General features: G+C 36.9%; 49 protein-coding genes (1 of these 49 only partly in view). 24 read left to right on the top strand and 25 right to left on the bottom strand.

The features are described 5' to 3' along the window. Positions 1–712, top strand: the 3' portion of a protein-coding gene (locus ABVM49_RS08270) for an SDR family oxidoreductase (protein WP_405201466.1). It extends 725 nt beyond the left edge of the window; the window shows 712 of its 1,437 coding nt (coding positions 726–1,437); its start codon lies off the left edge, out of view; the stop codon is at positions 710–712. A gap of 252 nt (positions 713–964) precedes the next feature. On the opposite strand, the gene ABVM49_RS08265 is transcribed toward ABVM49_RS08270, so the two are convergent. The 5 genes from ABVM49_RS08265 to trkA form a co-directional block, all read right to left on the bottom strand. Then, positions 965–1,372: an Rrf2 family transcriptional regulator gene (locus tag ABVM49_RS08265; protein ID WP_021778366.1), complete on the bottom strand. Its 408-nt coding sequence runs from the start codon at positions 1,370–1,372 to the stop codon at positions 965–967. A 14-nt stretch (positions 1,373–1,386) separates the two neighbouring features. Continuing rightward, positions 1,387–2,328 (bottom strand): citrulline utilization hydrolase CtlX, encoded by a 942-nt coding sequence (gene ctlX, locus ABVM49_RS08260; RefSeq protein WP_405201465.1) that lies wholly within the window; start codon positions 2,326–2,328, stop codon positions 1,387–1,389. A 152-nt stretch (positions 2,329–2,480) separates the two neighbouring features. Further along, on the bottom strand, positions 2,481–3,455 hold the full coding sequence (locus ABVM49_RS08255) for a YpdA family putative bacillithiol disulfide reductase (protein ID WP_405201464.1): 975 nt from the start codon (positions 3,453–3,455) through the stop codon (positions 2,481–2,483). Further along, on the bottom strand, positions 3,455–4,951 hold the full coding sequence (locus tag ABVM49_RS08250; RefSeq protein ID WP_021778363.1) for a TrkH family potassium uptake protein: 1,497 nt from the start codon (positions 4,949–4,951) through the stop codon (positions 3,455–3,457). Before ABVM49_RS08250 ends, ABVM49_RS08255 begins: the two co-directional genes overlap by 1 nt. A 5-nt stretch (positions 4,952–4,956) precedes the next feature. Then, complete coding sequence (trkA, locus tag ABVM49_RS08245; RefSeq protein ID WP_298347818.1) at positions 4,957–6,306, bottom strand: Trk system potassium transporter TrkA; 1,350 nt, start codon at positions 6,304–6,306, stop codon at positions 4,957–4,959. 248 nt (positions 6,307–6,554) lie between these two features. Here trkA and ubiE point away from each other — a divergent pair, with 248 nt between their 5' ends. Continuing rightward, entirely contained in the window at positions 6,555–7,283 is a 729-nt protein-coding gene (ubiE, locus tag ABVM49_RS08240) for a bifunctional demethylmenaquinone methyltransferase/2-methoxy-6-polyprenyl-1,4-benzoquinol methylase UbiE (protein WP_380032968.1), read from the top strand. Between the two features lie 4 nt (positions 7,284–7,287). Beyond that, complete coding sequence (locus tag ABVM49_RS08235) at positions 7,288–7,992, top strand: porin family protein (RefSeq protein WP_035325290.1); 705 nt, start codon at positions 7,288–7,290, stop codon at positions 7,990–7,992. Between the two features lie 10 nt (positions 7,993–8,002). Here ABVM49_RS08235 and ABVM49_RS08230 read toward each other — a convergent pair whose 3' ends face one another. Further along, on the bottom strand, positions 8,003–8,743 hold the full coding sequence (locus tag ABVM49_RS08230; RefSeq protein WP_405203666.1) for an RNA methyltransferase: 741 nt from the start codon (positions 8,741–8,743) through the stop codon (positions 8,003–8,005). A gap of 77 nt (positions 8,744–8,820) precedes the next feature. Between ABVM49_RS08230 and ABVM49_RS08225 the strand changes: the two genes are divergently transcribed. The 4 genes from ABVM49_RS08225 (at position 8,821) to ABVM49_RS08210 (ending at position 14,076) form a co-directional block, all read left to right on the top strand. Continuing rightward, entirely contained in the window at positions 8,821–11,352 is a 2,532-nt protein-coding gene (locus ABVM49_RS08225) for a BamA/TamA family outer membrane protein (RefSeq protein WP_405201463.1), read from the top strand. Between the two features lie 179 nt (positions 11,353–11,531). Further along, entirely contained in the window at positions 11,532–12,599 is a 1,068-nt protein-coding gene (gene fbaA, locus ABVM49_RS08220; protein ID WP_021778358.1) for a class II fructose-bisphosphate aldolase, read from the top strand. Positions 12,600–12,783: 184 nt separating this feature from the next. After that, a complete protein-coding gene (accD, locus tag ABVM49_RS08215; RefSeq protein WP_035325293.1) occupies positions 12,784–13,641 on the top strand; it encodes an acetyl-CoA carboxylase, carboxyltransferase subunit beta in 858 nt (285 codons plus the stop codon). A 51-nt stretch (positions 13,642–13,692) separates the two neighbouring features. Continuing rightward, a complete protein-coding gene (locus ABVM49_RS08210; protein WP_405201462.1) occupies positions 13,693–14,076 on the top strand; it encodes a hypothetical protein in 384 nt (127 codons plus the stop codon). Between the two features lie 2 nt (positions 14,077–14,078). Here the strand turns inward: ABVM49_RS08210 and ABVM49_RS08205 are convergent, their stop codons facing one another. Beyond that, positions 14,079–15,056, bottom strand: a complete 978-nt coding sequence (locus tag ABVM49_RS08205) for a polyprenyl synthetase family protein (RefSeq protein ID WP_405201461.1) — start codon at positions 15,054–15,056, stop codon at positions 14,079–14,081. A 131-nt stretch (positions 15,057–15,187) separates the two neighbouring features. On the opposite strand from ABVM49_RS08205, the gene ABVM49_RS08200 reads away from it, so the two are divergent. Then, positions 15,188–16,039, top strand: coding sequence for a choice-of-anchor J domain-containing protein (locus tag ABVM49_RS08200; protein WP_405201460.1), 852 nt, complete (start codon positions 15,188–15,190; stop codon positions 16,037–16,039). Positions 16,040–16,085: 46 nt separating this feature from the next. Here ABVM49_RS08200 and rlmN read toward each other — a convergent pair whose 3' ends face one another. Continuing rightward, positions 16,086–17,126, bottom strand: a complete 1,041-nt coding sequence (gene rlmN, locus ABVM49_RS08195; RefSeq protein WP_298347811.1) for a 23S rRNA (adenine(2503)-C(2))-methyltransferase RlmN — start codon at positions 17,124–17,126, stop codon at positions 16,086–16,088. Positions 17,127–17,264: 138 nt separating this feature from the next. After that, positions 17,265–18,428, bottom strand: coding sequence for a pyridoxal-phosphate-dependent aminotransferase family protein (locus ABVM49_RS08190; RefSeq protein WP_405201459.1), 1,164 nt, complete (start codon positions 18,426–18,428; stop codon positions 17,265–17,267). A 56-nt stretch (positions 18,429–18,484) separates the two neighbouring features. Here ABVM49_RS08190 and ABVM49_RS08185 point away from each other — a divergent pair, with 56 nt between their 5' ends. Beyond that, positions 18,485–18,637, top strand: coding sequence for a hypothetical protein (locus ABVM49_RS08185; protein WP_405201458.1), 153 nt, complete (start codon positions 18,485–18,487; stop codon positions 18,635–18,637). Between the two features lie 55 nt (positions 18,638–18,692). On the opposite strand, the gene ABVM49_RS08180 is transcribed toward ABVM49_RS08185, so the two are convergent. Beyond that, complete coding sequence (locus tag ABVM49_RS08180) at positions 18,693–20,303, bottom strand: isocitrate lyase (protein ID WP_299149782.1); 1,611 nt, start codon at positions 20,301–20,303, stop codon at positions 18,693–18,695. A gap of 64 nt (positions 20,304–20,367) precedes the next feature. Next, on the bottom strand, positions 20,368–21,963 hold the full coding sequence (gene aceB, locus ABVM49_RS08175; RefSeq protein WP_405201457.1) for a malate synthase A: 1,596 nt from the start codon (positions 21,961–21,963) through the stop codon (positions 20,368–20,370). A gap of 125 nt (positions 21,964–22,088) precedes the next feature. Here aceB and ABVM49_RS08170 point away from each other — a divergent pair, with 125 nt between their 5' ends. Next, positions 22,089–23,561, top strand: a complete 1,473-nt coding sequence (locus ABVM49_RS08170; RefSeq protein WP_405201456.1) for a helix-turn-helix domain-containing protein — start codon at positions 22,089–22,091, stop codon at positions 23,559–23,561. Positions 23,562–23,758: 197 nt separating this feature from the next. On the opposite strand, the gene queA is transcribed toward ABVM49_RS08170, so the two are convergent. The 9 genes from queA to rsgA all read right to left on the bottom strand — a co-directional run bounded on the left by queA (position 23,759) and on the right by rsgA (position 35,855). Next, a complete protein-coding gene (gene queA / locus ABVM49_RS08165) occupies positions 23,759–24,808 on the bottom strand; it encodes a tRNA preQ1(34) S-adenosylmethionine ribosyltransferase-isomerase QueA (protein ID WP_405201455.1) in 1,050 nt (349 codons plus the stop codon). A 100-nt stretch (positions 24,809–24,908) separates the two neighbouring features. Continuing rightward, positions 24,909–26,162: a 3-phosphoshikimate 1-carboxyvinyltransferase gene (locus ABVM49_RS08160; RefSeq protein ID WP_405201454.1), complete on the bottom strand. Its 1,254-nt coding sequence runs from the start codon at positions 26,160–26,162 to the stop codon at positions 24,909–24,911. Between the two features lie 3 nt (positions 26,163–26,165). Then, complete coding sequence (locus ABVM49_RS08155) at positions 26,166–26,492, bottom strand: nucleotide pyrophosphohydrolase (protein WP_021778348.1); 327 nt, start codon at positions 26,490–26,492, stop codon at positions 26,166–26,168. A 3-nt stretch (positions 26,493–26,495) separates the two neighbouring features. Beyond that, the gene (locus tag ABVM49_RS08150; protein WP_405201453.1) at positions 26,496–28,379 is read right to left on the bottom strand and encodes a hypothetical protein; all 1,884 of its coding nucleotides are present in this window, start codon (positions 28,377–28,379) and stop codon (positions 26,496–26,498) included. A gap of 104 nt (positions 28,380–28,483) precedes the next feature. Further along, the gene (locus tag ABVM49_RS08145; protein ID WP_405201452.1) at positions 28,484–30,484 is read right to left on the bottom strand and encodes a DUF3857 domain-containing protein; all 2,001 of its coding nucleotides are present in this window, start codon (positions 30,482–30,484) and stop codon (positions 28,484–28,486) included. Between the two features lies 1 nt (position 30,485). Next, a complete protein-coding gene (locus ABVM49_RS08140; protein WP_405201451.1) occupies positions 30,486–32,492 on the bottom strand; it encodes a DUF3857 domain-containing protein in 2,007 nt (668 codons plus the stop codon). 5 nt (positions 32,493–32,497) lie between these two features. Continuing rightward, on the bottom strand, positions 32,498–34,393 hold the full coding sequence (locus ABVM49_RS08135; RefSeq protein ID WP_405201450.1) for a DUF3857 domain-containing protein: 1,896 nt from the start codon (positions 34,391–34,393) through the stop codon (positions 32,498–32,500). 56 nt (positions 34,394–34,449) lie between these two features. Continuing rightward, complete coding sequence (dtd, locus tag ABVM49_RS08130) at positions 34,450–34,902, bottom strand: D-aminoacyl-tRNA deacylase (protein ID WP_405201449.1); 453 nt, start codon at positions 34,900–34,902, stop codon at positions 34,450–34,452. Beyond that, positions 34,902–35,855, bottom strand: coding sequence for a ribosome small subunit-dependent GTPase A (gene rsgA, locus ABVM49_RS08125; RefSeq protein ID WP_405201448.1), 954 nt, complete (start codon positions 35,853–35,855; stop codon positions 34,902–34,904). The genes dtd and rsgA overlap by 1 nt, the downstream gene beginning before the upstream one ends. Positions 35,856–35,997: 142 nt before the next feature. Between rsgA and ABVM49_RS08120 the strand changes: the two genes are divergently transcribed. Further along, positions 35,998–36,651, top strand: coding sequence for a hypothetical protein (locus tag ABVM49_RS08120; RefSeq protein ID WP_405201447.1), 654 nt, complete (start codon positions 35,998–36,000; stop codon positions 36,649–36,651). A gap of 62 nt (positions 36,652–36,713) precedes the next feature. Here the strand turns inward: ABVM49_RS08120 and ABVM49_RS08115 are convergent, their stop codons facing one another. The 4 genes from ABVM49_RS08115 to ABVM49_RS08100 form a co-directional block, all read right to left on the bottom strand. Continuing rightward, positions 36,714–37,805, bottom strand: a complete 1,092-nt coding sequence (locus ABVM49_RS08115) for a bifunctional 3-deoxy-7-phosphoheptulonate synthase/chorismate mutase type II (RefSeq protein ID WP_038600953.1) — start codon at positions 37,803–37,805, stop codon at positions 36,714–36,716. A gap of 56 nt (positions 37,806–37,861) precedes the next feature. Further along, positions 37,862–38,713, bottom strand: a complete 852-nt coding sequence (locus tag ABVM49_RS08110; protein ID WP_299149798.1) for a prephenate dehydrogenase — start codon at positions 38,711–38,713, stop codon at positions 37,862–37,864. A gap of 74 nt (positions 38,714–38,787) precedes the next feature. Continuing rightward, positions 38,788–39,933 carry a pyridoxal phosphate-dependent aminotransferase gene (locus ABVM49_RS08105; RefSeq protein WP_405201446.1) on the bottom strand — a complete coding sequence of 382 codons (1,146 nt, stop codon included), beginning with the start codon at positions 39,931–39,933 and terminating at the stop codon, positions 38,788–38,790. Further along, a complete protein-coding gene (locus ABVM49_RS08100; protein WP_021778337.1) occupies positions 39,930–40,748 on the bottom strand; it encodes a prephenate dehydratase in 819 nt (272 codons plus the stop codon). Before ABVM49_RS08100 ends, ABVM49_RS08105 begins: the two co-directional genes overlap by 4 nt. A gap of 563 nt (positions 40,749–41,311) precedes the next feature. Between ABVM49_RS08100 and gldA the strand changes: the two genes are divergently transcribed. Next, positions 41,312–42,205, top strand: a complete 894-nt coding sequence (gene gldA, locus ABVM49_RS08095; RefSeq protein ID WP_405201445.1) for a gliding motility-associated ABC transporter ATP-binding subunit GldA — start codon at positions 41,312–41,314, stop codon at positions 42,203–42,205. 50 nt (positions 42,206–42,255) lie between these two features. On the opposite strand, the gene ABVM49_RS08090 is transcribed toward gldA, so the two are convergent. After that, entirely contained in the window at positions 42,256–43,086 is an 831-nt protein-coding gene (locus ABVM49_RS08090) for a hypothetical protein (RefSeq protein WP_405201444.1), read from the bottom strand. Positions 43,087–43,255: 169 nt separating this feature from the next. Between ABVM49_RS08090 and rpsO the strand changes: the two genes are divergently transcribed. The 12 genes from rpsO (at position 43,256) to ABVM49_RS08030 (ending at position 57,579) form a co-directional block, all read left to right on the top strand. Beyond that, positions 43,256–43,525, top strand: a complete 270-nt coding sequence (gene rpsO / locus ABVM49_RS08085) for a 30S ribosomal protein S15 (RefSeq protein WP_375253613.1) — start codon at positions 43,256–43,258, stop codon at positions 43,523–43,525. Positions 43,526–43,975: 450 nt separating this feature from the next. Next, positions 43,976–46,204 (top strand): polyribonucleotide nucleotidyltransferase, encoded by a 2,229-nt coding sequence (locus ABVM49_RS08080; RefSeq protein WP_405201443.1) that lies wholly within the window; start codon positions 43,976–43,978, stop codon positions 46,202–46,204. 389 nt (positions 46,205–46,593) lie between these two features. Next, positions 46,594–47,178 carry a hypothetical protein gene (locus ABVM49_RS08075; protein WP_405201442.1) on the top strand — a complete coding sequence of 195 codons (585 nt, stop codon included), beginning with the start codon at positions 46,594–46,596 and terminating at the stop codon, positions 47,176–47,178. A gap of 8 nt (positions 47,179–47,186) precedes the next feature. Then, positions 47,187–47,453, top strand: coding sequence for a hypothetical protein (locus ABVM49_RS08070; RefSeq protein WP_405201441.1), 267 nt, complete (start codon positions 47,187–47,189; stop codon positions 47,451–47,453). A 247-nt stretch (positions 47,454–47,700) separates the two neighbouring features. After that, positions 47,701–48,687: a hypothetical protein gene (locus ABVM49_RS08065; RefSeq protein WP_405201440.1), complete on the top strand. Its 987-nt coding sequence runs from the start codon at positions 47,701–47,703 to the stop codon at positions 48,685–48,687. A 221-nt stretch (positions 48,688–48,908) separates the two neighbouring features. Further along, positions 48,909–49,802: an HNH endonuclease gene (locus ABVM49_RS08060; protein WP_405201439.1), complete on the top strand. Its 894-nt coding sequence runs from the start codon at positions 48,909–48,911 to the stop codon at positions 49,800–49,802. A gap of 164 nt (positions 49,803–49,966) precedes the next feature. Then, positions 49,967–51,103 carry a hypothetical protein gene (locus tag ABVM49_RS08055; protein WP_405201438.1) on the top strand — a complete coding sequence of 379 codons (1,137 nt, stop codon included), beginning with the start codon at positions 49,967–49,969 and terminating at the stop codon, positions 51,101–51,103. An 8-nt stretch (positions 51,104–51,111) separates the two neighbouring features. Continuing rightward, entirely contained in the window at positions 51,112–51,732 is a 621-nt protein-coding gene (locus tag ABVM49_RS08050) for a hypothetical protein (protein WP_405201437.1), read from the top strand. A gap of 367 nt (positions 51,733–52,099) precedes the next feature. Further along, the gene (locus ABVM49_RS08045; RefSeq protein WP_405201436.1) at positions 52,100–53,248 is read left to right on the top strand and encodes a helix-turn-helix domain-containing protein; all 1,149 of its coding nucleotides are present in this window, start codon (positions 52,100–52,102) and stop codon (positions 53,246–53,248) included. 80 nt (positions 53,249–53,328) lie between these two features. After that, positions 53,329–54,465 carry a serine hydrolase domain-containing protein gene (locus ABVM49_RS08040; RefSeq protein WP_405201435.1) on the top strand — a complete coding sequence of 379 codons (1,137 nt, stop codon included), beginning with the start codon at positions 53,329–53,331 and terminating at the stop codon, positions 54,463–54,465. A gap of 113 nt (positions 54,466–54,578) precedes the next feature. Then, positions 54,579–55,979 carry an alpha/beta hydrolase gene (locus tag ABVM49_RS08035; protein WP_405201434.1) on the top strand — a complete coding sequence of 467 codons (1,401 nt, stop codon included), beginning with the start codon at positions 54,579–54,581 and terminating at the stop codon, positions 55,977–55,979. 79 nt (positions 55,980–56,058) lie between these two features. Further along, positions 56,059–57,579: a S41 family peptidase gene (locus tag ABVM49_RS08030; protein WP_405201433.1), complete on the top strand. Its 1,521-nt coding sequence runs from the start codon at positions 56,059–56,061 to the stop codon at positions 57,577–57,579. The last annotated feature ends 92 nt before the right edge of the window (positions 57,580–57,671 follow it).

Genomic DNA, 57,671 nt, shown 5'->3' with positions numbered 1-57,671 from the left:
CTCTTCATACTGGTTGTATTTTATCACCTCAACATCTTATAAACTGGCACTAAACCTTGTAGATAGTATGAAGGTAGAGGTGATCTCAAGTGACTCTAGATTGCAAGATTTACTAGGTATCACCCCTATAAGTTATGAAGATGCTATTGATTTGGCTTTCGCCAAAATTGAACAAAATCAGGTAGCGAGCTCTTGGAAAGATAGTCTTGTAAGTGGTCGTATTAAAGTAAATCTAGATGACTATATACAAGTACCTAGCTATGGATGCCTCAAAGACAAACAAACCATACATCTAAAAGACCGTAACCTAGCTCTAGAAAATATCTGGGCAATAGGTGGTGATAGAGGCTGGTATTATGGTGACTGGATGTGGAAGATAAGAGGGTATATAGACAAACTTGTAGGAGGCGTAGGCCTGCGCAGAGGAAGAACACATCCAGATAAGATTTTTACAGGTGATGTAATAGACTTCTGGCGTGTGTTACTAGCAAGTAAAGAAGAGCCTAGGTTATTACTATTTGCAGAGATGCGCGTACCCGGAGAAGCTTGGCTTGAGTTTACAATAGATGATAATGATGTACTGCACCAGACGGCAACCTTTAGGCCAAGAGGTATTTTTGGCAGACTATACTGGTATAGTATGCTACCCTTTCACTACTTTATTTTTGGTGAGATGATAAGAAATATTGCTACAAAGCGATTTGAGCAATAAAAAAAGGCGAACCAGAACGTGTATTATCTGAGAGATAAATTCGGTCGCTTTTTAAATCCTACTAAAAAAAATTACCCGTACTGTTTTACCAGTTAATTTTAAAAGTGAAAACTACAAACACTTATAAAATTGCTTCTCTCAATACATTATTCTAGAACGCCTATATGTGATAAATATAATGCGTTATTCTCTAATTTCCTACACTTTAGATACCGATTCGTGTGAATTTAATACACTTTTACACAAAATCGTTTAAATAAGATCTATAAGTGATTTATTTTCTAATACTTTTAATGTCTGGTCTCTTACTTCTATCATAAGTATATGAAGACTACACTCCTCTTCTTTGGGACAATCATCACAATGTTCATAAAAGTTAAGACTCACACAAGGCAATAACGCAATAGGTCCCTCTAGCGTGCGTATCACAGATGATATCTTTATATCTTCTGGGCTTTTAATAAGGTAGTATCCACCACCTTTGCCTTTTTTACTACCTAGGTAGCCCGCTTTACGCATAGAAAGTAAAATACTCTCCAGAAACTTTTTTGAGATATTTTCAGAATCTGCGATTTCTTGTATAAGCACTGTTGTATTCTCTGGCTTTTTTGCTAGAAAAGTGAGTGCCTTTAATCCGTATTTTGTTTTTCGCGAAAGCATAACACGAATATACTTTATTCTTCCTTAGGAAGAAACACCTCTGCCATCATACATCTTGCACTACCTCCTCCACAAGTTTCTATCGTACTTAAGTCGCTACTTAAAATCTCACAGTGTTTTTCTATCTTATTAACTTGATCCTTAGTGAGGCTCTGGTGTGCATCTGCACTCATCACTAGGTACTTCTTATCATCTGCTACCAGTACCTGTAACATATTACCTGCAAAGTGATGCATTTGCTCTTCTGTGATAGATATCACTTGCTTACCCGTTTCTTTTAAGTGTTTGAGCACATTTTTACGCTCCTTTTTATCATCTATAGTATCAAGACAGATCACACAAAACTCCTCTGCAAGACACATCATCACGTTAGTGTGATAAATAGGTAATCTCTTACCATCTACCGTTTGGTTTGCAGTAAACACGACTGGTGTGTACTCAAAATCTTCACAAAACTCTATAAACAAACTCTCGTCTGCTCTTGCAGATAAGGCGCAGTAAGCACGCTCGTTCTGGCGGTCCATAAGAATACTACCCGTACCTTCTAGAAAAACATCTTCATCTTCTGCCTCTGTGTAGTCTACAATATTGTTAATAATAAATCCTTCACTTTCTAGTCGTGTAAGCACTTCTTCCCTGCGCTCTCTTCTTCTATTTTCGGCAAACATAGGGTACAGGGCTACATTACCACTTTCGTGAAAAGATACCCAGTTATTTGGAAAGACAGAATCTGGAGTGTTCCCCTTAATATCATCATTTTCAACAATAACGTTTACACCCACGGCGCGCAGCTTTGCAACAAAGTCATCAAACTCTTGTTGTGCTTTTGTATTGATCTCATCATTTTTAAGACTTATATCTTCCTGAAAATAATTATTAACCGCAGTCTCCTCGTTCATTCTAAACTGAACAGGACGTATCATTAAAATTGTGTTTGTAATTTGTCGTGATGCCATAGCTTACCTCGTGTATGATATTTTTATAAGTAGTGGTGAATATAAAAACTATATCGATTGCGAATTTAGGCGAGAATTTGAGGAATACCTATCTCTTTTTGACTTTTTTATTACCAAAAAAATCGCTCTAAAAATGCCTGGATTTACGCGCTTTACAGCTTGGTTATAAGATCATCTATAATCATATCGCCGTGCTCACGTGTATTCTCTATAAAGAGTTTGCTTGTGCGCATCCCTGCAGCAATTACCCCAGCAACATATACACGCTCTAGTGGCGTTTCTAGCGTCTCTTGATTATGAATAGGTGTGCGTGTCTCGTCATCTGTAACAGGCAGGCCTAACTTTTCAAACAAGGTATAATCTGGCTTGTAGCCTATCATTGCCAGTACGAAGTCATTTTCTAAGACGACCTTCCCATCTGGAGTATTTAAAACTACGGTAGACGGTGTTATTTCTTTTACTGTGGTATTAAAGTAAGCCTTTATGGAGCCTTCTTTTATTCGGTTTTCAATATTAGGCTTGATCCAGTATTTGGTTTTTTCATACAGGCCTTCCCCACGTATTGCCATTGTTACCTCTGCATTTTTGTAGTAGGTTTCTAGCGCAACATCACAGGCAGAGTTTGCAGCTCCCACCACAAGTATTTTTTGATCTACATACGGGTGCGGACTGTCATAAAAGTGTTTTACCTTAGGTAGGTCTTCTCCTGGTACGCCTAGTGTGCGAGCGACATCATAAAAACCGGTGGATACTATAACCGCTTTCGCGAAAGCGCTACCCTTATCTGTCTCAATCTCATATCCATCATCTTTAGGCGTCATTTTCTGTACCTGAGTATAGAGTTTTAATCTTAGTTTCCAGGTGTCTTGCACTCTTCTATAATACTCAAGCGCCTCCTTACGAGTAGGCTTATCTGTATGTGATACAAAAGGAACGCGACCTATTTCTAGCAGCTTTGAGGTACTAAAAAAAGTCATATTTTCTGGATACCTGTAGATGGTATTTACGAGCACTCCCTTTTCTACAATAAGGTAATTAAGTCCTTTTTTATGAGCTGCAATACCGCAGGCAAGACCTATAGGTCCTGCGCCTATTATTATGAGATCGTATGGTGATTGTGCAAACATTATCTATTTCTCCAGAAAAATGGGGTTAATAAAATGAGTACGGTAAACAGCTCTAGACGCCCTATGAGCATTAAGAATGCCATCCACCATTTTGCTCCTATAGGTAACCACCCATAACTATCTACAGGACTTAACCCTCCAAAGGCTGGACCTACGTTACCTAGTGCAGATGCAGATCCTCCCAGGGCTGTTCTAAAATCAAGTCCCATCGAGGCAAGTACACTTGCGCCTATAATCCAAGAGAGCATATATAATATAAAGAATGCAAGGATGTTAAATATAATAGAGCGATCTACAGATTTTGAATTGTAGCGCACAGGTAGTATTGCGTTAGGGTGCAGTGTTCTTTTAAACTCAACTATAGCATTACGTATGGTAAGCAGGTGGCGCACAACTTTAATACCTCCCGATGTTGACCCTGCAGATCCTCCTAAGAACATAAGTCCAAAGAAAATAACGGTAAGAAAAGGTGTCCACATTGTGTAGTCTGCCGTGACAAATCCTGTGGTTGTGATAACTGCTAGTACTTGAAACAACCCGTGACGAAAAGCAGCTTCTGCCTTACCCCACACCATAGGGTGCTCTATTGTAGACAGACTAAGGTCTGCATTAAAGTACATTACTAATGACACTAAAATCCCAAAGCCAAAGACAAAAGCCATATAAAGCCTAAACTCCTCATCTTTTAAAATCTTCTGGATTTTACCCTTAAATGCAAAATAGCTTAATACAAAGTTTGTACCCGCTAGAAGCATAAAGAACGTTATGATGTACTGTATAACTGGCTTATCATTCCAGTAAGCTACACTTGCATTTTTTGTAGAAAATCCTCCAGTTGAGAGTGTACTCAATGCGTGGTTTACCGCATCAAAAAATGACATACCAGCCAGCTTAAGCAAGATGGTTTCAATCACTGTAAAGCTTACGTAAATTAACCATAGACGTTTTGCCGTATCAGTAATTCTAGGGTGTAACTTATCTGCACTAGGTCCTGGAGCTTCTGCCGCAAAGAGCTGCATCCCTCCTATACCTAGCAATGGCAGTATAGCAATAGCAAGTACAATGATACCCATACCCCCTATCCAGTGTGTGGTAGAGCGCCAGAAGAGAATACTCTTAGGCAACGCTTCTATATCTGTAAGTATGGTGGCTCCTGTTGTGGTATACCCACTTATAGTCTCAAAAAAGGCATTTGCCACGCCTGGTATAGCTCCCGTAAAAAGGTAAGGCAACATACCACTAAGTGACATAAATAGCCACCCAAAGGTCACAATAATATACCCTTCTCGTTTTTTTACAATTTTCTCGTGCCCACGTGTCATAAACATAAGCAACGTACCGGCAAATGCAGTAAGCAGTGCCGCTGCCGAGACTTCAAGACCTACGCCATCTTTTGCAAGAAAACTTACAAGTGCTGCAATGAGCATAAAGCCGCCATTAAAAAGCAGCAGTAATCCCATTAAGTGAAATATAATCTTGTAATTAAGTTTTGGCATTGGGGCTAGATAAACATTTCTTCTACCTTTTTAATAGATCTAGGTAAACAGCATACTACTACACGGTCACCCTTTTCTATTCTAAAAGCACCTAAGGCTATAAGACCTTGATTATTTCTTACTACTCCTGCTATAGTTGCACTTCTAGGGAAGTCTATGTCTCGTATACGTTTCCCTTGCACTTCAGAAGAGTCTTTTACAATAAATTCTAGTAGCTCTGCATTCATATTATTGAGCTTAGTCATTGCTACCACCTCTCCTTTACGGATGTATCTAAAGATATTATTTGCAGCTAGTAGCTTTTTATTGATAAGGGTATCAATACCTATACTCTGTGAGAGTTGGAAGTAATCCATATTCTCAACCAGGGCTATGGTTTTTTGTACTCCTTTTGACTTAGCAACCAGACACGACATAATATTAGTCTCACTATCTCCTGTCACAGAGATAAAGGCATCCATATCGTGTATATTTTCTTCATCTAGTAGTTCTACATTACGACCGTCACCATTTATAACGAGTGCCTTAGGTAGTAAATCTGCTAGATCAATTGCTTTCTCACGGTTCTTCTCTACTAGTTTTACATTAAATCTATTACTACATAAATCTTTTGCAGTTTTTGACCCGATGTTACTACCGCCCAGTATCATAACATTCTTGATGTTTTGACGTATTTTACCAGTAAGCTTGTAAATCTCTTCTACACCGCCCTGCACCGTCACAAAGTAAATATGATCACCTTCCTTAAAAACAGTATCACCTCTAGGGATCAATGTATACTGCGTTCCTTCTCGCTGTATCGCGATAGGCATAAAGTGTAACTCTGGAAAAATCTTTGCTGCCTCTTTTACACTTTTACCTACAAAAGATGCGGTACGTGATAAGGTAGTCCCTACCATAGTAAGTGCTCCATTATCAAACTCATAACTGTCTGAAAAACCACTCTGATTAAGTAGTAACTCAATCTCACTTGCTGCTAGACTCTCTGGAGAGATTAACTCATCAATCCCAAATTTCTGAAAGCCTGCCAGCTCCTTATGCTCAATAAACTCTGTGTTAGATATACGAGCAATGGTGCGCTGTGCACCCAGCTGTTTTGCCAGTACACAAACCGTGATATTTGTAGTCTCGCTTGCTGTAACTGCGATGAGAAGATCTACTCCCTCAACTCGTGAGTCTTGTAGTATCGCAATAGAGGTTGCGTCCCCTTTTATAGTTCTGATATCTAGATGCGTGTCTGCATATGACAGACTCTCTCTATTAGTATCAATAAGGGTAATATCTTGAGATTCGTAAGAGAGTAATTTTGCTAAGTGAAACCCTACTTCTCCTGCTCCTGCAATGATTATTTTCATAAATGGATGTGCTCAAAAATGCGTACAAAGATACTACATAGGTGATGGATTAAAAAAATTGCAAGGGTTTATTGCCAGTTTGGAGGGCTTTGTAGGTGCGCTTTCGCGAAAAAAAACGAACGGTATTCAAAATAACTAAGCATCTAGAGTTGAAACCCAGAGCAAGACAAATAAGCTTTCGTCTAGAAGATAAAGGGGTTATGGATTATAATTTTTCGCGAAAGCGTTATCTTTGTAAAAAAATTGAAATGGCCAAAAAGGTAACCCCATATAAGTCTTCAGACCAGTCTAAAAAAGAGCAAGTAGAGCAAATGTTTGATAACATTTCTGGCGAGTATGACGGTCTTAACCGTGTGATCTCTTTTGGGATAGACGTAAAGTGGCGCAAGAAGGTGGTACAACTTGTGGCAGATACTAACCCAGATTCTATCCTTGACATTGCAACAGGTACGGGAGACCTTATTATTAATATGGCAAGTACAAATGCCAGCAAACTAGTAGGTCTTGACATCTCTGAAGGAATGCTATCTGTAGGACGAAAGAAAATTGCTGCCAAAGAACTTGATGACCGCATCGAGATGATGCAGGCAGATAGTGAAAATATGCCCTTTGAAGACAATACTTTTGATGCTATCACTGTAGCCTTTGGGGTACGTAACTTTGAAACACTAGAAAAAGGTCTAGCAGAGATACTACGTGTACTAAAACCAGGAGGGATTTTTGTGATATTAGAAACCTCTGTCCCTACAAAAACACCTTTTAAACAAGGATACAACTTCCACTCTAAAGTGATCTTACCTACCGTGGGTAAACTCTTTTCTAAAGATAAAAATGCTTACGGCTACCTGAGTGAAAGCGCAAATGCATTTCCTTTTGGAGAGGTACTCAACAATATTTTGCGTAAAATTGGGTTTAAAGACGTGCAACATAAGCCACAAACCTTTGGCGTTGCAACAATTTACACGGCTACAAAATAATTTTATGCGCACATACATTGCTGTAATAGCACTTGTTTTAAGTTTTTCTTCGGTTAATGCTCAGTGGTTATCTAGACCCAGAGTTCAGAATGATCAAAACTTTGATAAAAAACCTATTTCTTGGGGATACTACTTTGGTGTAAACTCAATGGATTACAATTTTGATTATCAAAATGAGCAAGAAGACATTCAGGTTGAAAAATCTGTAGGTTTTAATGTAGGTCTCATAGGTGATTTACGACTCTCTGAGTTTGTGAGTTTACGCACTGAACCAGGACTCATCTACACACAGCGTAATCTTATGTATGCGCCAGACCCACGTTTTGATGATGAAAATGATCAGCTACGGGAGGTGCCCTCTACGTATATATACTTACCACTTGCACTTAAATTTAATACGAGAAGACTTAATAATGTGCGCCCATATGTACAATTTGGCGTAGCTACAGTAACTAATTTATCTAGCAACGAAGACAATCCAGATGATAACTTTGCTGGACAGTTCCGTACAACGTCTAGTCCTTTCTTTTATGAGATGGCTATAGGTGTAGAATTATATCTTTACTACTTTAAATTTATACCTAGTATAAAAGGGGTCTTTGCCGCGTCTGACGAGTTAGTACGTGATAATAGACCTAACAGTCCGTGGACGGGTAATATTACAAAGATGCAAACCAGAGGTGTGTTCTTAAACTTCACCTTTCAGTAAGACCGCGCTACTACCCTCTTTTAAACTCACTTAAGCAAATTGCCGTTGCCGTTGCTACGTTAAGACTTTCGGTAGCTTGTGTGATACCAAATCTAGGTATAGCAATACGCTTTGTCACGAGTTCCTCAATACTCGTAGAGATTCCGTTTGCCTCATTACCCATTACAATCACACCCTCTTGCGGCAGTGATGCTGCATAAATATTTTCTCCATCCATAAAGGTTCCAAAAACGGGACGATGCTCACTAGCCAAATATGTATCAATATCTGTATAAATAATCGCTACCCGCGTGAGCGATCCCATTGTGGCTTGCACCACCTTTGGGTTATAACAATCTACAGTAGCCTTTGAGCACACCAGCTGCTTTATCCCAAACCAATCACAAAGACGTATAATAGTGCCTAGGTTACCAGGGTCACGTACATCATCTAGCACAACGGTAAGCCCAGACCTATCTATAGCTATTGCTTCTGGCATTTTAAATGTTGCCACTGCCTTTTGTGCGGTTTTTAAAAAGGTGAGTTTCTTAAGCTCGGCTGGAGTTGCTTCATTTACTTTAGACTGGTCTTGGGGTGATAACGCTTTCGCGAAAGCGGAAACATCTTCGGTATGTAATTCTACAAGCTCTAGTGATGATAAAAGAAGTTCATTTACAACCTTAATACCCTCTGCAACAAAAACACCTTCGCGCTGGCGGTACTTTTTTTGCCCTAAACTCGTTATTCGTTTGATTGTATTTTTGCTTACCACGATTAAGATGTACTTTTGAAAATGATGAAAACGACCTATTGAAAACAACTTGTACAAAAATATCACTATTTCTGGTAGTGGCACTCTTTCTGTTAGGTTGTAACGCAACAAAACGAGTTCCTGCAGATGGTCACCTCCTTACAGAAAACACCATTTATGATGGTGAAGAAAAAGTAAGCGAGACACGCCTTTACAATTACCTGTACCAAAAACCTAACACAAAACTACCCCTCATAGGTACGCCTCTACGGTTATATATTTATAACCTGGCAAGGCCTAATATAGACTCTATACTTGATGCGCAACGTGCTGCAAGTGCAAATAGATATACCTTCTGGGAACGACTACTTTCTGCAAAGCAAGTAGAAGCTGTGCGTAATTTTAAAAAGAATTTTAATAGCGGTATAAAAAAGACTGGTGAAGCTCCAGCCATCGTAACAGAAGCCATTACCGAAAAGTCTGCCCAACGCCTTACTGCTTATTATGTAAACAATGGCTATTTTAATGCCGAGGTGGGCTACGACATTAAAAAAGATAGTAACCAGCGCGCATCTATAGATTATAAAGTAAAGAAGGGTACACCTTACTTTTTAGATAGTATTACCCCTATCATTGCTTCTCCAGTGGCAGATTCTATTTATTATGTACATAAAGACGAGTCTGTACTAAAACCGGGAGAGCGTTATGCCACAGCAAACATAAATACAGAGACACAGCGCCTTACAGAATTATTTAGAAACAATGGCTTATACCATTTTGAGTCTGATTATATACGCCTTGTAGGAGATACTGTAAAAACAAACCATAAGGCAAATCTAGAGTATATAATAGATAACCGTACAGAGACTGTAAATGACTCTACGTATGAGGTTCCTTTTAAAGTGCATAAAGTATCTAGCGTAAACATCATAACAGATTATAATTATGATAATCGTAATAAAACCTTTAATGACTCTCTTGTAAGTGATGGCTTTAATATCTATGCTTATGATAAAATAAATTACAGACCTAAGGCACTTACAGATATTATCCCTCTTAAGCCTGGCGCTATCTACCGCGATGTAGATCGCATACAGAGTTTGAGCAGGTTGAGTAGGCTAGGTACATTTAAGTACCCTAGTATCTCATATACCGAAGACCCTGCAGACAGTACACGATCTGACCTTATAGCAAGCATACGACTCACCCCGCTAGAAAAATATAAGCTTAGGGCAGATTTTGATGTCTCTACCTCAAATATTCAAGACTTTGGGATTGCTGGTTTTGGGTCGCTATTAATTCGTAATATTTTTAGAGGAGCAGAAACACTTGAAATCTCTGGTCGTGGTAGTGTAGGAGCATCTGATGATGCTGCAAATCCAGATGATAGTTTTTTTAATATCTCTGAAATAGGCGCAGATATGCGTCTTACCTTCCCACGTATATTTTTTCCGTTTAATACTAATAAATGGATACCTGCAGAGTGGCAACCTAATACCCGTTTTAATCTAGGTGTAGGCGTACAGCAAAATATAGGGCTGGATAAACAAACAGTGAGCGGTAGTCTCACGTACAACTGGAGCCCCTCTTGGAAAAGATCTTTTAGCGTAGATCTTGTAAATGCTCAATATGTGCGTAACCTCAACCCAGACAACTATTTCAATATATACAGAAATAGTTATGATGATTTAAACAGTATTGCTCAAAACAATCAGGCAGATGTAAATCCTGCATACTTTACTACAGATGCAAGTGGTGAGGTAAACCTCTCAATACCTTTTGGCGCAGAGCAGTTTATAAATGATGTAGATAATGGTAACGCTGGTGATATTTCTCAAAATGATATAAATGATATACAAGCTATAGGCGAGCGACAGGAGCGACTTACAGAAGATAACCTCATTGTATCTCTTAATATCTCCCACACCTACGATAATAGAGAAAACCTTTTTGACGAAACCTTTAGCCGTTTTAGAACAAATATTGAGCTTGCTGGTAATGCCCTAGCCCTTGCAGGTAATATCGCAAATACTAGCAAAAATGAAGATGGTAATAAAAGTCTCTTTGGCGTAGTATACTCACAGTATGTAAAAACAGAACTAGACTACTCTCGTCACTGGGACCTAGGTAATAATAATATTATTGCGGCAAGAGCCTTTGGAGGGATTGCCATTCCTTATGGTAACTCTGGGAGTATTCCTTTTATACGTAGTTTCTTTGGCGGTGGGTCTAATGATAACAGAGCCTGGAGAGCCTATGACCTGGGCCCAGGAAGCAGCGGTAGCCCCAATGAATTTAATGAAGCAAATATGAAACTTGCTTTTAACCTAGAATATAGATTTGACCTCATAGGACCTATAGAAGGTGCGCTCTTTACAGACGCTGGTAATATCTGGAATGTTTTTGATAATGTAGAAGATGAGGCCTCAAGATTTACAGGATTTGAGAGTTTACAAGAGCTAGCATTAGGCTCAGGTTTTGGATTGCGATGGGATTTTGACTTTTTCGCACTCCGCTTTGACATAGGTTTTAAAACATACAACCCAGCCCTTGCAGAGGGTGATAGATGGTTTACCCAGTACAACTTTGCAAATGCTGTCTATAACGTGGGGATTAATTACCCATTTTAATCTTAGATAGATGAGCTTATGTAAAATGATATAGACACACTTTATATCATTGAAATACTTCTAATTATGCTTTCGCGAAAGCGTAATTCTCCTAAAACGTTATCGTAGTAACCCACCTCACAAGAATAATAAACGAGTAATATTCATTACTTTTACTACATAAATTTTAAACTCATACAATGTCGCATTCTATAAAACCAGGTGTTGCCACAGGGCACGAAGTACAAGCAATTTTTAACTATGCAAAGGAAAAAGGTTTTGCCCTTCCTGCTGTAAATGTTATAGGGTCTAACAGTATAAATACTGTGCTAGAAACAGCAGCTTCACTTAACGCTCCTGTCATCATACAGTTTTCTAATGGTGGCGCCCAGTTTAACGCAGGTAAAGGACTTAGTAATGAAAACCAGCAAGCAGCCGTACTAGGAGCAGTAGCTGGAGCAAAGCACGTACACGAGCTTGCAAAGGCATATGGAGCTACAGTTATTTTACACACAGACCACTGTGCAAAAAAGTTACTCCCTTGGATAGATGGTTTACTAGATGCTAGTGAGGCGTACTATAAGGAGCACGGTCACTCACTCTTCAGCTCTCATATGATAGACCTAAGTGAGGAGCCTATAGAAGAGAACATAGAGATTTGTAAAAAGTATCTTGAGCGTATGGCAAAAATGGATATGACCCTTGAGATAGAGTTAGGAATCACAGGTGGTGAAGAAGATGGTGTAGATAATAGCGATGTAGATGACTCAAAATTATATACCCAGCCAGAAGAAGTTGCTTATGCTTATGAAGAATTGAGCAAGGTAAGTGATCAATTTACAATCGCTGCGGCTTTTGGAAACGTACACGGAGTATACAAGCCAGGTAATGTAAAGCTTACACCAAAAATTCTTAAAAACTCACAAGAGTACATTTCAGAAAAGTATGGAAAGGAGCATAATCATATAGATTTTGTTTTTCACGGAGGAAGCGGTTCTACCGTAGAAGAGATACGTGAGGCTATAGGATATGGTACTATAAAGATGAATATAGATACAGATCTTCAGTATGCTACTGCAGAGGGTATACGTGATTATTTTGGAGAAAACGCCGAGTATCTTAAAACTCAAATAGGAAACCCTACTGGTGATGACTCTCCTAACAAGAAATTTTATGACCCACGCGTATGGTTACGCAAGGCAGAAGGAACGATGGGAGCACGTCTTAAAAAGGCTTTTGAAGACCTTAATAATGTAGATACGCTCTAATAATCAACATATTATTACTACATAAAAGGGATGATGTCAAAATTGTTTGATATCATCCCTTTTACGTATTTTTACAGCCTATTATTTTGAAATTTTGAACGCTTACGCGAAAGGTTGATACCATACAATGTCACCTTTGCTAAGAAGAACTAATAATACCCTTAACCAAATTCAAACACCTTATATGGCTTGGTTCAAACGTAAAGAAAAAGGAATACACACTGCAACAGAGGATAAAAAGGATACTCCTAAAGGACTCTGGTATAAATCACCTACTGGTAAAATAGTAGACACAGAAGAGCTAGAAAAAAACTTCTATATCTCACCAGAAGATGGGTACCACGTACGCATAGGGAGTAATGAGTATTTTGAAATTCTCTTTGATGATAATAAATACAAAGAGCTAGACGCAAAACTCACCTCAAAAGATCCTCTCAAATTTGAAGATAAAAAGGCGTATGCAGATAGGCTAGTTGCCGCTCAAGAAAAGACTGGACTTAAAGATGCCGTGCGTACTGCTGTAGGTAAATCTAAAGGCTCAGATCTAGTGATAGCTTGTATGGATTTTAGCTTCATAGGTGGATCTATGGGTAGCGTTGTAGGAGAAAAGATTGCACGTGCTGCAGACTACTCTCTCAAAAATAACATTCCTTTTATGATCATCTCAAAATCTGGTGGTGCTCGTATGATGGAAGCTGCACTATCACTTATGCAACTAGCAAAAACAAGTTCTAAACTTGCTCAACTAGCAGATGCTGGTATACCTTACATATCATTATGTACAGACCCTACCACCGGAGGAACAACTGCCTCATTTGCAATGCTAGGAGACATTAACATCTCAGAGCCAGGAGCACTTATAGGTTTTGCTGGACCTCGTGTGGTACGCGATACTACAGGTAAAGAATTACCAGAAGGTTTCCAGACCGCAGAGTTTGTACAAGAGCACGGTTTCTTAGATTTTATAACACCTAGACAGGAGCTTAAAAATAAAATTAATCTTTACTTAGATCTTATACTAAATAGACCAGTGAGGGCTTAAAATTTTAAAAAGGAGGTGTTTATTACATCTCCTTTTTTTTTAAAATTGCTAATGAAATTTTATGTAAATATCATCTTAATAGTCTGTTTATTCTCTTGCAAGAAACAATACCAATATGATGATTATGATGAAGATGACTTTATCGAAGTTCAAGGAATAATTACATCTGCAGTTCCTGATGGTGATCCTTTTAATAATTCTTCAGTTAAAAATATAAGATATCAATACTATTTAGACCAGAATCCACCACTAATCGGATTTGAAAATATTGATATGTTTGAAGCTCAAAGAGGTTATCCTTTAATTGTTCTAGTACATAAAGAGAATCCAGATATTAGTTTCTATGGAAGGGAAGGTATATTAGATACACTAAATACTAAGGTATCCACTATTTTAAAGAATCATTTTCAAGAAATGCTTAACGAAACAAAATAGTTTTACTTCTTTCTATCTATCACATAATTTACCATAAGCTCTAGGGAGTTACGGTATACAGATTGAGGATAGGTCATAAGTATCTCTAGTGCCTCTTGCTGTAATGCTTTCATTTTTGATATCGCATAATCAAGGCCGCCATTATCTTTTACAAAGGCAATCACTTCTTTTACACGCTTCTTATCTGTGTTCTTATTTTTTATACTATTAATAAGCCAATCCTTCTCTTTTTTTGAAACTGTATTAAGTACATATATAAGCGGTAAGGTCATCTTTTGTTCCTTGATATCAATACCTGTAGGTTTCCCTATTTTTTCAGAACCGTAATCAAAAAGATCATCTTTAATTTGAAAAGCCATCCCTATAAGTTCACCAAACTTATGCATACGCTTTACTTCTTTACCTTTTGCGTGAACGGCTTGAGCTCCCATTGCACAACAAGCCGCAATGAGTGTAGCGGTTTTTTGTCTAATAATCTCGTAGTACAACTCCTCTGTGATATCGAGTTTTCTAGCTTTTTCAATCTGGAGTAGTTCTCCTTCAGAAATTTCGCGTACAGCGACAGAGATAATTTGTAATAAATCTGTGTCACCATTATCTATAGAAAGAAGTAATCCTTTTGAAAATAAAAAATCACCTACTAATACAGCAATCTTATTTTTCCATAAAGCATTGAGTGAAAAGAAACTGCGACGCATATTACTATCGTCTACTACATCATCGTGCACAAGGCTTGCCGTATGTATTAATTCTATAACAGAGGCGCCACGATATGTACGGTCGTTTACCTCACCGCTATTCATCATTTTTGCAGTAAGGAATACAAACATAGGTCGCATTTGCTTACCCTTACGATTTACAATATAATGTGTGATACGGTTAAGAAGCGCCACTTTAGAGCGCATAGAAAGGGCAAACTTTTCTTCAAAAAGCTCCATTTCATAGGCTATGGGTTCTTTAATTTGAGCTACTACTTTCATTATAGTAAAGATACCACTTACAATTAGGATTGTATTTATAAACTTATTGTATTGATAGTGTTAAATTTCCATTAAGAACCTATAATTTTCTGTAACTTAAGCATTGTATTAATAATCCTAATTAAAAAAATATGAAACAAATTACTCTTATTGCCGCTTTTTTAGTGGCCTTTACTATGAATGCTCAAAACACCTTGATTGATGAGGGTTTTGATGATATTACGACCTTAACCGATTATACTGTTTTAAATGTAAGTGACACTCCTAATACGGATATATTTCAAGGTAACGATGCTGTTTTTGAAGCATTTGACGGTGCCAGCACATCTTATTTAGGTATGAATTTTAACGCTACAAGTGGATCAGTTATTGATGTTTACTTTATAACACCAGAGCTAAACCTAAGCAATGGTGATGAATTAACATTTTATACTAGAACTGGTGCAGCTAGTACTTTCCCAGACAGACTAGAAGTGCGTTTAGATCCTGATGGAAGCGGAACTGAACCAACTTCTTCAAGTAATGGTTCTTATACAGACGTACTATTAGAAATAAATCCATCACTTGCAGTGGGAGGATACCCAGAAGATTGGGAACAACAAATTATAACAATGTCCGGTCTTCCAGACGGCGGGGTGATTACTAAAGTTGCATTTAGATACTGGGTTACAGATGGTGGACCAACAGGTAACAATTCAAACTTTATAGGTATTGATCGTCTTACTGTAGACGCAACCCTTTCTACAGAAGAGCTACTAGCTCAAGGCTTAAACGTTTCTGTAGCATCTAAAATTCTTACAATAAGTTCGCAAGAAGAATTAGTAAATGCAAAAATTTTCAATCTCTTAGGGCAAGATGTAAGAACATCTTCACTTAGTGGAAATACAGATACAGTAGATCTCAATGATTTACCTACTGGAGTATATGTGGCTCAAATAAGCAGCGCTACTGCATCTACTTCAATAAAAATTGTAAACAAATAAGTTTATTACTTAGACATAAAAAAAGCGACTCAATTGAGTCGCTTTTTTATTGCTTATTTGCCAGTTGTCCGCAAGCGGCATCTATATCTTTACCTCGTGATCTTCTCACTGTTACTGTGACACCATTTGCTTCAAGTACATCTACATAACGGTCTATAGCTTGAGGGTTTGCTTGTTGAAACTGACCATCATCTATAGGGTTATACTCTATGATATTTACTTTACTAGGCACTGCTTTACAAAAATCTAATAAAGCATCTATATCTATCTGTCTATCATTTATGCCATCCCAAACTACATACTCATAGGTAATGCGCTTTCCAGTTTTTTCATACCAGTAAATAAGTGCTTCTTTGAGATCTGCAAGTGGCATTTGCTCATTAAAGGGCATAATCTCTGTACGCACATCATCTAGCGCAGAGTGCAGCGATACAGCAAGATTAAACTTCACCTCTTCATCTGCCATTTTTTTAATAATCTTAGGCACACCAGAGGTAGAGACTGTAATTCTCTTAGGCGACATACCAAGTCCTTCTGGATCTGTGATCTTATCTATAGCCTTAATCACATTATTATAATTCATTAATGGCTCTCCCATCCCCATAAAAACGATGTTAGACAGTGGTCTATCGTGATATAGCTTACTTTGCCTATCTATCACAACTACTTGATCTACGATCTCATCTGGGTTGAGATTACGCATTCTCTTTAATCTAGCTGTCGCACAAAATTTACAATTAAGACTACAACCTACTTGTGAAGATACACAGGCGGTTGTCCTACTCTTAGTAGGTATTAAAACAGACTCAACCGTAAGACCATCGTGCAGCTTTACAGCGTTCTTTATAGTACCATCACTACTACGTTGCATCTGGTCAACACGTATATGGTTAATCACAAAATGCTCATCTAGCAAGATGCGTGTCTCCTTTGAGATATTAGTCATATCTACAAAGTCGTGCGCCCCTTTTTGCCATAACCACTCATAAACCTGATTACCTCTAAAGGCTTTATCACCTTGGTCTACAAAGAAAGTTCTAAGATCTTCTTTGGTTAATTTACGTATGTCTTTCTTTTCTGTTTTCACGATGCAAAGGTACGGAGTTGTTTGTTGTTTCCCGCACTAGATCTTATAGATACAACCAGGTCACCATACTACACCCATCATAAAATAATAAAACCCTCTATTATGAGGGCTTTATTGTTTTAAATATGATAATCAATACTAAATGAAACTATCTTGAAATGTTCTAAGACTTACTCCCATTTCAAAAGGATAGTTCTGAGATTGTAGCGCACGCTCTAGCGCTCCCAGCACAGCTAGCAAATCATTAGATGATACAGACCCCATATGCCCTACTCTAAAATAAGTTGTCTTAATTTCAGAAAGCAATCCTCCCGCTACGATAACATCATCTGCTACCATATGAGCACGCAGTAATGCTCCATCTATATTTTCTGGATAATAGACCGCTGTTAGTGTATGAGCAGCGATAACATCTTCTATAGGTAAAATAGATAAATTAAGAGAGGTTATTGCAGCTCTAAAGGCTCGAGCAAGCCTTTTATGTCTTTGCACTCTTGCACCTATTCCCTCATCACAAATAATACCTAAGCTTTTCTCTAAGGCCAAAATAAGATTTACAGGCGGCGTGCCAAAATAAGATGGTCTCTCTTCTTGATAAGCAATCATTATAGGTAGCCAATTATTCCAAGAAGCATAATAGTTACCTACGGGTGTTTTTCTATTTTTCCAGACTTCTAGCGCTTTTTGAGAAGCAACAAGCAGTGCAAGCCCCGGCGGTACACCTATGGCTTTTTGAGATCCAGTTAATACCACATCTACTCCCCACTTTTCTTGTAAAATTTCTTCACCTGCTACAGAGCATACCCCGTCAAGTATAGTGAGTACTCCATACTTTTGCGCAAGCTTACATATAGCCTCTGGCGCTACCATAACTCCTGTAGATGTATCTACGTGAGTAAATGTGAGTAATTTATAGGAGCCTTCTTTAAGCGTTTCCTCTATAATATCTAAAGGCACTACTTCACCTATAGGCGCACTAAGAACCGTAGTTTCTGCGCCATAAGTTTCTAGAATATCTTTAAACCGCTCACCAAAATATCCGGTAGAAATGACAAGCGCACTATCTCCTTTCTCAATAAGGTTAGACGCCGCCATATCCATAGCTAGCGTTCCGCTTCCGGCAACTATAAAAGGCTGACCACTAGTTGATTTCCAAACTTCCTTCATCATATCCAGAGCGTTTCCAAAAACGTCTATAAAATTTGGTGCAACGTGACTTGTGGTAGGCACAGCCATTGCTTGCAATACATCTGGTTCAAACTCTATTGGGCCAGGTATCATAAGTAATTTTCTGCTTTTCATAATTTTCAATAATATGTTAAGGCTCTTTTCTGAAGTGAGTAAATCATTACATAAAGATGCTCATTATAATGATACAACTTTTTAGATATACGCTTTCGCGAAAGCGCAATAACACTCCATACAACTATTATACAAATAAGAAATTCCAGCCAGATAGTGTAAACCTATACTTCCTACCAAAGACTATATCTGGACTGAAATTTCTTTAATTTCAAAAAGACGATGTGAGCAAGCATCGCCTTCTTACAACAAATTGAGGTTTACTTACTCTGCGAGCACAGCCTTTTGCTTTGTTACGGGTTCTTTTACAGTAAACTGGTTACTTGTATTATTTGCCCCACCAGCCTTGAGAGCTCTGTCTCCTGCATAAAATGTTTTGTGATCATCTCCCAGATCTGAGCCAGCCATTCTTTGGTGTTTTACACAAGAAACACCTTTGCGTATTTCTTCTCTCTGCACATCTTTTACGTAGGCTAGCATACCTTGATCTCCAAAATAGCCTTCGGTAAGATTATTCATATGCAGCGCAGTGGTGTGATATGTAGGCAATGTAATAAGGTGGTGGAAGATACCAGCCTCTCTTGCACCATCCATCTGGAAGGTTTTAATCTTCTCATCTGCACGGTGTGACAACTCTGTATTATCATACTCTACATCCATAAGATTATTACGGTCATAAGCTGTCATATTCTCTCCTTCTTCTAGCATCTCGTCATAAGCTTGATTACGGAAATTTAGTGTCCAGTTAAATGACGGTGAGTTGTTGTATACCAGTTTTGCATTAGGCATTACCGCTCTCACTCTGTTAACCATATGAGCGATTTGCTTTACATTAGGTGTAGGGGTTTCTATCCATAAAAGATCTGCTCCATTTTGTAAACTCGTAATACAATCTAGTACTACACGATCTATATTTGTTCCGTTTTTGAATTTATACAGTCCGTTAGGTAGTCTTACTGGACGTACAATTTTACCATCGCGTTTTAGCAGCACATCATCTTCTTTTGCAGTAGCAATATCTATCTCTTCTGCCTCTACAAAAGCAAGATATTGCGATGCAAGATCTCCTGGCTCCTGACTTACCGGTAGCTTTTGAGTAAGACCAGCCCCCTCAGAATCTGTTCTTGCTACAATAACACCTTGCTCTACTCCTAGTTCTAAAAAGGCATAGCGTAGTGCATTAATTTTTGCAATAAAATCTTCGTGCGGTACGGTTACCTTTCCATCTTGGTGCCCACACTGCTTAGCGTCAGACACTTGATTTTCTATTTGAAGAGCACAAGCACCTGCCTCTATCATTTTTTTTGCAAGAAGGTATGTTGCCTCTTCATTACCAAAACCTGCATCAATATCTGCAATGATAGGCACAACGTGCGTCTCATAATTATCTATTTGATCCTGCACATCTTCACCAGCATCTAGACGACGAAATAGATCGTTGAGCTCTACAGCATCTGCCTGGCGTAAAAAAGTGTAAATCTCTTCTATTAACTTAGGCACGGCAGTTTTTTCGTGCATAGATTGATCTGGCAACGGCCCTAGTTCCGAACGTAAAGCGGCAACCATCCATCCAGAAAGATATAAGTATTTTTTATTTGTAGTGCCGTGATGCTTTTTTACAGCAATCATTTTTTGCTGCGCCACAAATCCGTGCCAGCAACCTAGCGATTGCGTATAATTCATAGGGTTTGCATCATATTCTTCCATATCCTTACGCATAATAGCTGCAGTGTATCTTGCGATATCAAGACCGGTTTTAAATCTATTTTGCACCGACATACGAGCCGTGTTTTCTGGGCTTATAGAACTCCACGAGTTTCCGTGCTTTGCTTTAAGTGTACGAATAACTTCAAGGGCTGAATTATAATTTGACATAGTAATTAGTATTAAGAGATTATTTTATTTAAAAGCCTGTAAGGCTATTCTATATAGATTGTATTTATAAATACGTGTATGCTGGTGTAGTTAAAAATTCTTCAAAATCTTCTGATAAGACGAGATCATTAAAGAGATTAAAAGCATTTTCAAATTGGGTTGCCTCTATCTTATCTGCACCCACCTGTGTTATTATTTTTTCTACCTCTTCATCAAAAAGCATTGTGTACAGATCTTTAGTAAGCATATTTCCACCCTCTAAGACGGCTTTATTTTTAAGCCAGTGCCAGATTTGAGTTCTTGAGATTTCGGCTGTAGCAGCATCTTCCATAAGGTGATAGAGTGCGACTGCTCCCTGGCCACTGAGCCAAGCATTGAGATACAGAATACCTACGTTGATATTTTTACGAACCCCGTCCTCTGTAACCGTACCTTCTGGAATAGCTATAAGATCATTTGCCGTGACGGTTACATCATCTCTTGTGACTTCCATCTGGTTAGGTGCTGGCATATATGCATTAAACTCATCTATCGCAACTTGCACTAGTGCTGGGTGTGCTACCCAGGTACCATCGTGTCCATTTTTTACCTCACGCTCTTTGTCCTTTCTTACTTTTTCTAAAGCTGCCTTATTTGCCTGAGGGTTATTTTTTATAGGCACTTGTGCTGCCATACCGCCTATGGCTAAGATTTTCCTTTTGTGACAGCGTTGTATAACAAGTTTTGAATAGGCATCCATAAATGGTGCGGTCATCCCTACCTGGTCACGATTAGGCACTAAGAAGTCTGGATCATTTCTAAACTTCTTGATGTATGAAAATATATAATCCCAACGCCCACAGTTAAGACCTACGATGTGGTCTTTTAATTCATAAATAATTTCATCTAGCTGGTGACTTGCTGTAATAGTTTCTATAAGTACTGTACATTTTATAGTACCTAAAGGCAACTGCAGGTACTCTTGTGCAAACTCAAATACATCATTCCAGAGTCTTGCCTCTAGATAGTGCTCCAACTTTGCCAGATAGAAATAAGGCGCTGTGTTATTTTGTAAAAGTTGGGAAACGTTTGTAAAAAAGTATAATCCAAAATCTACCAGTGAACCCGATACTTCTACATTATCTATAAGTAAATGCTTCTCATTGAGATGCCATCCTCTAGGTCTTACTAGTAAAGTGGCAATCTCATCATTAAGTGTATATTTTTTATCCTTAGTAGGGTGATGATATGTTATCGTTTTATTTACAGCATCACGAAGATTAATCTGACCTTCCATCACATTCTGCCAGCTAGGTGCGGTACTATCTTCTAGATCTGCCATAAAAGTTCTTGCTCCAGAGTTGAGCGCATTTATAACCATTTTACGATCTGTAGGCCCAGTAATCTCCACTCTTCTGTCTTGCAAATCGTGAGGAATCTCTCCTGCAACCCACTCCCCCTCTCTAATATCTCTTGTCTCTGTTGGGAATGAAGGTTTCTCACCTTGATCAAACAATAGCTGCTGTTGCTCTCTTGCTTGTAGTAATTCTAACCGTCTGGAATTAAACCGTTCGTGAAGGGCTTTAATAAAGTCTAAAGCCTCATCTGTTAATATCTCTGAGTAATAGCTTTTAACATTACGGTTAAAACTTATTGCATACTGGTTTATTTCTGGTGCCATCTATTGCTGTTTTAAATTCTACACCACAATGTTAAAAAAAATACTTTGATAAAAAAAGCGAACGTTCGCTAAAAATATATTTTCACTAAAATTAAGTATTCGCAAAAAGCCTTATATTTGTGTATATGGATGAAGAAGATATCAAACTAATTTTTGGGCTTAAGCTACGCCAGATAAGGACTGACAAAAACCTATCTCTTTTTGGATTATCAAAATTAACCGGACTATCAAAGTCATATTTAAATGAAATTGAACACGGAAAAAAATATCCAAAACCTGATAAAATATTTACGCTTTCGGAAAAATTAGACATTCCGTACGATCAAATGGTGTCTTTAAAACTGGATAAAAACCTCGCTCCTATAGGTGAAATCTTAAAATCAAAGATTCTTAAAGAGATTCCTCTAGAGCTTTTTGGTATAAAAGAAAGTGATCTCATAGATATTGTATCTAATGCGCCGGCAAAAGTCAACGCATTTATAAGTACTATCATAGAAATTGCACAGCATTACAACTTTGGGAGGGAAAGCTTTTTTCTTGCCTCTGTGCGCTCATATCAAGAAGCAAATAACAACTACTTTGATAACATCGAGCAAAAGGTACTCGACTTTGTAAAATCGTATCAAATAAACATAGGGCAAAGTATCTCATCAAACGAGCTAGAGGAAATCCTCATAGAAGAATACAACTACTCCATAAAAAATGATGAACTCGATAAACACAAAGATCTAGACAACTTACGATCTGTTTTTATACCTAAATCACGCACACTACTAGTCGCAAATGATATAGACGAGTCACAGCGAACCTTTATTTATGCAAAGGAAATAGCCTATAACTATCTAAAGATCAAAGAAAGGCTATATACCTTCCCGTGGATACTATTTGAAACTTTTGACCAGGTACTTAATAATTTTTATGCCTCTTACTTTGCAGGAGCATTAATAATACCTCGTAAAAACCTTACGGCAAAAATTAAAGATATTTTTAAGGAACCTATTTTTCATAAAGATTCTTTTGAGCACATCACAAATGAATTTAACGCATCACCAGAGTCTTTTTACCAAAGGCTTACTAATATTCTACCTAAGGAGTTTAATATCAAAAACTTGTTTTTCTTGCGGTTTACACACAAGCTTAATGACACAAAATTTCACCTCACAAAAGAGCTACATCTAGCGCACCAGCACGCGCCACGAGCAAATGAGAGTGATGAACATTACTGCAGGAGATGGGTGTCTTTACAGGTGCTCAAAGATTTATCTAAGAGTAATGAGAATAGTAAGTTTGACTTACAAATATCTAACTATGAGAATGAGGGCGTACAGTATCTAGTGCTCTCTACTGCAACAAAAGATCCTTTTAAAGAGAACAAGTTTAGAAGCATTAGTATAGGGCTACTCATAAATAAACAACTTGAGCGTAAAATAAAACTTCTCAATGACCCAAATATACCTACTCGTAACGTAGGGGTTACTTGTGAACGTTGTGCCATTACAGATTGTGAAGTGAGACAAGCTCCTCCAAAGGTTTTAAATCGAACTTCAAAGAATAAAAAAATAGCCGCTATTGTAGAGCAGCTTAATGATATATATTAATCACACTAAAAGATACAAACCGACTATACCTACTAGCCCCGATTGTAATGTAAATCCCGCAGTTGCCTGGCGTAGCCGGCACGAGGAATTGCAATGTAAAGCGGGATACTACCTATATAAGTACACCATAAGATAGTGCTACAAACAAAAAAAGCCCAAACTTTACAGTCTGGGCTTTTGTACATTATAGCAATGTATTAGATAATTAACATTGCATCTCCATAAGAGTAGAATTTGTATTTTTCTTTTACTGCCTCATCATAAGCACGCTTCATAAAATCGTGACCTGCAAAGGCAGACACCATCATAAGTAATGTAGACTTAGGCGTGTGGAAGTTTGTAATCATACAGTTTGCAATACTAAAGTCATATGGTGGGAATATAAATTTATTAGTCCAACCACTAAACTCGTTAAGTGTACCGCTACTAGATACAGCACTTTCCATCACGCGCATTGCGGTAGTACCTACGGCACACACACGACGCTTTTCTGAAATAGCTTTATTTATAATCTCTGTGGCTGGCTTACGTATGTATGCTTCCTCACTATCCATTTTGTGCTTTGAGAGGTCCTCTACCTCTACCGCGCTAAATGTACCAAGACCTACGTGTAATGTAACCTCAGCAAAATCAATACCTTTAATTTCTAAACGCTTTAATAGGTGTTTTGAGAAGTGTAGTCCTGCGGTAGGTGCTGCTACGGCTCCTTCTTCTTTTGCATAGATAGTCTGGTAGCGCTCCTCATCTTCTGGCTCTACCTCACGATTTATGTATTTTGGTAATGGTGTTTCTCCTAGTGAAGTAAGTTTTTTTCTAAACTCTTCATAAGACCCATCATATAAGAAACGTAACGTACGGCCACGTGATGTTGTGTTATCTATTACCTCTGCAACTAGACTCTCATCATCACCAAAGTATAACTTATTACCTATACGTATTTTACGTGCTGGATCTACAAGTACATCCCACAGTCGTGTCTCAGAGTTTAACTCTCTAAGTAAGAATACCTCGATACGTGCTCCTGTCTTCTCTTTATTACCGTATAAACGTGCCGGAAAAACCTTTGTATTATTAAGTACCATAACATCTTCTGGCTCAAAATAATCTATAAGATCTTTAAACATCTTATGCTCGATGGTTTGCTCCTTGCGATTAAGGACCATTAATCTAGACTCGTCCCTGTTTTCGGCAGGGTGCTCTGCTAGTAATTCTGCTGGTAAATTAAAGTCAAAGTGTGATAACTTCATAAAGGGTTCTGGTTTTTGTTTTGTAGGCGAGTTGCCGCACATATTGCGCTACCTCGCAAGACGGCAAATATACAATCTCGAGATAGGGGTTGTCAAGTCTTTAGCCAATTATCTCTTGACCAAAGCCTAAAACTTCTAGATCTGTCCAAAAATCTGGGTATGATTTTGACACAACACCAGCATCTTCTATAAGTAACGGTACTTGTAAAGCAAGCGGAGCAAAGGCCATTGCCATACGGTGATCGTGATATGTCGCTATGGTAATATTCTCATTTACAGTAGCTTTTTGAGGCAATAACGTAAGATCTTGGTCTGTAACCATAATACTACCTCCTAGCTTTGTAATTTCCTCACGCAAGGCCTCAAGTCTATCTGTCTCTTTTATTTTAAGTGTATGTAAGCCTGTAAGATGACATCCTACGCCTAGACCTAAACAGCTTACCGCTATAGTTTGTGCAATGTCTGGTGAGTTTGCAAGATCTAAGGTTATCGTTTCTGGCAACTCAAAATCTTGATTAAGCGAGAGTGTGAGCTTATCTCCTGCAAAACTAGAAACCACGCCCAGTTGCTTGTATATTTCTCTAAGAGCAGCATCTCCTTGAAGACTGCTTTCTTTATAACTAGCTATGGTAATGGTGTGTGGGGTGTTAAAATTACGCTTTCGCGAAAGCGCAACAATACTATAAAAATACGACGCACTACTCCAGTCTGACTCGACCGTTATCTCTCTAGCTACCGCTGAAGTTCTACCCGGTTTTATCACTATTTTTTGCCCCTCAAAGGTAGCCTCTATATCAAGCTGATGTAATAACGCAAGCGTCATATTTATGTAAGGAACCGAGGTAATCTTTCCATCAAGATGTATGGTAAGGCCGCTATCTAGCTTTGCTCCCATCATCATAAGTGCAGAGATATACTGGCTGCTCACATTTGCCTTGAGTGTTACCTCATCGCGCTGTAATGTTTTCCCTTTTATTTGTAATGGTGGGTACCCTTCATTGTGAGTAAATGTGATTTGAGCTCCCAGCTCTTGAAGCGCCTCAACCAGTATTGCCATAGGGCGTTCTTGCATACGAGCACTACCGGTAAGGAGTGTATCTCTCCCTTCTTGAATAGAAAAATAGGCCGTAAGAAAACGCATAGCAGTACCCGCGTGATGTATGTCTACCACCTCATCACTAGATGATAGTGCCTTTTGCATAACTTGGGCATCATCGCTATTTGATATATTTTTTAATGTAATACCATCAAAGAGTGCTTGTAAAATAAGTAGCCTGTTAGTCTCGCTTTTAGAACCTGTAATCTGTATATCGCCGCTGCAATGTGCCGCTGTATGGTGAACTTTTAAAAGCATAGCTTACTTTAATTTTTCATTGTTGTGATGACGGTCGTGATCACGTTTTGTTTTTATGTCGAGCTTCTTATCAAATGCTTCTTGTAAATCTACACCTGTCTGGTTTGCTAGGCATAGTACCACAAACATTACATCTGCAAGCTCCTCACCTAGGTCTTTACCTTTATCACTTTCTTTCTCACTTTGCTCTCCATAGCGGCGTGCAATGATTCTGGCTACCTCTCCTACTTCTTCGGTAAGTTGAGCCATATTAGTGAGTTCATTAAAGTATCGCACACCGTGAGTCTTTATCCAGTCGTCTACAGCCTGCTGAGCGTTTGAGATATTCATAATTTATTTTTTTACCAAAACTATGGTTTCTTTTTCCTTTTCTGCTCTTAGGCTGAAAAATTTACGCAATTCGCCATAAAAATCGATAGGTACAACACTTTCTTTAATTGTAAACCTAGAAACTACTTGAATGACATTATCTACTACGTTTATGCTATATAAGTAGCTTCCTATATTTTCTGGCATTGCGATTCTCATCATCTCTGGAATAGTTTGCACTTTATAACCATCTGGAATACTAATGTTAATCATATGCGAACTTACTTTAGGATAACCAAAATCAATAGGGTATAAGCGTTCTTCATTTTTAAATGGATTAGTTTGCTTACCATACATAAGTAAAGGTGACAGATAAATTTTATCTCCTACTTCCTCAATATCAAACTCATTTGTAAACTCATAGTCCCAAACACTTTGATGAGCAATGGTATCAACACTTTTTCTTGTAAGATTTTCTATCTCGTAATTACCATCATCAATATTTGTAAACTTTAAAAACTTTTCGGTTGAGACATCTTTTAGCGTCTCTTGACTATCTGACGCATAATGACCATTAAGTCTATACTTTACATTACCTGTAAGAACCAAGTCTTCGTCAATTTGTGCCGTAACCAGTGTACTTGATTTTGAAACGCTTTGAAATTTAAGATCTACCCATTCATAACTCTTATCTTCTTTAATAAGGATACCGCGCCAATTTACCATTGGTTTAGGGAGCATATTATAATTTGCTTTATTACTTGCAGCGTCTAGCAATTTAAGATTACCGTCAAGATACACACCTGCAAGCACGTAGTTAAAAACATCTGAACTTGGAGTTATAGGCAAACCATTACGCTTAGAAGACACTAGGACTGGAGCAGCAGTAAAACCTATACTTTTTAAGACGGAAATCAAAAGCATATTGATGTCTGCCCCATCACCTTCTGGATTTTTGTAGGCAAATCTAGCAGATTCATTATCAGGCCAAATACCGTAATAGCCGTTCCATTTTTTATGGGATTTAATAAAATTATATAATAATTCTACCTGCTTCTCCTTATCTGTCACACCTTTAATGACTTGAGCCACGTCATCCTTATAAGTTTTTACAGGCTTGTACCCATTTATAAAACTTGTTCGGCTTACGAGACTCTCAACATATTTATCAAACGTATTATACTTCTTGTTGTATACAGCACCAGTAGTACTTATTTCTAACTTAGACCTATACTGATTGATGTCAAAAACATATTTCTCATTTTTTAAAGGAGCTATATTTGTTTTAGACAGATACGTGGTTTCATTACTCTTTGTGATAGTAAGATCTAATAAAGCTCTAGGGTTCTGAAGTATATCATAATGATATCTTGACGCATTACGGATAGATATATTTATTTTCTTTACGGGAATAGAAAACTGCAAGGGTATATCATTAAAAGTGCCTCTTGTGGCTTTATAAACATATTCAAAAATGGAACCCTCTCGTATTTGAGGCATTGTAAATGATTCTAACTTTTTGATTTTTTCACCCTTGTCATTTCCTGCTAAAGAAATTCTTTTACTGAGTTGAGTTATAGCAATCTTTCCATCTACGAGATTGTAAGTTTGTCCAGATATTTTTTCAATATTTTGGTGAGGAAAATCTACCGTCGCATAATCATAGCCCTCTTTATTAAAAATCTTAACTCGCTCTTTTACTATTACGTAACCACCTACCTCAACCTCTACATTTCTTTCTAAAATAATTGCTACAGCATCTGGAAATAACTCATCTTTAGTGAGGCTTAACATCTCTTCTGTGACCTCTTCAAAAAGGTCTATTTGTCCATAAGTCTGGAAGGAGAAACCTAAAATAATTAAGACTCTAGCAGTAAATAGAATATGATTTGACAATTGGTTAATCATTATAATGTATATAAGATTTTGAGGTTAGTCTACCTTTCTTAGGGTTGTAGTTTTTTCAAATCCTATCACATAGCACGAAAGAACCAAAAACTTCAATATGGTATCTATCCTTTTATTAAGACTATAGTTTCTTTTTCTTTATTTACAATTTGGGCAAAGAATTTCTTTATTTCATTATACATCTCTGCATCAATTAGAGTCGTATTAATAGATAAAGATCTTACTACCTGAACACTTGTACCCGTTGCGCTACTACATTTAAATCTATAAACTCCCATATTACCAGGTAAATTAATTTCTATAGCTTCTGGCAAAGAGGCTATAGCATACCCGACAGGCAAGTTTAAGGTTACTACATTTTCAATTTGTTTAGGGTAACTAAAGTCTATGGTATAAGAACGCTTTTCTAGAGTAAAAGGATTTTCAGTAGCACTCAAAAACAGCTGTGGCAAAATGTACAACTTATCCCCTATAATCTCACTGGTATCATCTTCAAAAGCAAACGACACGGTACTGGACTTAGGTAAGGTTCCAAATTTAAACTGTGGATTTGTTATGAGGTCCGATTCAAACTCTTTTGCTAGAATTTTTTCTCTAGTACTCGCAGCAGCAGGCTTGTATATATTTACAAAACTCAATGCCAGATTATTAGAATAACTAGCTCTCAATTTACCGGTTGCTATACCCTCTGTATTTACAGAAGCTATCACCATCGTTTTTTGAGAGGAAAATTTCTTAGCAAATAGTGGAATTCCTTTAGATGTTCCGTTTTGTTTTACAAGCCGCCCTTCCCAGTTCATAATTCGCTCTGGTAATAGACCTGGTATTGCATTTTTTTCTGTGGCATCCATAACTAACCACTCATTATCTTTTACAACTGCGGCGAGTACATAATTAAACCCGTTTACAGTAGGATAGAGAGGCACTCCATTACTTTTTGTACTTGCCATAACTGGAGAACTATTAAGTCCTACTTTCTTGAGTAGAGCAACAAGAAGCACATTTATTTCATAAGATGAACCGCTACCATCCTTAAAAGCTTTTCTCAGGTCAGGAGTGTCATAGTTGTACTCCTTCTCATCCCAAGTCATTTTGTTTTGTATAAATCTATAAACAGCTTCTATAAGCTCTACTTGATTACTGTGCTTAGATTTAAGAGCTTGAGCACTTTCATCTAAAAAATTAGTGCTCTCTAGATTATCGCTTAGTTCCAACTGCTCATAGTAATAGTCTGCAACCTGATCCCAAGTTTTGGCTCTATTTACTTTATTACCTTTACTCATTTCTACAGCTCCTAGTTCCCATAGTACTGCACTTCTAAAGTTTTCAATATTATTTGTAAACTCCTCTTCTATAATAGGAGAGACATTTGAAAATTCAAACTCACTAATATTTTCTTTAAATCTTATGTTTGCAAAATCTGTACGCTGAGTTCTTCCACCAAAAGGGTTTTTATCTTCTGTAGAGAAGTTTTCGGTTCTTCCGCCCACTGATAATTTTGGAACAATCTGAATATCTCCTTTTACATAAACATTATAATCAAAGAATTGTGGAATAGCAATTTTCGCATAAGCGTGCAACACAGGGATGTCTTCTTGAACATTTAAATCTTTAATATGCCAATAGGTAGATTCTACACGATATGAATACTCAATAATATCCCCAACCTTAACATTTGGGATTACTATTACTTTTTCGTCTAACCATTTATTGAGCTTATTGTCTATAACCTCGCTACGAGACATTTTAGTTCGCTCTACTCCGGCGCTCGACTTTGAATAGGAATAGGCCTCAATTCTATCTATTTTTTCTTCTTGCCTTCCCTGATGTTGTAATACAACTTTATGGGTACCATATTCCAAACCTTCGGTATTATTTATCTTTATTACATTATGAATTGTTGTAAAAAGCGTCCATCCATCTAGGTTATCTCGATATTCAAAATTTGTATCTCTATATTTTTCAAGAAAGACCGCTGGCGCTTCTAGTTGCTCTTCTGTGAGAGTTTTTTCAAACCAATCTTGATCTATCTTACCAGACTTAAATTCTTGTGCATTAGTTTGAAAAAAACATATGAGCACTATTACAGTTAGAGTGTATTTCATATTATATTTTCTTAAACACAATTTTTTCACTCTCCTTTGCAACTATCATTTTTAAATAGGCTTGCAAGTCTTTATAGTAGTTAGAGTTAACAAGGGCCGTACTCATCGTGTTTTGCAACCCTACATTTACCTTATCTCCAGACACGGTTACACCAAAACGATATGACCCCATATTGTCCACAAGATTTATTGCCAGATCATCAGGCACAGACTCTACCTGGTATCCTTCTGGAATTTTAATAGAAACCGTGTACTTATCTGACCAAGGATACACATAATCTACAGGATGGCTGCGCTCCTCTGCGGTAAGGTAATTTCTTGTTGTTCCTAAATGAGCTAGTGGATTTATATAAAGCTTATCTCCAGCTTCATCTATCATCTCTTCTGCTTCAAAATTGTATTCAAGCGTGAGTGGTTTGGAACCTACTTTTAAGTCTTTAAAAGAAACGTCTATTGCATCTATACTCTCATAATAACTATCTAATTTTTCCAACTGCTCGTCACTAGTAAGTGCAGCAAACTTGTTACGCTCTGATCTTGCATAGTGACCAGAAAATCTATTTTTGGCATTCCCAGAAATTATCATATCATCTGTAACTTCTAGAGTAAGCATTCCTATATGCGTAGCGGGTCTAGACGGAAATAAATCTATTAATCTTGAAGATCCATCTGCCTTAACCATTCTACCCATCCAGTTTAGAAGTTCTGGTTTTAAAACATTTGGAGTTCCGGATTTATCGGCACCGTCTAGCAAATACAAATTATCGTTTACAATAGCTCCTGCCACTACGTAGTTAAAACCAGTACGTGTTGGAAAAACAGGAATACCATTATTTTTTGTGCTTAACAATACCGGACTACATCTTATACCCGCATATCTAAGCATAGAAGAGAGCATTAGGTTAATGTCGGCCACATTACCTACACCATCTTTATAGGCTTTTTTTACACCAGCATCTACATAAACACCGTAGTAGTCATTCCAAGTCATCTTACTTTTTACATAATCATAGATAAGGAACATCTTCTCAGTCGGGCTCGATGCACTGCTTATAAGCTTATCAATATCTTTTTTATAGTAATTCTGGCGATCTAATTCCTTTCCAAATCCTGTAGACTGATAAATTTTGCTAGCTACATCTTCCCAAGACGTCGCATAAGATCTTATCTCGCTATTAGGAAATTTTGTCATAGCCAGTTCAAACTTTAATGCAGACATATAATTATTGAGATTTCCAGAATACGGCTCATTCTTTATAGGAGGAACGTTACTTAAGTTTACTATATATCCATTCTCAATAAACTCTACCTCCTCATTTGAAGATCTAGATGTTGCAACTTCAGCAAGTTTTGTGCTTGTATATCTAAATCTCAAGGTACGATTCCTTTTATCTGTAGTTAGATTGAGGGGTATTACTCCTTTACCGTGTGTACGATAGATTAAGTACTCCGGTGCAAAAAACCTCATACCTACTCGATCTACTGGTATTTCTTCTTGAAATCTAAACTCGTCTATATTTGAATAAAAAGGTGATTTAAAAGTATACTTATATTCAATTACAGAACCGTCACTTATATCTGGCATTGTAAACTTAATAACTTTCCTATATTTCGATTTCTCTTCTTTAAAAATATCACGCGACTGTAATTTACTTTCAACAATCTTATCACCTTCTAAGTTATAAGTATATGCTTTTATACCTGTAACTTGCTCTTCTTCTCTTTCTCCTATATACTGGCTCAGCATTATTGTAGCCTCGTCATATCCATCTTGATTGTAAATCTTTATACGCTCTTGTACCTCTGTCTTGACATAAAAACCTTCGTCTTGACTATAACCAAATTTCGTATCGGTATTTCTATATAAAATACTTGCATTTGCATCTGGGTAATTGGGGTGTTCCTTTTGCAGAATCTCTTCTTTAGATACTTTTCCAAAGTCATAATCTTGAGCAGTAGTAACTATAGCAAGAAACATTAAAATAGTGATGAGTAGTGATTTTTTCATATGAATTATTGTTTTTTGATGACGATTTTTTGTTGATCACTTCTTATTACACTTCTTATAAAGCTTCTAAGTTTTGAATAATTTTCTTTACTGTAAGTCCCTTCGTTAAATAGAAACGACCTCTTATAGATAATCTTTGAGTTCTCTGCTTGGGTTATACTGTAGGTATATGACCCAAACGGGGAATCAACCTGCTTTCCTTCGGGAATACTTACAATCATAAAATCATCGGGAAGATTAATCTCAATAGTTTCTTCATCTTTAAACCCTCTTGATATTTCTACTTCAAACATTCTATTTTTAACACGATCTGGAAGCGCTGTATATCTATTAAATAAATTGAGAGGAACAAGCATTTCATCACCAGCAAATGAAGCATAATTTTCTACTTCAAGTTCTATGTTTTCGGTAGTGATAGCTTCATCACGATTATTTAAAAGGTCAATGCTTGTTAAGGATACATTATTTAGGTAATTCCAAAACTTATAATAATACTTCTTTTTATCGTCTTGGTTTTCTGCGACGAGCCTGTATTTACCAGCATATTGTAAACCTCCAGATTTGATGCTTACTCCTCCTTGAGCATTACCGCTAGCATCTATAGTAAAAGAACCATTCATTGTCTGATAGTTATCTTGAGCCGTATACTTTTTGGTATGAACAATCTCACCTCCATCTGGCTTTACGACAAGTACATCTCGATCATCTGTAAAACCAGCTATAAAACCAAATGGAACTTCTTGATCTGTACATTCTAACCACACATAATCATCATCAGTGGGTACAGATAAAATTGCGTGATTACCCTGTATAGCTGTAAAGTCATTTTCTATATCACGCTTGTCACGGCTCCCATAAAGAATCGTGTAGTAGGATGGCACCCCCACCGCTTCAAGTAAAGATTTTGTGTAATTTGTAAGGGCCTTACAATCACCATAACCCAGTTTATCTACTTGTGATGCTAGCATAGGTTTCCAGCCACCTATACCTACTTGCACACTTATGTATCGTGTTTTGTTTTGCACAAAATCATATATAATCTTAGCCTTAGCTATAGGATCGTTAATGCCTTTTACAAGTTCCTTTGCCTGTGTAGTTGTTTCTTCCGGTAAGTCTTGCGCACCTTGAAGCAAATTCTCATTCATCCACTGTCCAAAAGTACCCCAGTCACGAGCGTCTCCATCTAGCCCTTCTAAGTGAAAATCATTAAGAGCAATAGCCACCCTACCCACTATATTTCTAAACCCAGGACTATAATCTTCTGGAACAAGCGCTGGAGAATTGTTAACGACAAGCCGTAGCGTATTTTGAGATTCTTCTACTTCTATACCTTCATAATCCCCGTACATTTTGTGCTTTAAATCAACCTCATCTGCATAGTTAATTTCAAAAATCTTTTCTTCTGTGCTTGAGTAATACCCCTCGTTTGCATAAAAAGATGGAATAGAAGCTGTATTTTTTGAGACAATCTCGCTTTCTACCACGACAGTGTAAGGATAGCTGGTAGGCGTAAAATCGAGAAATAACAAGCGTGTATCTATATAGAGACTTATACCGTCTGCAGCGCTTACATCCTTAAAGTCGCGTTGTTTATACTTTTTAACCTCCTTACCGCTATCATCATATATTACAACAGAAGCATTTTTTATGCGAGTAACATCATCATAATACATATATGCCTCTACATCTCTATTACCACGTTTATTTAAAACAGTCACCACGCGTTTGTGAGCTGTTTTTATGGTAGATGAATTAGGTATATCTATGGTATGCTTTTCAAAACGCAAGACACTGTTTGCAGATTTTAAAAGGTCTTCAGGAATTTTTTTTGACGTATATAAATTATCTTGAGAGTAGGCAAATAGTGCCCACATACATAGGAGGAAAGTAGGTATGCGCATTTTGATTTGATTGATGTGTCAGCAAAATATAAAAAAGACACCTACCGCACAAGTCGCTACACCCTATTTTTTGTATCTATAGTTATAGTAACTGGCCCGTCATTGAGCAGTTGCACTTTCATATCTGCACCAAACTCTCCTGTATAAGTGGGTTTATTACGCTTTCGCGAAAGCGTACTTACAAACTCCTCATACATAGGCACTGCGTGTTCTGGACGTGCTGCTTGTAAGAAAGAAGGACGATTTCCTTTTTTTGTACTGGCAAATAATGTGAACTGGCTTATCACTAAAATATCACCATCTATATCACCCACAGAAAGATTCATTGCACCTTGCTCATCGCCAAAAATACGTAAGCCTATAATTTTATTAGAAAGCCACTCTATGTCCTCTTGTGTATCTTCGTGAGTAACACCTAACAGCACGAGAAGTCCGCTTTTTATTTCTGACTTTACAACACCATTTATAGTAACCGAAGCCTGTGTAACTCGCTGTATGACTGCTTTCATTATTCTTCTGGATAAATATCTTTTCTGTAATGCTGGTCATCATCACCGGCAAGTATTTGGGTATAACTCTTGTAGCGAGACCACGGGATTTCATCATTGTCAAGCGCAGCTTTTACGGCACATTTTGGCTCTTCTAGGTGTAAGCAATTATTAAACTTACACTCACTCTTAAGAGCAAAAAACTCAGGAAAGTAATCTCCTATTTCTTCGCGTTCCATATCTACAATACCAAAGCCTTTTATACCTGGTGTATCAATAATGCGCGCATCAAAACCTAGGTCAAACATCTCTGCAAAGGTGGTGGTGTGTTGCCCCTGGCTGTGCTGTACACTTATTTGTTTTGTCTTGAGGTCTAGTGTAGGTTCTATGGCGTTTACCAGGGTAGACTTACCTACACCAGAGTGTCCGGTAAACATACAGGTCTTACCTTCCATCATTTCCTTTACAGTATCTACATTTTTACCGGTAATGGCAGATATACCTACACACTCATACCCTATCTCGCGATAGATAGCCGCTAGGTATCGTATCTCTAGTATTTCTTCTTCGTTATAAGTATCTATTTTATTAAAAAGCAATACTGCTTTAATGTGATATGCCTCTGCAGTAACTAGAAAACGATCTATAAATGCTGTAAACGTGGGAGGATTATTAAGAGTTACCAGTAAGAAAACGGTATCTACATTACTTGCTATGATGTGGGTTTGCTTAGAAAGATTTACAGACTTACGTACAATGTAGTTTTCGCGGGGGTGTATGTTTGTAATCACACCAGTCTCTACATCACTTTTTGTATCTAGATCAAAATCTACCACGTCACCCACTGCAACAGGGTTTGTACTCTTGATTCCTTTAATACGGAACTTCCCTTTTATTCTACATTCAAACCACCTCCCGTCTTCTGCCTTAACGGTATACCAACTCCCTGTAGATTTATAAACTGTTCCTGTCATAGTGTATTGTGAGGTGTAAAAATAACCTCTTTTTTAATACTCCATAAACAAATGTGGCAAAGTCCTTAAATAATTGATCGATGTAGGAATTATCTCGTTAATTATGTTATTTTCGTCGCTTAATCAATCAAATTTATATTAAATGAAAAGAATTATTTTTCTCCTTCTAGCAATAATTGCTATTACTCCAACTGTATTTGCACAAACTAGCCTTTACGAAAATCCTGAATTTGACGTTATTGCAAAAGATCACAAGATTATTGCAATTGTACCTTTTAAAACGCAGGTAAAACTAAGACCTAAGCAAATGAAAGATATGACAGACGAGCAGCTAGAACGTCTTGAAAAAGCAGAAGGTGAGAGTTTACAAACAGGTATGTTTTCCTGGTTTCTTAAGAGAAAAAAAAGAGGCAAACTGACTACCCTAGAAATTCAACAACCGTCAAGAACAAATGCTTTACTTAAAAAACAAGGGATTGACTATTCTAATCTTTATGAGTACACTACAGATGATCTTGCAAAAATTTTAGAAGTAGATGCCGTTATTTCTGGCGATTATGAAACTAACAAACCTATGAGTGATGGAGCGAGTATAGCTTTAGGTCTACTTGTGGGCTTCTGGGGCTCTACAAATACTGCCATTGTAAATATGAGTGTAAACAACGGAGCAGATGGTACCCTTTTATGGAACTACAACAAAAAAGTAAGGGGTGGTCTAGGTAGCTCACCAGAAGATCTAGTGAATGTACTTATGCGCAAAGCCTCTCGTAGACTAGCATACACTAAGAATAATTAACATATTACAGAGTTTAAAAAAAAGACCAGCCTCACGGCTGGTCTTTTTTGCTTAGTAGAAGCTTAAGCTCCTTGCATCTGTGCCACTTTTTTCTGGTGGTTTATAGACTCTTGGTGCACTGCTTTAAACACACGTAAGATAAACTCCTCACTTAGGTTGTGTTGCTCTCCTTCTAGAATCATCTTCCCAAGGATCTCGTTCCAACGCTTTGTTTGTAGTATTGAGACATTATTTTCTGCCTTGAGCTCCCCTATTCCATCAGATATTTTCATACGCTTCCCAAGGTTTTCAATAAGCTGGTGATCTATAACGTCTATCTGAGTACGTAGTGTATTAAGTTTATTATTATACTCTACCTCTGTACCTACTTCTTTACGGATTTTTAAATCCTTCATCATCTGTACAAGCGTAGCTGGTGTAATTTGCTGTGCAGCATCACTCCAAGCGTTATCTGGATCATAGTGTGTCTCAACCATAAGACCATCATAGTTAAGATCAAGACCTGTCTGACATAAATCGTGTATAATATCACGACGCCCTGCAATGTGTGAAGGGTCAAGAATTAATGGTAAATCTGGAAATTTATTCTGTAAATCTACAGCGATTTGCCACTCTGGATTATTTCTGTAGCGTGTCTTCTCGTACGTTGAGAATCCTCTGTGTATCACTCCAAGGTTTTTAATGTCTTGTGTGTAAAAACGCTCTACAGCTCCGAGCCATAATGCAAGGTCTGGGTTTACCGGGTTCTTGATAAGAACCGTTTTATCCGTTCCCTTAAGCGCCTCTGCAATATCTTGCACGATAAACGGAGATACTGTTGTACGTGCTCCTATCCATAAAATATCTATATCTGCCTCTAGTGCAAGATCAACGTGGTTTGCATTTGCCACCTCTGTAGTGGTAAGCATTCCTGTTTCTTCTTTTGCTTTTTGAAGCCACTTAAGACCTAATGCACCTACCCCTTCAAAGTTTCCTGGGCGGGTTCTAGGCTTCCAGATACCAGCACGTAGTACCGTAGCATCTGTGTCTTTAAGCTGGTGTGCAATTTTAAGCACCTGTGCTTCTGTCTCTGCGCTACAAGGTCCTGCTATCACGAGTGGGTGATCAAGGCCAAAAGCGTCTAACCAATTTCTAAGTTCTTTTTTATTTTCCATATTATTTAATTTGTGCCGCTTTGGGCTTGTGATTCCGCTTTCGCGAAAGCGTAAAACTATTTTATTCCGTTTAATATTTCTTTTATGTGGTTTGTATTTTCCATCTCATTGTGTACTCCTGTATAATCTTCGGCTTCCAAAAGTGATTTAAAATCATTGAGATTTGCAATGTACTCTGTGAGTGTTTCTAATACGTTATCTCTATTTTGTTTAAAAATAGAGGTCCAGGTCACGGGATTACTTTTTGCTAGACGCACGGTAGATGCAAACCCACTGCCCGCCATATCAAAAATATCACGTTCATTCTTCTCCTTATCTATAACCGTTTTACCTAGCATAAATGCACTTATGTGTGACAAGTGACTCATATATGCAATGTGCTTATCGTGAGAAACTGGATCCATATAACGCATACGCATTCCCATATTTTTAAAAAGGTCAAGCACTGGCTCTTGGAGCTTAAAGGCGGTTTTTTCTACCTCACAAACGATGTTTGTTTTTCCTTCATAAAGACCCGTGATTGCCGCGCTAGGTCCAGAAAACTCAGTTCCCGCGATGGGATGACACGCTAGAAAATTTCGGCGTTTAGGATGATTTGTTACAACCTCACAAATAGCTTGTTTTGTTGAGCCCATATCTATCACTACGGTATCATCATTTATTATGTTAAGAACGTCTGGTAGTACGTGTATCGCTACATCTACTGGTATTGCTAGCACAACCAGGTCTGCCTTTGCAACATCCTCCAGTACACCCGCCTTATCTATAAAGCCTAACGCTAGTGCTTCATCAAGATGTTCTTTACTGGCATCTATACCACACACGGTTGCTTCTGGCAACTGCGCGCGCAAATCTCGTGCAAAAGAGCCTCCTATAAGCCCTACCCCTATGATACAAATGTCTTTCATTTATCTTTATTTCTACACTTTTATTTGAAAATCAACACCTTACACTTATTAATTAACAATATTCAGCATCCTTATTACTTTACTCTCTCTATGGCTTCTTTTATTTGTTCTTCCTTTACACAGAGGCTAAAACGTATATAGCCTGCTCCCATCGTTCCAAAAATGGTGCCTGGGGTGATAAATATGTATTTCTCTAGTAGCATTTTATCTATAAATGCTTCGGCGTCTATACCTGATGGCAACTTTGCCCATACAAAGAGTCCTACTTGGTTACTATCATAGCTACACCCTAGCGTTTCTACTAGTTTAAAAACAAGAGTACGCCTTTGTGCGTAGATACCATTAATATGATCAAACCAATCTTTACCAAGACCTAGTGCTGCAATGGCTCCTTTTTGTATACCATAAAACATCCCGCTATCCATATTAGACTTCACACGTAATATGTGACCTATATGTGTTGCACTACCTAGCACCATCCCCACGCGCCAGCCTGCCATATTATATGTTTTACTTAAACTATTAAGCTCTAGCGCTACATCCATTGCTCCTGGTACTGCGAGCAATGACTGTGGGTTGTCATTAAGTATAAAGCTATATGGGTTGTCGTTTATAACAAGAATATCTTGCGCTTTTGCAAAAGTGATTAATTCTTCAAAAAAACCATCTGGCACCTTTGTACCTGTAGGCATATGCGGGTAGTTTACCCACATTAATTTTACTTGGGATAGGTCTTGCTTTGCCAGTTCTTTAAGATCTGGCAACCATCCATTTTCTGCGGTTAAGTCATAGGTAAGTGCTTCTGCCTCTACGAGCCTTGTTACTGCCGCATAACTAGGATACCCAGGATTAGGAAATAACACCTTATCTCCAGGATTTAAAAAAGCCATAGAGATATGCATAATCCCCTCTTTTGACCCCATTAGTGGTAAGATCTCGGTATCTGCTTGCGCTGTGACTCCATAATTATCTTTATAAAAAGTAGCCATTGCCTCTCTTAGTGCTGGTATACCGGTATAGCTTTGGTACTGGTGTGCAACACTATCGTGCAAGCCCTTGAGCATTGCAGACACAGCTGCTGGAGGTGCTGGCATATCTGGACTTCCTATACCCATATTAATCACAGGGTGACCAGCAGCTATGAGACCACGTACTTCTTTTAACTTTTTTGAGAAGTAGTACTCTTTAGTTTCTTGTAATCTATTTGCTGGCTTACTCATTGCTTCTGATTTTTATAGGCACCTAACACTTTAAAATCTTTTGCCATAAGCGAGACTAAAGTGGTTGCTTTCTTAAAACTTTCTACACTATCAAAAGTGACATCTACAAAGAAGGCATACTCCCAAGGTTTCTCTATGATGGGCATAGATTGAATTTTTGTGAGATTCATCTTGCAATCACTTAGCACGTTAAGAATTGTTGCCAGGCTCCCACGCTTGTGGTCTGTTGTAAATCGCAGTGATGCTTTGTTTATAACCCCTTCGGCTTCTTTTCCATTTTTATTAAGGATAAAGAAGCGAGTAGCATTCTCATCTACAGTTTGTATAGATGACTTAATGATTGATAAATCATAGATTTCGGCCGCTGTCGTACTTGCAATGGCGGCAATACCCGCTAGATTGCGTTCTTTTATCTCTCTTGCAACTCCCGCCGTATCTGTATCTTCTACCAGTTTTATAGACGGGTAGTCTCTAAAGAACTGTCTACATTGCAATATTGCCATAGGGTGTGACCATACTTCTTTTATGGTAGTAAGATCTTGCCCTTTAAGCGCCATTAAGTTGTGTTGTATATCTAGGTAGTACTCGCCTTCTATAGTAAGATTATGATCATCCAGTAATGCATAGTTAGGTAATATGGCTCCTGCTATAGTATTTTCTATAGCCATCACGGCATCATCTACCTCACCATCTAGCAACGCATCTACCAGCCTTGGGAAAGACATACACTCCAGCACCTCCACATCTGCCCCAAAAAACTCTTGAGCCACCTTGTGGTGAAATGATCCTTGTACGCCTTGTATCGCTACTTTCATAATCTGTTTTCTATAGATGATTTGTAATCACCTTTCTAAATTTTATTTAACTTGAATTGACTCCAATAAAAAAGTCCTGATAAAAATTTTTATCAGGACTTTTCTAGTTTTGAGTATGTCTAATTACTGCAATACCAATCCTGATCTCTTCTTAAAAAAGAAGAAATAAAAAAAGTTGTTCCAATAATAAACTTGCGTTTGCATATTCAATTCTTAGACTGCTAATGTAGAAAAAAAATCTAATGAGAAGCGACAAACCATCTCTTTTGCGAAATAAATTTTATTAAGCCTATTTTATTATGGATTTCACAATGGTACTTTGTACGCTTTCGCGAAAGCGTCATCACATCCACATAATCTCACACACATCTCAACACTAAAAAGCTTAGTATAAGACTGCTATAGCGTCACACCGTTATCAAAATAACTATAAGCACTAGAACTAGCGCTTAAAATAGATCAAGCTCCTACTCCTATATAGTAATGAACACAAGAAACTCGTGACTGTTACGTTTTATGCTCATCCCTTATTTACTAACTTTGTGTAAGAACAAAATCATCATATGTCTATCCACGTACACGGAATTACAAAAACCTATGGCACTCAGAAAGCGCTAGACGACATCTCGTTTACACTTAACAAAGGTGAGATAGTAGGTTTTCTAGGTCCTAACGGTGCCGGTAAAAGTACAATGATGAAAATCTTAACCACCTACCTCGCTCCTACTCAAGGTACCGCTCACGTAAACTCGTATGATACACGTAAAGAGGTACAACAGGTACGTAGCGCTGTAGGCTATCTCCCAGAGCACAACCCGCTATATCTAGAGATGTATGTAAAGGAGTACCTCGCTTTTAATGCTGGTATATATAAGGTACGTAAAGAACGCATAGCAGAGGTGATACAGCTCACAGGACTCACTCCAGAAGCACATAAAAAAATAAGCCAACTCTCAAAAGGTTATCGCCAGCGTGTAGGTCTTGCCACGGCACTGCTGCACAATCCAGAAGTGCTTATACTAGATGAGCCTACTACCGGTCTAGATCCTAACCAGTTACTAGAGATACGTAGCCTTATAAAAAATATAGGGCAACATAAGACTATATTAATGAGCACTCACATTATGCAAGAGGTAGAAGCCATTTGTGACCGTGTGATTATTATTAATAAGGGACAGATTGTAGCAGATAGAAAGATGAGCGAGCTACGAGATGGCGAGCAGCAAGTGGTTATAGTAGAGTTTGACTACCGCGTAGAAGAAGTTGCGCTAAGCAGGCTCGATAAGGTAGCCAGTGTAAAAAACACGACAGGCTTTACCTATGAGATTACCTTTGCTACGCAAGAGGATATGCGTGCAAACGTGTTTGACTTTGCACACGATAATGAGCTCAAGATCTTACAGCTCAACCAGAAAAACGCCAGTCTCGAGAGTCTGTTTACAGAACTTACCGCATAAAAAATGCCCTCTAGGTACTACTAGAAGGCAATTTATATAAGGTTTTTTATTTATAACTGGATGGTAAACTCTTGACCTGCTATGGTAATAACTGCTACGTTATCACAAGTGCCATCACCATAATCTAGTGTTCCTTCTATATCGTTTTGAGTAACGATAGATAGCTCACCACTTACAAAATAAGGACAGGTAGCTTCCCTGCGTAGTGCGCTAGTTACTTCACCACTTCTAGACAATCCGTTAGTAAATGTGGTGTCCCAGTTACCTGTAATAAGAAAAGCATTATCTGTCCACGTTCCAGAACCTACTCCTTCTACCCACTCGCGAGTTCTAGATAATGTACGTGCCGCATCTACATCACTATTTGCAATGTCTACTGTGATACTAGAGGTTAGTACAGCTTGCGGGTTTCCGTTTGTATTTTCAAAGGTTCTTACTACGGTACCGCCACCAGTCACCCCGTGACCGTTATAAGTAAAATCATTGTACTCATAAGTGACTTCACGCGTACCCTCGTTTACAGCGGCATATGCAAGTGTAATTTGTCCAGATACAACGGCACCATTATTAAGTGTACAAGCTTCTGTAAAGCTTACAAGTATGTTACCACTACCATCACCATTAGGCATTACATCTAGTGTAGCACATTCTGGAAAAAAGCTAGTTACTACAGTACTACGTGTATCTTGCACATTTTCTAAATATACATTTTCTACAATGTCATAACTTGCGTCATCTATTACATCTACTTGAGCTGCGAGTGTAAGGTTTTCTGTAGATACTTCTTGGGTTGTGACATTCTCATCATCATCAGAGCAAGAGATGGTGATCATAACAATACTTAATAGTGCTACTAAAGGAATTTTGATTTGAGGTTTCATAATACATTGTTTTAAAGGTTCAAATGTTAAGACTTTATTAAAATCAATAGGTTTAATCACAAACAAATATTTGTGCGATTTATTTTATTTGATATTATTATTTATATCTTTGCACGCTGATAGAGACACTATCACGACATACATCGATCTCATTTAAAACAATATTGGAATGTATTTATCAAAAGAAGTAAAAGAAGAAATTTTTGCAAAGCACGGAAAAGGGAAAAACGATACAGGATCTGCAGAGGGTCAAATCGCTTTATTCACGCACCGTATCACACACTTAACTGAGCACTTAAAGAATAACCGTAAGGATTATAATACTGAGCGTTCACTAGTAATGCTGGTAGGTAAGCGTCGTTCTTTACTTGATTACTTAAAGAAAAAAGATATCTTACGTTACAGAGCTATTATTAAGGAGCTAGGTATCCGTAAATAAGAATTTTTTAAAAAAGGGAGCTTCACGGCTCCCTTTTTCTATATATTTAATACCGATGTTTTGAGAGGTACGCTTACGCGAAATTTCAAAACGGATCAAATTCTGAAAACACATTAGTACACTACCATAAAGGTTACTTACTAAAACTTCAGATTTTCGCCTTAAGGCAAGACATATTACATAAGACCTTTTGTATGATTATACATCATAACAAAATGGCAGAGAAAGCTTTCACAGCTAGTTTTTCATTGGTGTCCGATTTTTGGGAAGTAACTACCCATTTATCATCCCGTATCTGTTTGAGATACATCAACTACACAACACAACGACACTATGAATACCCACGAAGGGTGTTCTGAACTATTAACATTTTTCGCGAAAGCGGGATTATAGCAATCCTCATACCGCGAGAAAATCTCCCGATATACTCGGGAAGGAAAAACACATTTTATGATTCCAAAGGTTTACAAAGAGGTCATTGACCTTGGTGATGGAAGAGAAATCTCTATCGAAACAGGAAAACTTGCAAAGCAAGCACACGGATCTGTAGTAGTACAGTCTGGAAAGTGTATGATGCTTTGTACAGTAGTGTCTAACTACGAGAGTAAAGACGTAGACTTCTTACCACTTACGGTAGATTACCGCGAGAAGTTTGCAGCAGCAGGACGTTACCCAGGTGGTTTCTTTAAGAGAGAAGCACGCCCGTCTGACGGTGAGGTATTAACGATGCGTCTAGTAGACCGTGTACTACGCCCACTTTTCCCAAAAGATTACCACTCTGAAACTCAGGTAATGATCCAGCTTATGTCTCACGATGATGACGTAATGCCAGATGCAATGGCAGGTCTTGCAGCAAGTGCAGCAATACAACTATCTGACTTCCCTTTTGAGTGTGCAATCTCAGAGGCAAGAGTAGGTCGTGTAAATGGTGAGTTTATCATTAACCCTACAAGAGCACAGCTAGAAGAGTCTGACATCGATATGATGATAGGTGCCTCTGCAGAGTCTGTGATGATGGTAGAAGGTGAGATGGATGAGATTTCTGAAGAAGAAATGGCAGACGCAATTAAGTTTGCTCACGAGCACATTAAAGTACAGTGTGAGGCTCAAATGAGACTTGCAGAAGCTGTAGGACGCAAAGAAGTACGTGAGTACCCAGCAGAGCGTGAAGATGAAGATCTTAAGAAGAAGGTACACGATATGGCATATGATAAAGTATATGCTATCGCAAAGGCTGGTTCTTCAAAGAAAGAAAGAGGAATGGCTTTTTCTCAAATTAAAGAAGAGATCAAAGCTACCTTCTCAGAAGAAGAGCTTGAAGATTTTGGAGATCTTGTGTCTAAGTACTACCGCAGTGCAGAAAAGGCTGCAATACGTGACCTTACCCTTAATGAGGGACTACGTCTAGACGGTCGCCAGACGGTAGACATACGCCCTATCTGGTGTGAGACAGATTACTTACCATCTGTACACGGGTCTGCCGTATTTACACGTGGAGAAACTCAGGCACTAGCAACAGTAACCCTAGGTACCTCTAGAGATGCAAACCAGATAGATATGCCTAGCCACGAGGGTGAAGAGCGTTTTTACTTACACTATAACTTCCCTCCTTTCTGTACTGGTGAGGCAAGACCTATACGTGGTACTTCACGTCGTGAGGTAGGTCACGGTAACCTTGCACAACGTGGTCTTAAAGGAATGGTACCAGATGATTGTCCTTATACAGTACGTGTCGTGTCTGAAGTATTAGAATCAAACGGTTCTTCTTCTATGGCAACGGTATGTGCAGGTACAATGGCAATGATGGATGCAGGTATACAGATGACTAAGCCAGTATCTGGTATTGCAATGGGACTTATCTCAGATGCAGAGACTGGTAAATATGCAGTACTTTCAGACATACTAGGAGATGAAGATCACCTGGGAGATATGGACTTTAAAGTAACCGGTACGGCAGACGGTATTACGGCTTGCCAGATGGATATTAAAGTAAAAGGACTCTCTTATGAGATACTAGTAAATGCACTACAACAAGCACGTGCAGGTCGTTTACACATCCTTGAGAAACTTACAGATACCATTGCAGCACCACGTGAAGACGTAAAAGAATACGCTCCTAAGATGGTAGGTGTACGTATTGCAAATGAGTACATAGGTGCCTTAATAGGCCCAGGTGGTAAAGTAATACAAGAACTTCAGAAAGAGACAGGTACCACTATCGTGATAAACGAAGACCCTGTAACAGAAGAAGGTGTTGTAGAGATACTAGGTACAGGTCAAGCCGGTATAGACGCCGTTCTTGCAAAGATAGACTCTATTACCTTTAAGCCAGTTGTGGGTAACACATACAAGGTGAAGGTAATCAAGATGCTAGACTTTGGAGCCGTAGTAGAGTATCTAGATGCTCCTGGTAATGAGGTATTACTACACGTATCTGAGATCGCTTGGGAACGTACAGAAAACGCTAGTGACGTACTCTCTATGGGTGAAGAGCTAGATGTAAAATACTTTGGTATAGACAAGCGCACACGTAAAGAGAAAGTATCTCGTAAGGCCCTTATGGAAAAGCCAGAAGGATATGTAGCACGCCCACCTAGAGAAAACAACGATCGCAATCGCGGTGGTCGTGATAATCGTGGTGGTCGCGATAACAGACGTGACGATCGTAAAAGGGACTAAGCACCTTATAACGATTTAATTGATTTTTAAAGAATCGGTTATCCTTTATTGGGTAGCCGATTTTTTTTGTGGTACGCTTTCGCGAAAGTTACCACGCACACCCTACAACCCCTTTTGTAAGAAAATATTTATAAAAATGTGTACAGAATAAGGAAAACCGTAAAGAAGTATGATAGCAGTACTGTATTTTAGAGCACTGTAGCGTAGCTGTTTACAAAGTTGCGTTTATGCAACCAAAAACGAGATACGACTTATTAAACTAAAATAACTAGCTGGCATACAGTTTTACTGGGCTTAGGAGCCATAAATAGTGAAGTTGTTGTTATGCGCTAGTTGCCCACAATTAAAAAAACGCCTGTGAATACTAATACACTTAAAAAAGACACATTATGTTTATGATTCCTTTAGGGTTTGTGATGTTCGCCATCATAATATATATTTTAGTTTCAAATAAACGTGCTGAACGTAAATTGATAAGTGAAGCACGTTCGAAAAAACCAGTCAGAAGAGTTACAGTAGATAGTTTGGCAAATAATCAAGTTCAAAAACAAAATAGTAGTTCATATGTAATAAATGAAATTTTCAATACAGAACAGAAATTGGCAGTAACTGCTTGTTTAGAAATGATTTCATCTGTTGGAAGTAATAATGTAAATACTGCTAAAAGACAATCTCAAAAAATTCTGATTGCTAAAATATTAAGCGAAGATTTTAATTTAAATCAAGAGCGTTGGAATAGTTATTCAAATATTTTAACACCTTCTTCTGTTCAAGCAACAATGCAATCCCTTGATTCAAAAGGAAAAAGATTTTTCTTCTCATTTGTTTTTGATTTATTGGTCAAAGGCGGTATTCCTTCTCAAAAAGAGATTATGGTGGCCGAAAATATTTGTGAAAAAGTCGCAGGAATATCAAATTATACATTTGAAAAATTTATGGACGAAACAGATAATATGTTAAATTCATTTAATTAAAAATAAATATGTTCAAAGAAAGACTAAATACAAAGTTCAAAGAGTTTTACGAAGCGAAAGACATTGTTTCAGCGAAAGAACTTTCGAGTGAAATATTAAATATGCTAAATGAAAAGGGACTTGTTGTTTACGAAAAAATAGCAGGATATGATAGTTTGTATATTCAAGTATTTGACAAATATTTATCTAAATTCGGACTTGAACCAAATCCATTTTATACGGAATTAGATTTTATTCGTTTTGGTTTGATTTCACAATTCAAACACGACAAATGATTAAAAAAAATCGTCTGACGGAAAATAACTGTGGGCAACAATGTATATAAAACATAGCTATAATAGGCTTTCCGAGAGGTTTTTGCGCATCTGCTAAGACCGCCAAATTTTTAAATTTGGCTTTTTGAAAATATTAAGATAAAAAGAAAAATTTAAAAATTCGGCTCCTGTATAATCCGAAAAGTTAGCGCTCATTTACACGCTACGTTTCATATACGGAGACGTTGTAAACAAGCTAAACAAACCTATGGGATTAACAGTATCTAGGGAGAGAATATTAAAAATGCGAGCTGAACAAGCTAAATCTATTCCGTCAAAAGTATTTTTCAACCACTTCTTTTCAATTGTCTATTGCATAAATTGTAATGATGATAGATTTAAATTAAAGAAAATCCAATATTACAATGACATAAAAATAAAGAATACAGAATTTGATATTGAGCAAGTAAGAAAACTACTTTGGAATTCTTGGAGCACAGAATACGCATATCGAATTGGCGAAAAAATTAATAATAACGACTATTATAAGTTTTCACTTCATTGGAATTTCCCTCAAGCCTATTATTCTGTTTACTTGTCAATGACAGCGTTTCACGAGACGCAAGGAACTGCAAATGAACAACACGAAAAATCTATCAAACTTTTTGGTAATTCAGTTAAAGATGGTCATTATCCTTCTGCAATAAGTTTTTACACAGCTGGACTGAAAGATGAGTTTGAATATAAGGGACTGCCAAATTTTAAAGGATTTCCGAGAGATAATAGTGTTTTAAGCAAAATAGATTGTTTAGAAGATGCGGAATTACAATTAGCTACATTCTTGAAAACAACGCGAAAAAAAAACGCAGAAGACAAACGAAAACGATTCGAAAAACAGAAAGACAAACGTTTTAAAAATGCAAAAGGAGAATTCAGGAAGTCTTTTAAAAAAGAACATTGGGATATGATTTACACAACAATTCCAACAACATCTGTTTTCAATTTATTATACCGTTTAAGAATTAAAGCCAATTATAGAGATATAGAAAGTTTTGTAAATGCGGACATTGATTTTAAAAGTTTCCATACGAGTTTAGGAGAGCTAATTTATTATCTGAATTTTTTACACGAAGCATACATCGTAAAAGCCATCGGAATAGAAGAATATACGAAAATATTAAACGCATTTCCAAATCATTTAAACAAGGAAACGGCAATAAAAAGATTTGAGGAAAACATTAAACCTTTGGGGTAAATCCAGTTTAAAACAACACATATAACTCATAGCTAATTAGTTACTTAACTAAAGTTAAAGCATATTTGGAAAGTCACCAAATTTTTAAATTTGACGATTTCCAATAAAAAAGATAAATAGTAAAATTTAAAAATCTGGCTTGTGCTTAATCTGAAAAGTTAGCGTCTTTTTAGATTCTTCGTTTCATACATAAGACCGTTAGCCAACATTAAAAAACAAATATGCACTATTGGGTAAACCAAGGAAAAACTTATAAAGAAGAGAAAGCTGGTGGATATTTATGGGCACCCATAAAAAACACGAAAGGAAAAAGCCTATTCCACTGGACAAATATGTCTAAATTGAAACCCAATGATATTGTTTTCAACTATTTTAAAGGTAATATTCTTGGTTATTGCATTATAACATCAAAAGCGTACAACTCTCCTATTCCCTCAGAGTTCTCGCAAGATGTTGAATGGGCAATTAAAGGATTAATGGCTGATGCAGAATATCAGAGCTTTTATAGTCCAATTAATATTGAATCAAATTTTGAAAAAATATTAGATTTACTTCCTGAAAAGTATTCACCTTTGAATAATACTAAGAAAGCAAATCAAGGGTATTTATATGAAATAAGTAATTCCTTAGCTAATAAATTATTTTCAATTGCGAAAGTTAAGATTGAAAAGATCACAAAATTTGAAGAAGATCAAGAAAAATATTCTATTCCTGACGTAACATCTAGAAAAGGACTAGTAACTTCAAGAGTTGGTCAAGGTGAATATAGAAGAAGGATTCTTAAGCGATGGAATAATCAGTGTGCTATTACTAAATCAAATCTAACGGAAGTGTTAATTGCATCCCATATTATTCCTTGGAGAGAATCAAACAATGAAGAAAGATTAGATGTAGATAATGGAATTTTACTTTCTCCAATTTATGATGCTTTATTTGACAAATACTACATTTCATTTAAAAATAATGGTGAAATTATTTTATCAAACGTTTATCCTAAAGAAGATTATATAAAGCTTGGGATAATGGGAACGGAAAAAATATTAAATCTATCAGTTGGAAACAAAAAATATCTTGAAAGACACAGAGAGAAACTTTACAACCTAAAAGTTGACTAACAAAGAACTGAGTTAAAAATCAAGCCTATTTAAAAGTTACTTTTAGAATAGAAAAATTAAAAACAAAACATAAAAATCTGGCTCTGTCTTAATCTTAAAAGTTAGTGTCTTTTTATACGCTACGTTTCATACACAAGACCGTTGGTCACCATAAAAATTAAAGAATGAGAATAACAATCATTATAATTATTCTGACAATTCAAATAAGTTGTAAAAACCGTAATGAGACCAATAGTAAGTCTGATAATGCTGCCATCACAGAATTAACAAAATGCAGCTACAATAATGAAGCAATTACTGCATATTACACGCTAACTAATAAAGCTGAAATTGCAATTTGTAATGGTGATTTCGATAGAGCATCCAAAAATTACTCATTGGCATTTAGAGAAATCAAAAAACCTTTTGGTGGAGATGTTTATAATGCCGCACTTTCAAATCAACTCTCTAATAATTTTGATGAAAGAAATTTAAACCTTCAACTACTTATAAATAATTCTGATGATTTAGAATTGCTAAAGTCAATTTTTGTCAGCACCTATATAGGTGAAAATCTTTGGAATTCATTTATAGAGCAAAGAACGATTGAATATGATTCAAGATTAAGAAACGAATTCAAGTCAATTTATGAAAGAGATCAATTATTCAGACCTATGTATGATACTCATAATGACACTATTCAAGCTAATCGAGTGATTAATATGAACAGGATACTTTCAATAGCAGATTCTGTTGGCTTTCCTTCTCAGATGGAGCTCGGTTTTAGAAAATCTTTAAGAGGGCAAAATCACGATGTGGTTTTAGTTCATACATCTCAAAAAAGAAGCAGTAATAAAAATATAATTGATCTTGAACCAATTCTTTGCAAGGCAGTAAATGAGGGACGATTTGATCCTGAACAGGCAATCGCTTACCTGCATTTCCAAAATGATAAAGATAAAGGAGATTTTGAGGTTTACTCAACTTGGCAATATAGACATCACTTGTTGCCAGATTCTCTAAATAACAAAATATGGCTTCCAAATTTGACTAAAGAAAAATATGAGAGCGCCAATAGAATAAGAAAAAAATGGAATGCTGATCAATTAGATGACATTGCAACAAAATCTGATTTTAATTCAAGAAGCAACATACCGTTTATATTTACATCAGTTATGACATTCGTTGAAAATATGCCAACAGATCTTACTCTGGAAGAGGCTTTAGAACAATATAAAATCAACACTTCAGATAAAAGACCATTTGAAAAATCAAAATACGTTGACTATCAAAGAACTGAGTTAAAAAACAAGTCTACCTAGACAAACAAATGAGAATTATTAAAATCATCCTTTTATTAATTGCTAGCTGTTCTTTTATGAGTTGTGCGTCTGGCTACAAAATTATTGAGCCTACAACCATAGATTATAATACGACAAATGAATCTGGCAATGTAAAACTTGAATACAAGTATGATTTACTTCACAAAAAAAATGCAAAAAAGGAGGAGAAAAAAGGAGTGAAATTAGTTGCCATTAGAATAACTAATAATTCGGGTAAAGCTGTAATGTTCGGAAGAGATGCAACCCTAACTTTCGAAAATGGCACAGAGGTTTATGTGATGGAAAATCAAAAAGCTTTTAAAACTCTTAAACAAAGTCCAGCATCTTATTTGTGGTATTTACTTCTCACACCTATTAATTTGTACCCGACAGAAACAAAATCAAGCAGGTTCCCTGAAAAACCAAGCACAACACCCATTGGGGTCATATTGGGTCCAGGTCTTGCTGGTGGTAATATGATTGCAGCAAGCTCTGCAAATAAGAAATTCAAGCAAGAACTATTAGACTATAACCTAAACGGCACTATTATTAAAAATGGTGAAACAAAATATGGCCTTATAGCTATTAAAGCAGATTCATTTGATACACTAAAATTAAAAATTGAATAGACAACTGTTTTACAACAAAGAACTGAGTTAAAAAACAAGCCCTCTTCGGCTATGCGCAGCGCAAGCTTCAAGCCCTAAAATCACAAAAACGGCCACACTTTACTGGGTAGCCGTTTTTTTATTATGAGTGCGCTTTCGCGAAAGCGGAAAAAAAATTAAAGGGATTTAGTTATTGCTTTAAGGTACATCGCCTTTAGATTAATACTGTTTAATTAAAAGAATGATCTCATTGATTTTAATACCTTTGAGAAGTGCTTTTTGCATTTTTTGCTACGAGAATACCTACTCAGGATTTTTATGGCTTTTACTTGTTTTATAGCTTAATGATATTTGATATAACCATCACTACCTCACCTGAATTTATATAATGATTAAACTTATCATTCTGAGTATTGCAATATTTCAAGGTGTTTTGATGAGCCTTATATTGCTGTTTTCACCTTTTTTTAAGAGCAGGGCAAATAAGTTTCTGGCCTTTGCCATTTTATCGCTGTCTTGGTCTTTACTTAAAATCACTCTTGATATTACAGAGGTAGTAGCCGTATACCCGTTACTTGTTGTGTTAGAAAATATTGATACCGAGGCTTTACTACCCGTTTTTATTTACTTGTTTATAGCGGCACAGGTAGATAACGCTCCTGTAAATCCAAAGAAAGTGTATTGGTTATTTATACCAGCACTTGCCTCGACATTAGTTTTCAATTTTGTGGAGTTTACTATGAGTGGTGAATTTACTAGTGAGATCTATGTTTTTGATATTCTAGGAGGGCTTTTAGTGCTATGTATGTTTATTGTCTTTATCATCTTTTACCCTCTTATACTCATCAAGACTTATAAAGTTATTCAATATGCTAAAGACAAAAATGAAAAAAAATGGTTGACCTATTTATGGTATTTTGAAGTCGCCATACTCGGGCTCCTTATGCTATTAGTAATCATAAGTACAGCTATAGAAAGTGACGTTATAAATGCGCTACAAACACTAGCACTTTTATCTACCATACTCATACACTGGGTGGCATACTCGGGTATCTACAAGCTTAAGCTTGTAAATGACCGGAAAAAAATAAATAGATTGTTTTTCTCTCAAGTATCAAATGATGCTAGCCCGTTACCTAATAAAATGGTTACTCCTATAAAAACTGAGGATATAAAAACTCAAACTACAATAACAGCAGATAATATTTATTTTCAAAAATTAGAAAAGCTTTGTACTGTAGATAAAATATATCGAGACCATACCCTAGACAGAAATGCTGTTGCTGCGCTTTTAAACATTAGCCCTAGTTATGTTTCTCAAATTGTAAACGCTATTACGGGTTACAATTTTTCTACATACATCAATCGCTATAGAGTGGCCGAAATCAAGAAGATCATCGTAAATGAAGAGTTTCAAAACTACAGTTTACTGGCAATAGGTCTAGAATGTGGTTTTTCTTCAAAGACTACTTTTCATAACTCCTTTAAGAAAATTACAGGTATGACTCCAAATGCCTATCGAAAATTGCATAAATAAGTACCAACTTGTGCAGACTAGAGGTTTTGGAACTTCCAAACACCTATGCATCAATAGATTTGTGTCAAAACAATTTTATTATGCAAAAACTACGAAAACAAACAAGCAACGCTCAAATAGCAAAAACTGTGCTGCTTATTGCACTAGCAACTTTTTTATGTACAAGTTGTGACAATGATGATGACAGTACAATACCAAGTGAATTAAGTACTGCTATTGAAAATCAAAATTATGTAAGCATTATAGAAGAGGATATTGCCAGTTTACCTATAAATACACAAGTGGCTATTGCTCTTGTACATAATGGAACTACAGAATATCTAGGTGTCATAAACGACAATAATGTGTTAAAAGGGATTAATAATGCAGATCGTGTTTTTGAAATAGGCTCCATCACTAAAGCATTTACAGGAGTGTGTCTCTCAAAAATGATTGCAACTAATGAGGCTTCACTAAATGAAACACTGCAAGATCAATTTGAATTTACAATAACACAAGGAGGTGACATTACACTTGAACAACTAGCAAATCATACATCAGGTTTACCAAGACTACCTACTAATGCAAATGAGGTTGTAGATTTTAACATTAACAACCCATATGTAAACTATAGTGCTGAAAACTTGCAGAGTTACCTAGAGAATAGTGTGACTCTTAACTCCCCTAGCGGTACAGAGTATGCCTACTCAAATCTAGGTATGGGTGTACTGGGGTATGCGCTAGCGCGTAAAAGGAATGTAGGCTATGAAGAACTGTTGCAAGATATTATTTTCAATCCCTTGGGAATGACTAGTACGACAACAGTAAGAGGTAATGTAGACGCTTCAAAGCTTGTTGAGCCTAGAGATATCAACGGAAATGTTGTTTCTCACTGGGATTTTTCTGAGACAACTGCGGCTGGCGGCTCTATAAAATCGTCTGTTACAGATATGTCTAAGTTTATGCTTAAAAATCTCGAAAATGATGAAGTATTTAATTTCGCGCAAGCAAAAACATTTAATATAGGTAATGGTTTTTTTATGGGACTGGGATGGAATATTTATGAGGCAGAAGGTTTTAGCGTGTTAAATCACAATGGTGGCACAGGTGGGTTTTCTTCTATGCTTATGCTGGATAAAGAAAAAGAAATAGGTGTTCTCGTATTATCAAATGCTGCAGATTATAATGATGCTGTAGAGGAGTTATGTAACTCACTGTTTCTTCAAATAAATGAGTAAATAACTAAAGACTAAAGCCTTACTTTACAACTAGTATTCAGCAAGTTATAAAGTAAGGTTATTTTAGTATAAAAAATAATAGTATACAGCATAAAGAATCGCATAACACTCTTATGAAAGTAGTACACAAACACACATTAAATCTAATTTTTGTTTTTCTAGTAGCTATAGCAGCTGCTCAAACTCATAGTGAGAATAACAAAGCAGCTATTACAAAAACTTTAAACTCTGCCTATTTTAAGACCCAGAGAACGATAGAAGTTCTTTTACCTAAGACGTATAGTGAAGATAAGAGTTACCCTGTTATTTATGCGCTAGATGGTTATGAGCTATTCCCTATAACAAGTAGTTACAGTACTTTTTTAATGGACTATGATGTGATACCAGATTGCATTATTGTGGGTATTAATCACACTAATAGAAATTATGAAACAATGCCTAATTATGGTAATGATGTAAGGGTGCCTGTAACTAAGTTTCTGGAGGGGCCTGCCGCTCTAAAAAATCATTTACTTCTAGAAATTGTACCTATGATTAATAAGCTATATGCCACATCTGGCTTTAATACACTTATAGGACACTCTAATACAGCTACGTTTGTAAATGAAATGATATCAAAAAAAGAAGCCAATTTTAATGGCTTTATAGCAATTACACCAGATTTGCTTAAAAAACAGACAGATTACTTACATTCATATCTTAATGATTCACAGTTGCGTGACACTTATTACTTTGTTTCTTCTGGACTTAAGGATAATATAGATAGACTAGATACAGGTAAAATGCTGGATACTGTTTTTAAAACCACAAAGAACCAAAAATTTAAAGCTACACACCGCATTTATAATGCAGGGCATCTTGATCTCGTTCCCAAATCTCTTAATGACGCATTACAATTTGTTTTTTCAGATTTTAAAAATTATGATGATTTTGATAAAAGACTATTAGAAGATCAGTTTTCTTTAAGCGCATACCTAGACCATAAAAGCAAATTGTCTAAAGACATCTATGGGATTAAATACACTCTTAAGGAAGAAGATTTTTATTATCTGCTATCTATTGTTTTAGAGAAAAAAGACAAAAATCTTTTAGAACAAGCTTTTATGGCAGGAGAACAAAACCAGTTTTTCTCAAAAGAGGAGATACACTCATCAAAAGCCCAATATTACGAGGAAATTGAACTGTATGAAGAAGCACTCTCAAGCTGGAAAATGCAGATCACCGAGGGCTATAATGAAAACACCTTTTATTATGAACGGCCATTTACCCTGTTAACTACAAAATTAAAACGCCCAGAAGAAGCCATCACTTTTTTAGAAAAATCTGTTATAGACTATCCGGAAGGTGCGTTAATCTTTAACTACCTCATCGCTCAAACGGTTGTGGAGCACAATCTCAACAAAGAAAGAGGAATCAATGCTATTACCTATTGCCTTAATAATTATAGAGAAAACAGCAAGTTTAGTAAAGCTACTGCTCTAGAAATAGCTGCAACCCTTTCAGAACGCAATTAAATCCTATTATAAAGAACCTTCTAAGTACTGCCAAATCACACAAGCGATCTGGCTGTTATGCGAGTAAACTAACCTTTTAATGAAAAATTACATAACACTTCTCATTTTTTTAATGACGGTTATATCAGTATCTGGACAAAATATTGACGACTCATTTTCTTATAAAAAAATGCAGAAAGACCTAAGTCTATTTAAAGAAATAAGAGCAAGAGCAAATTCTGGATTGTATAAATACAGATCAAAAAAACAAATAGACAGTATTTATAAATGGGCAGAAAATGAGATTAAAACAGCTGCTACCCATCGTGACTTTTATAACATAATTTGTAAACTAACAGATTATGAAGGTAGCCTTCATAATGATACTAGCCTCCCAAAAAAGACTCAAGAAAAACTAGAGAAAGAAAATTATGGATATTTCCCGCTTCCTATAAAATGGATACAAGGCAAGTGGGTTATAAATTATGAAAACAAGGAGATACCGCTGGGTTCTGAGATTACTGCAATTAATGACATCCCTATCTCAAAAATTATAAAAAACCTTTACAAATATTACACAACAGATGGTTTAAACATCACGGGTAAAAGAACAGGTATAAGAAAACATTTTTCAAAATATTATAGACTGCATTATGGACAAGTGAACACTTTTAATATTGTCTATAAGGCTAAGAATACCGCATTATCAAAAACCACAAGTGTAGAAGGGGTAAGCTACAACAGCTATTACAAAAGGTTTACAAACAGGCATTCAAAACCATATGACAATCTGTATTACTTAGATCTAGATACATCTCAAAAATATCATTATAAGGACCTCGACACTCAGACTGGTCTTTTAACCATAAACACATTTAGTATGGGTAATGAAACTACAGAAGAACATAAGGCATACAAAGAGTTTCTTGATAGTGTTTTTACAAAAATAAAAATGACAGGTATAGAAAACCTCATCATTGATGTGCGTCAAAACAGCGGAGGAAGTGACCCTAATGATGTTATCACATACTCATACGTAGCTGCTAGAAACTTTCAAGAGAGTAGACAAGCCTGGATCGCTTTTAATAAAATTCCCTTAATACGACACCTTGATATTAATGTCCCTAAAACACTACGGCCTTTTGGCGTGGGGAGGTTTAATCGTCATTTTCAGCAAAGGTTTCCTGTAGAGAAAAATGGCAACTTTTACCTAAGCAAGGAATCAAGCGAAATGAAAAAAAGAATACCACATAAAAATGCTTTTAAGGGTACCATCTACCTTTTAGTGAGTCCAGAAGTAGCATCGGCTGGTAGCCTTTTTGCAGCAATGGTAGCGAGCAATGCAAACTCAATAGTCATAGGAGAAGAAACTATGGGCGGGTACTACGGGCACAACGGGCACACCTCTCTAAGCTATGTGCTCCCTAAATCTGGTATTATCACAGATTTCTCTATTGATAATATAGAGCAAGATGTATCTCAAAGAGAAAACCAATTAGATAAAAGAGGAATCATACCAGATTATATCGTGCCGCAAAATTTTAAAGATTTCATAAAAAATATAGATACACAAATGCGCTTTACCTTAGATTTGATACAAGAAAATCAAACCAATCATTAATCATAAATAGCTGTTTTACTTTATTAAAAATATTGCATATCACTTAGAGCGTTGAAATTATGTAACACTGCAAATCATATCAAGCTCGCCTC

The organism is Dokdonia sp. LLG6352-1, from assembly GCF_045055815.1.
In the GTDB taxonomy this organism is placed as follows: domain Bacteria; phylum Bacteroidota; class Bacteroidia; order Flavobacteriales; family Flavobacteriaceae; genus Dokdonia; species Dokdonia donghaensis.
The sequence above is the reverse complement of the archived record's forward strand: the minus strand, read 5'-3'. Positions and strand labels throughout refer to the sequence as shown.

What these genes read in the sequence shown, in the direction of transcription:
- ABVM49_RS08265 (WP_021778366.1), bottom strand. Translation starts at nt 1,372, where the DNA reads ATGCTTTCGCGAAAAACAAAATACGGATTAAAGGCACTCACTTTTCTA.
- ctlX (WP_405201465.1), bottom strand. Translation starts at nt 2,328, where the DNA reads ATGGCATCACGACAAATTACAAACACAATTTTAATGATACGTCCTGTT.
- ABVM49_RS08255 (WP_405201464.1), bottom strand. Translation starts at nt 3,455, where the DNA reads ATGTTTGCACAATCACCATACGATCTCATAATAATAGGCGCAGGACCT.
- ABVM49_RS08250 (WP_021778363.1), bottom strand. Translation starts at nt 4,951, where the DNA reads ATGCCAAAACTTAATTACAAGATTATATTTCACTTAATGGGATTACTG.
- trkA (WP_298347818.1), bottom strand. Translation starts at nt 6,306, where the DNA reads ATGAAAATAATCATTGCAGGAGCAGGAGAAGTAGGGTTTCACTTAGCA.
- ubiE (WP_380032968.1), top strand. Translation starts at nt 6,555, where the DNA reads ATGGCCAAAAAGGTAACCCCATATAAGTCTTCAGACCAGTCTAAAAAA.
- ABVM49_RS08235 (WP_035325290.1), top strand. Translation starts at nt 7,288, where the DNA reads ATGCGCACATACATTGCTGTAATAGCACTTGTTTTAAGTTTTTCTTCG.
- fbaA (WP_021778358.1), top strand. Translation starts at nt 11,532, where the DNA reads ATGTCGCATTCTATAAAACCAGGTGTTGCCACAGGGCACGAAGTACAA.
- accD (WP_035325293.1), top strand. Translation starts at nt 12,784, where the DNA reads ATGGCTTGGTTCAAACGTAAAGAAAAAGGAATACACACTGCAACAGAG.
- ABVM49_RS08210 (WP_405201462.1), top strand. Translation starts at nt 13,693, where the DNA reads ATGAAATTTTATGTAAATATCATCTTAATAGTCTGTTTATTCTCTTGC.
- ABVM49_RS08205 (WP_405201461.1), bottom strand. Translation starts at nt 15,056, where the DNA reads ATGAAAGTAGTAGCTCAAATTAAAGAACCCATAGCCTATGAAATGGAG.
- ABVM49_RS08200 (WP_405201460.1), top strand. Translation starts at nt 15,188, where the DNA reads ATGAAACAAATTACTCTTATTGCCGCTTTTTTAGTGGCCTTTACTATG.
- ABVM49_RS08190 (WP_405201459.1), bottom strand. Translation starts at nt 18,428, where the DNA reads ATGAAAAGCAGAAAATTACTTATGATACCTGGCCCAATAGAGTTTGAA.
- ABVM49_RS08185 (WP_405201458.1), top strand. Translation starts at nt 18,485, where the DNA reads ATGCTCATTATAATGATACAACTTTTTAGATATACGCTTTCGCGAAAG.
- ABVM49_RS08180 (WP_299149782.1), bottom strand. Translation starts at nt 20,303, where the DNA reads ATGTCAAATTATAATTCAGCCCTTGAAGTTATTCGTACACTTAAAGCA.
- aceB (WP_405201457.1), bottom strand. Translation starts at nt 21,963, where the DNA reads ATGGCACCAGAAATAAACCAGTATGCAATAAGTTTTAACCGTAATGTT.
- ABVM49_RS08170 (WP_405201456.1), top strand. Translation starts at nt 22,089, where the DNA reads ATGGATGAAGAAGATATCAAACTAATTTTTGGGCTTAAGCTACGCCAG.
- queA (WP_405201455.1), bottom strand. Translation starts at nt 24,808, where the DNA reads ATGAAGTTATCACACTTTGACTTTAATTTACCAGCAGAATTACTAGCA.
- ABVM49_RS08160 (WP_405201454.1), bottom strand. Translation starts at nt 26,162, where the DNA reads ATGCTTTTAAAAGTTCACCATACAGCGGCACATTGCAGCGGCGATATA.
- ABVM49_RS08155 (WP_021778348.1), bottom strand. Translation starts at nt 26,492, where the DNA reads ATGAATATCTCAAACGCTCAGCAGGCTGTAGACGACTGGATAAAGACT.
- ABVM49_RS08150 (WP_405201453.1), bottom strand. Translation starts at nt 28,379, where the DNA reads ATGATTAACCAATTGTCAAATCATATTCTATTTACTGCTAGAGTCTTA.
- ABVM49_RS08145 (WP_405201452.1), bottom strand. Translation starts at nt 30,484, where the DNA reads ATGAAATACACTCTAACTGTAATAGTGCTCATATGTTTTTTTCAAACT.
- ABVM49_RS08140 (WP_405201451.1), bottom strand. Translation starts at nt 32,492, where the DNA reads ATGAAAAAATCACTACTCATCACTATTTTAATGTTTCTTGCTATAGTT.
- ABVM49_RS08135 (WP_405201450.1), bottom strand. Translation starts at nt 34,393, where the DNA reads ATGCGCATACCTACTTTCCTCCTATGTATGTGGGCACTATTTGCCTAC.
- dtd (WP_405201449.1), bottom strand. Translation starts at nt 34,902, where the DNA reads ATGAAAGCAGTCATACAGCGAGTTACACAGGCTTCGGTTACTATAAAT.
- rsgA (WP_405201448.1), bottom strand. Translation starts at nt 35,855, where the DNA reads ATGACAGGAACAGTTTATAAATCTACAGGGAGTTGGTATACCGTTAAG.
- ABVM49_RS08120 (WP_405201447.1), top strand. Translation starts at nt 35,998, where the DNA reads ATGAAAAGAATTATTTTTCTCCTTCTAGCAATAATTGCTATTACTCCA.
- ABVM49_RS08115 (WP_038600953.1), bottom strand. Translation starts at nt 37,805, where the DNA reads ATGGAAAATAAAAAAGAACTTAGAAATTGGTTAGACGCTTTTGGCCTT.
- ABVM49_RS08110 (WP_299149798.1), bottom strand. Translation starts at nt 38,713, where the DNA reads ATGAAAGACATTTGTATCATAGGGGTAGGGCTTATAGGAGGCTCTTTT.
- ABVM49_RS08105 (WP_405201446.1), bottom strand. Translation starts at nt 39,933, where the DNA reads ATGAGTAAGCCAGCAAATAGATTACAAGAAACTAAAGAGTACTACTTC.
- ABVM49_RS08100 (WP_021778337.1), bottom strand. Translation starts at nt 40,748, where the DNA reads ATGAAAGTAGCGATACAAGGCGTACAAGGATCATTTCACCACAAGGTG.
- gldA (WP_405201445.1), top strand. Translation starts at nt 41,312, where the DNA reads ATGTCTATCCACGTACACGGAATTACAAAAACCTATGGCACTCAGAAA.
- ABVM49_RS08090 (WP_405201444.1), bottom strand. Translation starts at nt 43,086, where the DNA reads ATGAAACCTCAAATCAAAATTCCTTTAGTAGCACTATTAAGTATTGTT.
- rpsO (WP_375253613.1), top strand. Translation starts at nt 43,256, where the DNA reads ATGTATTTATCAAAAGAAGTAAAAGAAGAAATTTTTGCAAAGCACGGA.
- ABVM49_RS08080 (WP_405201443.1), top strand. Translation starts at nt 43,976, where the DNA reads ATGATTCCAAAGGTTTACAAAGAGGTCATTGACCTTGGTGATGGAAGA.
- ABVM49_RS08075 (WP_405201442.1), top strand. Translation starts at nt 46,594, where the DNA reads ATGTTTATGATTCCTTTAGGGTTTGTGATGTTCGCCATCATAATATAT.
- ABVM49_RS08070 (WP_405201441.1), top strand. Translation starts at nt 47,187, where the DNA reads ATGTTCAAAGAAAGACTAAATACAAAGTTCAAAGAGTTTTACGAAGCG.
- ABVM49_RS08065 (WP_405201440.1), top strand. Translation starts at nt 47,701, where the DNA reads ATGGGATTAACAGTATCTAGGGAGAGAATATTAAAAATGCGAGCTGAA.
- ABVM49_RS08060 (WP_405201439.1), top strand. Translation starts at nt 48,909, where the DNA reads ATGCACTATTGGGTAAACCAAGGAAAAACTTATAAAGAAGAGAAAGCT.
- ABVM49_RS08055 (WP_405201438.1), top strand. Translation starts at nt 49,967, where the DNA reads ATGAGAATAACAATCATTATAATTATTCTGACAATTCAAATAAGTTGT.
- ABVM49_RS08050 (WP_405201437.1), top strand. Translation starts at nt 51,112, where the DNA reads ATGAGAATTATTAAAATCATCCTTTTATTAATTGCTAGCTGTTCTTTT.
- ABVM49_RS08045 (WP_405201436.1), top strand. Translation starts at nt 52,100, where the DNA reads ATGATTAAACTTATCATTCTGAGTATTGCAATATTTCAAGGTGTTTTG.
- ABVM49_RS08040 (WP_405201435.1), top strand. Translation starts at nt 53,329, where the DNA reads ATGCAAAAACTACGAAAACAAACAAGCAACGCTCAAATAGCAAAAACT.
- ABVM49_RS08035 (WP_405201434.1), top strand. Translation starts at nt 54,579, where the DNA reads ATGAAAGTAGTACACAAACACACATTAAATCTAATTTTTGTTTTTCTA.
- ABVM49_RS08030 (WP_405201433.1), top strand. Translation starts at nt 56,059, where the DNA reads ATGAAAAATTACATAACACTTCTCATTTTTTTAATGACGGTTATATCA.